Genomic DNA, 54773 nt, shown 5'->3' with positions numbered 1-54773 from the left:
TGTCCACGGTCTCGTCATCGAACGGCTCCGCCGAGCGCGGTACCGCCACCGCGTTGGCGCGGATGTTGTAGCCGCCGGACTTGAAGCCACGCGTCGCCAGGCCATAGACCATGATGTCCGGAGTGATCTGGTAGTCCAGCGAGACCTTGGGCGAGACGTTCCTGAAATTGGTCTTCTTGTCGAAATCGGCGGTCACCGCCACCGGCCGGCTGAAGCCCGGGTCGGCGTAGAGGCGGTTGAGCACGATCGCGCGCTTGTCCTCGTCGGTGTAGCGGGCGCCGACATCGAGCTTCAGTCTGCTGGTCAGGTCGAAGGTCCAGTCCGCATACAGCGCGATGCTGTCGGTCAGCACCTTGCCCTGGTTGTCGGCGAACTGGGCACTGAAGTAGTTGTTCTGGATCTGCCCGCCAGCCTCGCCACTGAACTGGTACAGGCCGACCACACCGCGCACCCGGCCGCCGGCATCGTAGTTCAACTGCACTTCGTTGCTGACCTGGTCGTCGTGGTAGGTGCCACCCACGTCGGCGAGCTTGATCGGCGTGGTGTCGAAGTCGATGTTGGCCTCGCTGTCCGACTCACGCTTGGCCACCACATACTTCACAGCGATGTCTTCGTTCGGTCGCCAGTTCACCGTGGCCGAGGCGCCCTTGCTCTCCACGTTGTTGAGGTTGCGCATGCCCGAGCGGATGTCATAACGGCTGTCCATCGGCGGGTAGGCGCGCAGGAACGGATTCGGCGCCAGCATCTTCGAGCCGCGCATGCCGGACTGATCGTCGATCCAGTCCAGTGCGAACTGCACGTCGAAGTCGTCGCCCGCATACGCGCCCAGGTTCAGGCGTGCCGCGTTGATTTGCTTGTCACTGACCGGCTGGCCGTTGAAAGTGTTCTCGCCAAACCCGTCGTGGTTCATGCTGGCCACCGCCACGCGGGCGCGCAGGCCGCTGTCAGCACCGCCGATCGGACCGCCGATGGCTGCCTTGGCATCCAACTGGCTGTAGTTGCCCACGGTGATCTGGGCGAAGCCCTCGGTCTGGGTCGGCAGGCCGCGCGAGATGTACTTGATCGCACCGCCGATGGTGTTCTTGCCGTAGAGCGTGCCCTGCGGGCCGCGCAGCACCTCGATGCGCGAGACATCGAAAACGTCCAGCAGCGCGCCCTGCGGACGTGCGATGTAGACGTCATCCAGATAGATGCCGACGCCCGGGTCCGCGCCCCAGGTGGGGTCGGACTGGCCGATGCCACGGATGTAGGCGGTGACCGTGCTGCTGGCGCCGCGGGCGGCGTAGATGGTCAGGTTGGGCACCTGCGCATCCAGGTCGCTGATGTCCTTGACATTCATCTTGTCCAGCGCTTCGGAGGTAAATGCGGTAACCGCTACCGGGACCTCCTGCAGGGTTTCCTCGCGCTTGCGCGCGGTGACCTTGATGCTGTCCAGGTTGGTGGGTGATGCAGTCCTGGCCGCCGTCGGCGTGGCCTGGGGCGTTTCCTGTGCCAGTACCGGCCCGGAGGCCAGCAATGCGCCGATCATGAGACTCAGGCAATTCCGTTTCATTCGGTCCTCCCCCAGGCAGCTGCTTGCAGATGGCCCATTGCCATCCTGCAGCCAAGGCTAGCGGTGTCATCACGCAGCGGCGAGTGGACCTAGGTCCAGTCGGCAGCGGCCGCTGGATGCGGATACTGGGCGCGCCCCCAGCCGGAAGCGCGTCCCGGTACCACTTCATCCACGACTCACGCATGAGGATCTGGCCATGAAATGCGGAATCGATTCGATCAAGGTTGTACTGCTGGTGCTGTGCAGTTGGCTGGCGATGGCGGGCAGTGCCCTTGCCGCAGGCCCGGCCGGGCATTGGGACATTGGCCTGTACGGCAATCTGTTCGGCGCCCGCGAGTACCAGGTGTGGGTGCCGGCGGGCTACGACGACCAGCAGCCGCTACCGTTGCTGCTGGTGCTGCACGGCTGCGTCAACGGGCCCAACCTGATGGGGGAGGCGTCAGGCTTCAATGATGTGGCCGACACCGAAGGGTTCATCGTGGTCTACCCCCGGCAGAACGTCACCTCCAATCCGGCCCGCTGCTGGAACTGGCAGCTGCCGATCAACCAGGCGCGCGACAGCGGCGAAGCGTCGATCCTGGCCGGCATCGTGGACAAGGTGAAAGCGGACTACAGCGTGGATCCGCGCCGGGTCTATGTCACCGGCATTTCGGCGGGCGGTGCGATGACCTCGATCATGCTGGCCTGCTATTCGGATGTGTTCGCTGCCGGCGTCATCCACTCCGGTGGCATGTTCAAGGGCGCGACCACGATTTCCGGCAGCGCCTACGCACTGCTGGCCGGCAGCATCTATTCGCCGGACAGCAATGGCCGTCTGGCGTGGCAGTGCTCGGGTTCGCCGTCGCCGCGACCGCTGCCGGTGCTGGTGTTCCATGGCAGCGCCGATCTCACCGTCAATCCGGTGAACGGCCAGCAGGCCGTGCGCCAGTTCCTGCAGACCAATGACCTGGCCGACGACGGCCTGGACAACGACTCGGTGAAATACGTGCCGACCAGCACCTATCACGGACAGGTGCCGGGCGGCCGCGGGTATACCGTCGACACCTACGCCTACGGTGGCAGGACGCTGGTCCAGCACTACGTGGTGCAGGGCATGGGGCATGCCTGGAGCGGCAGCCAGTCGGGCCTGCCATTCACCGACCCGAAGGGGCCGGACGCCACGCTGATCACCTGGTTGTTCCTGAAGGACTACCAGCGCTGACGGGGGGCAGGGGGCCTTCCAGGGAGGGGCGCGACCGGAGGTGCCGGATGGCACCTTCAGCCGCTCATGGCAATCGATTATCGTGAGCGCCCGTTCCCACGACCTTCAAGCGCCGGCGCATGGAATCCATGTCAACGACTGCCCGAAACCGGCAATGGCTCAATGCCGTCGTGCTATCCGCAGTGCTCCTTGCCGTCGGCTGCGAGGGCAGGAAGGCACCGCCGAACGATGTGGGGGCGGCGGTCGACGAGGCGGCCCATGCCCTGATCGAACAGCCTTTGCTGCACTCGGCCTCCATCGGCGTGGTGTACCGGGGCAAGACCTTCATCCGTCACCGCGGCGAGATGGTAGCCGGCAAGCCCGATGTTCCGACCGACGCAACGCTGTATGAGATCGGCTCGCTGAGCAAGACCCTGGCGGGCACGTTGATGGCCCGTGCGGTGCTTGAGGGCAGGGTGGGCCTGGAGGATGACGTTCGCAGCTACCTGCAGGGCGACTATCCGAACCTGCAGTACCAGGGCCAGCCCATACGGGTCCGTCACTTGCTGTCACACACCAGTGGCCTGCCGAACATGCTGCCGGAGCGGGCGAACACCGTGTTGGAGGACTTCACCGATCACCGCGTGCCCGGTGAACTCAGTGCCCTCTATGCGCATTACGGCAAGCCGGATTTCCTGCGGGATCTGCACGCCGTGCGGATCCCACGGATGCCCGGGAAAGAGTACGCCTACTCCAGTGCTGGGACGGAGCTGACGGCCCACATTCTGGAAGGCGTCTACAAGACCGACTACACGTCATTGCTGCGTGGCTTCTTCAGCGATGCCGCAGCAATGACCAGCATCGGGATCAAGCTGGGGAATGCGGAAAAAGACCGTCTTGCCATCGGCTACCACAGCGACAATCCGGTGCCGACCTCGCCGATGCCACAGTTGCCATGGGGCGCTTCCGGCAACGTCAAGGCAACAGTGCCCGACATGGTGAAATACCTTCAGTTCCAGCTGGCCAACGGTCCGGTGGTGCAGGAATCGCATCGCACTCTGGCCAGATTCGACGACGAGTTCAGCATCGGCTATTTCTGGAACATCGTCGCTGGCGATCACCAGAAGGGTGTCTATTACGCCCACCACGGTGGCGTTCCACGCTCGCAGTGCTACATCTACATCATGCCGGAGCACGATCTGGGCATCTTCGTGATCACCAACCAGAGCGGCGACCGGACCGCGCGTGCCATGGAGGCGGCGATCGATACCCTGGTCGGGAGAATCGCGGCGCGTTGAACCTCCCGCTGAGGCTCGGGCCCACGCGGCCCGGTCCGTGCACCAATGTGGCTTCGCAGGACGACGTGTCGGACAAGCCTGGAACCGATCTGGACAGACTGCTCGGCCCCGGCGGCTGTCGGCCGCAGGGCTTTGCGCTCGCATTCCTGGCGTTCGTCGCTGGATATCATCGTTGGTCGCATGGTCTGCGCCGCGGCAATGCCCTCGGCTAGGCTATAGCGATCGACCGCAGGGATGACGACCCCATGAACCGCTGGCTTTTCCTGGCGCTTGCTGCGCTCCCGTTCACTGCCGGTGCCGTGGTCATCCGTGATGACGTTGACGACGCCCGGTATCAGATCGATGCCTCTGTCTTCCCGGCGCTGGCCGACATGCCGGGCGAAGGACATGGCGTTCTCATCGCCCCGCGCTGGGTGTTGACCGCAGCGCATGCGGCACCCATGGAAGGGATGGAAGAATCCATCTCCATCAATGGACGCGCCTATGCGGTCGAGCGCGTCTTCCTGCATCCCGGTTTCAGAAGAATGCCGGAGGCCCTGGGCAAGGAGGCGCTGGCGACAGGAAATCCCTCCAGGACCCACGCGTTCCTGGCAGCATCGGATGACATCGCACTGATCAGGCTTGCGACTGCTGTAAAGGATGTACAGCCCGTAGCGCTCTATCGCGGTGCTGCCGAAGTCGCGCAGATCGCGGCCCTGATAGGGAAGGGGGCTACCGGCAATGGCGTCGTAGGGCTGGCGCCGGGCGGCCCGCATCGCACGACCCTGCGGCGGGCATTCAACGCGATTACCGGCGGCAACGAACGGTATCTCTGGTACCGGTTCGATCCGCCACCGCAGGCCCTGCCGCTGGAGGGGGTTCTCGGCAACGGTGACAGCGGCGGTCCGTTGGTGATTGATGATCACGGAACGCCGCAGCTGGTGGGGCTTGGTTCGTGGATCACTGCGGTTCCAGAGCATGCGCTCGAGGCGGGGTTCTATGGCCAGGTGGTCTACAACGTTCGCGTATCGCGCTACATCGACTGGATCGAAAGCATCAGCCGTGACGCGTCACATTGATTGCTTTTCGTGGAGGCGTAGCAGTGCAGGGGGGCGTTACCCTGATCTCAGCCGGTGCGACGGGCGTTCGTATGCTTCCCATCATGGGCTCATCATTTCACCGTCCAGATTTCATGATCGTCACCCGGCCGTCCGGCTGGGTGCAGAGCGGCGAGCGCTGGGATCTGTGGTGGAACGGCCGTTCGGTGGCCAGTATCGTGCCGCATGCCGTGCTCGGGTTCCGCCTGAAACTGGACGCACGCAGGATGTCACAGAGCAAGGTCGTGTCCGTCGCCAGCGCCCGCCAGGCGAAGCGCTACGCCGAGCGCTGGTGCGCGGCGCGGCTCTGCCCACAACTGCCACTGCGTGACGCCGTCGCCCGACTGGTGCAGAGTGCGCCCGAACCGAGCGCCGTGCCTTCGCCTGCACTGACCCGAACGCAGCGGCAGCAGGCCCGGCGCCTGGCCGAGGCTGGCGCAAGCGAGATGGGGCGGATCAAGGAAGCGCTGGCGCCACGGCCGCGCGTGATGGCCGCCAGGCCCGAGGTGCAGGGACGAGGTGGAACCTGGTCTGTACCCGGCCAGAATCCATCCTCGCCGCACCGAAACGGGAACACCTCCCCGGCCAGGGTTACGCCGAAAGCTCCTCACGCACGATCCTGGCCCCTTCGCTGAGCGCGCGCAGCTTGCCGCGTGCCACTTCCCGTGCAAGCGGCGCCATGCCGCAGTTGGTGCTCGGGTAGAGTTTGTCGGCATCCACGAACTGCAGCGCCCTGCGCAGCGTGTTGGCCACGTCTTCCGGCGTTTCCACCGTATTGGAGGCCACGTCGATGGCGCCCACCATCACCGTCTTGCCGCGCACCAGTTCGATCAGGTCGATCGGTACGTGCGAGTTCTGGCATTCCAGCGAGATGATGTCGATGCTGGAGGTCTGCAGCTTGGGGAACGATTCTTCATACTGCCGCCATTCCGAGCCCAGTGTCTGCTTCCAGTCGGTGTTGGCCTTGATGCCATAGCCGTAGCAGATGTGCACCGCCGTCTGGCACTTCAGGCCCTCAACCGCACGCTCCAGCGCGGCCACGCCCCAGTCGTTCACTTCGTCGAAGAACACGTTGAAGGCCGGCTCATCGAACTGGATGATGTCGACGCCGGCGGCTTCCAGCTCCTTCGCTTCCTCGTTGAGGATCTTCGCGAACTCCCAGGCCAGCTTTTCGCGGCTCTTGTAGTGCGCGTCGTACAGCGTATCGATCATGGTCATCGGGCCGGGCAGGGCCCACTTGATCGGCTGCGTGGTCTGGCGGCGCAGGAACTTCGCATCCTCGACGAACACCGGCTTCGGACGGCTCACGGCGCCGACCACGGTCGGCACGCTGGCATCGTAGCGGTTGCGGATGCGGACCGTTTCGCGCTTCTCGAAATCGACGCCGCTGAGGTGCTCGATGAAAGTGGTGACGAAGTGCTGCCGGGTCTGTTCGCCGTCGCTGACGATGTCGATGCCGGCGTGCTGCTGCTCCTGCAGGGACAGGCGCAGTGCATCCTGCTTGCCTTCAGTCAGGCCTTCGTCCTGCAGCTTCCAGGGTGACCAGAGCTTCTCGGGCTCGGCCAGCCAGGAGGGCTTGGGCAGGCTGCCTGCGGTGGAGGTGGGAAGCAGTTTCTTCGTCGACATTGCGTCTGGTTTCCTGGGGGCGAATGGGGAATCAATGAATCAGCGGGCAGCCCACTGCTCAAGCACGGCGCGGTACGGCTTGATGAAGTGTTCTTCGGTGAACCGGCCCTGCTTGACCGCCAGCTGGCTGCGCTCTTCGCGGTCGTAGACGATGCGGGTGGAGGAGTAATCCTGGTGCTTCAGGCTGGGCTGGTAGACCTTGCCCGCCACGGAGTTGGCGTTGTAGATCTCCGGGCGGTAGATCTTCTGGAAGGCCTCCATCGTGCTGATGGTGCCGATCAGCTCCAGGTTCGAGTAGTCGCCCAGCAGGTCGCCCTGGAAGTAGAACGCCAGCGGTGCGACGCTGCCCGGCGGCATGAAGTAGCGCACCTGCAGGCCCATCTTGTCGAAGTACTGGTCAGTGGGAGAGAACTCGCCCTGGCGGTATTCCACGCCCAGGATCGGGTGGTGGTTCTCGGTGCGGTGGTAGGTCTTGCTGCTGGATACGCTGATGCAGATTACCGGCCCCTTGCTGAAGTTGGCGCGGTAGGTCTCGGACTCCAGGAAATGCTTGAACAACTTGCCATGCAGGTCGCCAAAGCCCTCCGGAATGCCAAAGGTGGCCTTCCCTTCGTTGCTGGCCGGCAGCACCACGCTGAAATCGTAGTCGCGCACGTAGGACGAGAAATTGTTGCCGACGATGCCTTCGATACGCGCGCCGGTGCGGGTGTCGACGATGGTCGGGCGCAGCACCTCGATCAGCGGGAACGGATCGCCGCCATCGCTGTTGCCGATGTGCATCTCCACCGAGATGATGTCCAGCTCGACCGCGTAGCGATCCGCGCTGGGGTTGTCCCAGTGCGCCAGATCGTTGAAGCGGTTGTTGATCATGCTGATCGTGTTGCGCAGGTTTTCCTGGCGGGACGCGCCGCGGGCCAGGTTGGCGAAATTGGTGGTGATGCGCGTCCCGTCGGCAGGCTGGTAATCCTCGTTGAAGGGGATCTGCGTGATGCTGAAGGTGAAGGTGTCGGTCGTCATGGGTGGCGTTCCGTAGTGCGGGGTGACATCCGGATGCGGGCGAGGGCATCCGGCATTCAAAGTGCTGCGGCCGCTTCCAGGTCGGCGGCGCGCTGGCGAGGCAGGTCCAGCAGCGGCATGGCCCGCCGCACCGCCAGCCGTGCGCGCTCGACCAGGGCGTCGTTGTGCACGCGACCGTCGGCGAAATCCCGGTCGGTGGCGTAGACGCCCAGCGGCAGGGTGCGCGCCTGGAAGAAGCTGAAGAGCGGGCGCAGCTGATGGTCGATCACCAGCGAGTGGCGCTCGCTGCCGCCGGTCGCGGCCAGCAGGATGGGGGTGTCGACCAGTGCGTCCTGGTGGACGAAGTCGAAGAAATGCTTGAACAGCCCTGTGTACGAGCCGCGATAGACCGGCGTGCTCACCACCAGCACATCGGCCTGCTCGACGGTGGTCAACTGGCGTTCCACGGTGTCGGGCAACTGCGAACGCCAGAGCGCACCGGCCAGCTGCGGGGCCAGTTCGCCCAGTTCGACCAGGTGCTGCTCGCTGTGGATGTCCTCGCCGATCAGGCCCATCAGATGCTCGGCCAGGGTGGCGGCCTTGGAGGGGCGCTGCAATCCGCCGGACACGGCGACGATTCGAAGGGGGCGGGCAGGTGAAAGCATGACCCGATGCTAGCCATGCCCTTCCATGACGTAAAATGGTATTACTTCACCTATCCATGAGCAGGATTCATCGTCATGCTGGAGCGGATCCACCTCAGCATCGTGCAGCAGGTCGAGCAGCAGGGCTCGCTTACCGCGGCCGCCGGCGTACTGAACCTGACCCAGTCGGCCCTGAGCCACAGCATGAAGAAGCTGGAACAGCAGCTGGGCACTGATGTATGGCTGCGCGAAGGCCGCAGCCTGCGCCTGACCCAGGCCGGGCAATACCTGCTGGCCGTCGCCAACCGCGTGCTGCCGCAGCTGGATCTGGCCGAGGAGCGGTTGGGCCAGTTCGCACAGGGCGAGCGCGGCGCGCTGCGCATCGGCATGGAATGCCATCCCTGCTACCAGTGGCTGCTGAAGATCGTCTCGCCGTACCTGGCCGCGTGGCCGGATGTGGATGTGGACGTCAAGCAGAAGTTCCAGTTCGGCGGCATCGGCGCGCTGTTCGGCTACGAGATCGATCTGCTGGTTACCCCCGATCCACTGCTCAAGCCAGGCCTCAAGTTCATTCCCGTGTTCGACTACGAGCAGGTGCTGGTGGTGGCCAGCAACCACGCCCTGGCCAAGGTGGATTACGTGAAGCCGCGCCAGCTCGGCCAGGAAGTGCTGATCAGCTATCCGGTGCCGTTCGAGCGCCTGGACATCTACAACCAGTTCCTGCTGCCGGCCGGCATTACGCCGCGACGGCACAAGGCCATTGAAACCACCGACATCATGATGCAGATGGTGGCCAGCGGTCGTGGCGTGGCCGCCATGCCGCGCTGGCTGGTGGAAGAGTACGCCACCCGCATGGACGTGGTGCCGGTGCGCCTCGGTGCGAAGGGCATTCCCAAGCAGATCTATCTGGGTGCGCGCGAAGCCGATACCAGCATCGACTACCTGCAGGCCTTCATCGAACTGGCGCGGAACAGTTCGCCCCTGGCCAGCAATGCAGGCGTGGGCGCGTGATGTCCGCGCCTACGTCGCTGCGGGTGCAGGCCTTCCTTGATGCTTTTTCGCTGGAGGTGAGCGCCAGGGCCATGCCGGCGCTGGGTGCCGAAGCCACCCGCATTCCGCGTGGCACCACGATCTCCATTCCCTGGCTGGCCAGCGAGGACGACGACGCACGCCTGGCAGCGGCGCGCAGGGTGCGTGAACTGGGCTTCGAGCCGATGCCGCATCTCTCGGCGCGGCGCATCGGGTCGCGTGCGGTGCTTGAGCGCTTCCTGCAGCGTGCCGCCAACGAGGCAGGTGTCGCCCAGTGCTTGGTGATCGCCGGCGACCTGGCCACGCCCGCCGGACCGTTTGCTGACAGCGCTTCGATCATCGAGAGCGGCCTTCTGGAGAGGGCCGGTATCAAGGTCGTCGCCATCGGCGGTCACCCCGATGGCCATCCGGTCCTGGGCAGTGACGCGTGCTGGCAGGTACTGGAACACAAGTGCCAGTCCATCGAAGCGCGCGGCATGGCGCCAATGATCATCACGCAGTTCGCCTTCGATGCCGACATCGTCCTGGCCTGGTTGCACGCGCTGCGCGCCCGTGGCATCCACGTTCCGGTGCTCGTTGGCGTGCCGGGCCCGGCAAGCATCGCGCGGTTGGTACGCTACGCCGCAATGTGCGGGGTGGGGGCCAGTGCATTGATGCTGTCCCGGTATGGCATCTCGATCGGCCGGTTGCTGGGCAGCGCGGGCCCGGAGGTGTTCGTGGACCGTCTGGCGGGCGGTTTGACTGATGCCCACGGGTTGGTCAGCCCGCACTTCTTTCCGTTCGGTGGAATTGCCCAGTCGTTGGACTGGATCAACCAGCATCGGGCGCTGCCATCGGTTGCCCGCCGCTGACAGGCCATCAATCGTGCCTGCCGGGCAGCGCATGACCCGGTGCCGCCCCGCTCAGCCCCGGCGGTGGCGTATCCCTGACGGGGTACTGATCAGGCCCGCATTGCTGATGGCCTGGCGCGTACCGCACGCCCGGCACGCAAGCACGGTTCCTCCTCGCACATGCTCCATTTCCTGCTCGCCCCAGACGCTGGTTGCGCCGCAGGCCGTGCAGGTGGCTTCGATCTGCAGGGCACGGGCCAGGTCGCCCTCCGCGCCTGGCGTGTAGGTGAGGTCCCTGATCTTGAATAGGCCGGTATGACTCATTGGAACGCCGTTGTGGGTGCACTACGGGAAGATGCGAGGCGAAGGTGTCGACAGGGTTGGCACAGTGTCGAGAAACGGCGCGCTTCAGCTCATGCATCACTACGCAGCACGAACTCCTCCAGCCGCGCCCGGCTGACGGACTGGTGGTTGCCACAGCCTGGGCAACTGAGCGAAGCAGCGCCGTTGAGATCGACGAGGCCATGATCAGGAATGGCGCGGAACTGCCTTGAACACTTCAGGCAGGAACAATCGATCCGGGTGACCTGCAGCAGGGTGCCATCCTCACGCGCCACTCCTTCGACGCTGTTTACATAGAACTGTCCGATGTCGCGCATGAAGATGAATAAAGCCCTGAACGTATGGGGGCCTTCATCATGCCGCCTGTCGCGCTGCTAGGCGCGAACCGTATTCTGAAGAATTAAGAATACGCATCACGGCCCGGACTTGCGCCGGGTGCTAGAGTGTGAATAGGTGCCGACGTGGCCCTGCATTCAAGGCGAAGTCCATGCCCATCCGGGCCGTTGTATACGCAAGCCAGGCCGTTGAAGGCCTTTCGATTGACCGCCTGGAAGCACTCGTCACCGATGCCGCGAGGTTCAACAAGCTTGCAGGGGTGACAGGCGTGCTGCTGCATGACGGCACGCGATTCGTGCAGTACTTCGAAGGGCCGGAAGATGGGGTGGCCAGCGTTTACGAGCGGGTGCTGCAATCGACCAGCCACACGGATGTGGTGGAGCTGGCCCGGGGACGTGTCTCTACCCGGCAGTTCCCCTATTGGTCGATGCACCAGCTTCCTGCCGACCAGCTTCTGGTCGGCAGGCTTGCCAGGGCCGACTGGTCACGCTTCAAGAGAAGCCAGCCCGAGGAGATTGCGGGTTCTGCGTGGGGTATCGATGTGCTGGCCGCCGCGGTTGAGCCCTACGTGCACGCCGCTTAGTTTGCGGTTCGGCGGCCGCTCCCTTGGGATGTGCAGCGACATGAAGGCTTTCATCACGCTCATCGCCGCATTTGCTGCGGGCCCGGCGCTTGCCGATGCCCCGCTGCTGCCGCCGGAGAGGTTCACGGCATGCTCCCCCCGCGCGGAATCTCTGTACCGATTCGGATCCAGCCGTCAATTCAACGCGGGTAATGCCACAGGAATCGGGCCAGGATGCCTGGCTGATGCCCGGATGGCATCGCGGGTTGTTCCCGTCGGACGATGGGGAGCCGGTCGTGGTCGGCTACGAAGGCATGAACCTGGTTCCGGCTGACGTGACGTTGAGTGAGCCGGTGCTGCATTTCTACAATCGCGGCCGCCTGGTTCGCACCGTTGCGCTCGATCAGTCGTATCGGCGCACCATGGTGTGACCGCGCCGTCACCCGCATTCACCCCGCAGCAGCGAAAATGCACCATCGGGCGCGCCCCTACGCGCGCCGCTCACTGCCCGCAGGATCGCGAAGATGTCCAATCCCCCCTTTGGTGAATCGTCATGTGCCGCCGCTGCCAGCGGTTGCGTCGAGGTGCGCGGCGCGCGCGAGCACAACCTCAGGAATGTCGACGTCTCCATCCCGCGCAACGCATTGGTGGTGTTTTCCGGTGTTTCGGGCTCCGGCAAGTCATCGCTGGCGTTCGGCACGATCTTCGCGGAGGCGCAGCGGCGCTACTTTGAGTCGGTTGCGCCGTATGCACGGCGCCTGATCGACCAGGCCGGCGTGCCCGATGTGGACGCCATCGACGGGTTGCCGCCGGCAGTGGCCCTGCAACAGCAGCGCGGCGCCAGCAACGCGCGCTCATCGGTGGGCAGCGTCACTACGCTGTCCAGCCTGGTGCGCATGATGTATTCGCGTGCAGGTGCATACCCGGCCAACCAGCCGATGCTTTACGCCGAGGACTTTTCGCCCAATACCCCGCAGGGCGCCTGCAGCACCTGTCACGGGCTGGGGCACGTCTACGAGGTGACGGAAGCCTTGATGGTGCCGGATCCGTCGCTGAGCATCCGCGAGCGCGCCATCGCCTCCTGGCCGCCGGCCTGGCATGGCCAGAACCTGCGCGACATCCTGGTCACGCTCGGCTACGACATCGACGTACCGTGGAAGAAGCTGCCGAAGAAGGATCGGGAGTGGATCCTGTTCACGGAAGAAACGCCCACCGTGCCGGTCTATGCAGGCTTCACGCCTGCCGAGACCCGGGCTGCGCTCAAGCGAAAGCTCGAGCCGAGCTACATGGGTACATACACCGGCGCGCGTCGCTATGTGCTGCATACCTTCGCCAACACCCAGAGCGCGCTGATGCGCAAACGGGTTTCCCGCTACATGGAAGGCAAGCTGTGCCCGGCCTGCCACGGAAAGCGCCTGAAGCCGGAAGCGCTCTCGGTCACCTTCGCGGGCGTGGATATCGGTGAGTTCATGCGGTTGCCCCTGGATCAACTGGCGGATCTGCTGGAGCCCATCGCGGAAGGTGATTTCGGCGCACACAGCAAGGGTGCACCTATCAGCAGGCATGCGACACCCCGCGATCGTGCCCGGCGCGCCGCGAGTGGCCGCGCGACGCACGAGGGCGCCCCCGACGTGCGCCTGACCTCGGCCCTGTTCGAAGAGAAGCGGCTGGCCGCACAGCGGCTGGCGGGCGGGGTCATGGGGCGGGTACGGCAACTGCGCGAGCTTGGCCTGGGCTATCTCTCGCTGGACCGCGCCACGCCCACGCTGTCCGCCGGCGAACTGCAGCGCCTGCGGCTGGCCACGCAGCTCAGCTCGTTGCTGTTTGGTGTGCTGTACGTGCTCGACGAGCCTTCGGCCGGACTGCATCCCGCCGACAGCCAGGCGCTGTACGACGCGTTGGACCGGCTGCGTGATGGTGGCAACTCGGTGTTCGTGGTCGAGCACGATCTGGAGCTGATGCGCCGCGCGCAGTGGCTGGTGGATGTGGGCCCGGAGGCCGGTGAGCGGGGCGGGCGCGTGCTCTACAGCGGCGAGCCCGATGGCCTGCGCCAGGTGCAGGAGTCGCGCACGGCACTGTATCTGTTCGACCAGGTACCCGCGCCCACCCGGCGGCAGCGCACCGCCACCCACTGGCTGGAACTGCAGGGCATCCATCGCCACAACCTGCAGGGAGTGGACGCGCAGGTGCCGCTGGGATTGCTGACGGCAGTGACCGGCATTTCCGGCTCGGGCAAGTCCAGCCTGGTGGCTCAGGCGCTGCCAGAGCTGATGCTGCTGCATCTGGGGCATGAACCTGCGGACGATGGCGCCGAGGCCTCGCCGACCGACGGGCCTACCGTAATCGAAACGACGCGAGGCCAGTTGGCCGGTGATGTGGACGCCATCCAGCGGGTCGTGCAGGTCGACCAGAAGCCGATCGGCCGCACGCCACGCTCCAACCTGGCCACCTATACCGGGCTGTTCGATCACGTGCGCAAACTGTTCGCGGCGACGCCCGCCGCACGTCGTCGTCGCTTCGATGCGGGTCGTTTCTCGTTCAACGTAGCCAAGGGCCGATGCGAAACCTGCGAAGGCGAGGGTTTCGTGAGTGTCGAACTGCTGTTCATGCCCAGCGTCTATGCCCCATGCCCCACCTGCCACGGCGCCCGCTACAACGAGGCCACGCTGAAGGTGCTATGGAATGACCGCAACATCGCCGAGGTCCTGCAGATGACCGTGGACCAGGCGCATGCATTCTTCATGGCGGAAGAGGTGATTGCCCGGCCGTTGCAGCTGCTGCAGGACATCGGCCTGGGTTACCTGAGGCTGGGCCAGCCGGCCACGGAGCTTTCAGGCGGCGAGGCCCAGCGCATCAAGCTGGCCACTGAACTGCAGCGCAGCCAGCGCGGGCGCACGCTTTACGTGCTGGACGAACCCACCACCGGCCTGCACGCGTCGGATGCGGACAGGCTGCTGGTTCAGCTGCAGCGGCTGGTCGACGCAGGAAATACGGTGGTGATGATCGAGCATGACATGCGGGCGGTCGCCCAGGCGGACTGGGTGATTGACGTCGGGCCGGGCGCAGGCAGCGCGGGTGGCACCATCGTGGCGAAGGGAACGCCGCAACAGGTGGCCCGCGCGCGGGGAAGCAGGACAGCGCCTTTCCTTGCGCGCGAGCTGGCTCCTCTGTAGGGCCGAGCCATGCCCGGCCATCACCCTCGGCCAGATCCGGGGGCGGCCTGTCCAGCAAACGATGCTCAGGTCTCCCCGCGCCACTGGCTCATCAACATCTGCAGAAAGCGTTCCGCAGTAGGCGAGAGCAGGGCGCCCCGGCGACGGACGATCCCGATCGTGCGCGACACCACGGGGTTACCAATCGTGCGCGTCACCAGGGTCGGATGATCCCCGTCCGGCGTGGCCATTTTCGGCAGGACCGACACGCCGATGCCGGCCTCGACCATGCCCAGTGACGTCGACAGGTGGGTCACTTCGTAGTGCCAGCTCAGCTTGAGGTTCTCGCGCGCCAGGGCACCATCCAGCAGCGTGCGGTTGCCGCTGGTGCGATGCACGGTGATCAGCTGGTGCTCGGCCAGATCGGCCCATTCAACCTTGCGCTTGCGGGCCAGCGGATGATCGCGTCGGCAGGCCAGCACGAAGGGATCTTCGGCCAGCACGTCGAAATCGAGATTCGGATCGTTGGCGCCCATGAAGTTGATGCCGAACTCGACTTCGCCACGCTCTACCGCCTGCAGGCCTTCGGTGGCCGGGATATCCAGGATCCGGAAGCGCACGTTGGGATGCGCTTCGTGGAAACGCGCCATCACGCTGGGCAGGAAGTAGAACGCCGCCGTGGGCAGGCAGGCGATGGTGACGGTAGCGCCCCGCGTATCGTCCCGGCCCCGCAGTGAGAACAGTGATCCATCGAATTCCTCCAGCATGCGACGCACCAGCGGCAGCAGGTTCTCGCCGACGGCGGTGGTGCTGACGCTGCGCGTGGTGCGCTCCAGCAGTGGCGAACCCACAGCCTGCTCCAGCTTCTGTATCCGTCGGCTGAGTGCCGGCTGGGAGACGTGCAGGATCTCCGCGGCGCGGTGGAAGCTGCGCGTCTCCGACACCAGAAGGAATGCGCGTAGATCCAGGATTTCGCAATTGATGCTCATTGGGTATCAATCATCAAAAAATCAGCAATTCACAGATCAATTGGGGCCATGCCAGTATCGAATCACAGAGGGGTCATTCATCCCCTATACGCATCAATCTAGCACACGTATGTCCAACGATCTGCTCAGCATTCCCTGCGTACTCATGCGCGGTGGTACATCCAAGGGCCCGTTCTTCCTGGCCAGCGATCTTCCGGCGGACATTGCTGAACGCGATCGCCTGCTGGTGGAAGTAATGGGGTCGGGCCATCCGCTGCAGATCGATGGCATCGGTGGCGGCAACGCGCTGACCAGCAAGGTGGCCATCATCGACCGATCCAGCCGGGCAGACGCCGACGTGGACTATCTGTTCGCCCAGGTACGGGTGGAGCAGCAGGTGGTGGACACGTCCCCCAACTGCGGCAACATGCTGGCGGCGGTGGGCCCGTATGCCATCGAGCGGGGGCTGGTGCAGGCTCAGGATCCGCAGACCGAGGTGCGCATCCACAACGTCAACACCGGCAAGCTGATCATCGCCACGGTGGAAACGCCGGGTGGCCATGTGGTCTACCGCGGTGATACGCGCATTGCCGGCGCACCGGGCTCGGCCGCGCCGGTCAGGCTTTCCTTCCTTGATGCCGCAGGCGCCCGCACCGGCAAGCTGCTGCCCAGCGGCCACGCCCGGGAAACCATCGATGGCGTGCCGGTCAGCCTGGTGGACTGCGCCATGCCGATGATGCTGGTGCGTGCCGAAGACCTGGGCGTGCACGGTGATGCCTCGCCCGCCGGACTGAACGCGGATGCCGCGTTCATGCGCCGGCTGGAAGCGCTGCGCATCGAGGCGGGCGCCCGCATGGGCATCGCCGACGCCGGCAACAAGGTCATTCCCAAGCCGGTGCTGCTGTCGGCGCCGCAACACGGCGGCGATCTGCAGGTGCGTTACTTCATGCCGCACCAATGCCACACCGCACTGGCGATCACCGGTGCGGTCGGCCTGGCTACCGCCGCCGTCACGCCGGGCACGCTGGCCCACACTTTGGTCGGGTGCCTGTCCGTTCCCGGCAGCATTACCCTCGAACATCCGAGCGGGGACCTGCAGGTGGGCCTCAGTCGCAGCTCGGATGACGCACCGGTGATTGCCAGCGTGGTCCGCACCGCACGCCGACTGTTCGAAGGTCGCGTGTTTGCGACAACGCCAGCGCCTGCCATGGCCAGTTCCACCCAAGCCCGCCAATGGACGTCAGCGGCATGATCTGAACCCGGCAGGGCCGGCGCAGACGCGCATGCCTGCCATTACAACGTAGATGCTTCACTCCTGGGAGGGATGATGTACAAGCAGTTATTCATGGCCGCGCTGTGCGCGGCCGGCCTGGCCGCGGCCGGTTGCAGCAACAGCGGGCGCGCGGAAGGCGCATCCACCGGCACCGGTGACGATGCACCCGTGCGCATCAGCGTCGGCTCCTACAACCTCAACAACCTTCCGTTCTTCATTGCCGATGCCAAGGGCTACTTCAAGGACGTCGGCCTGGACGTAAAAACCGAGAACTTCGCCCAGGGTGGCTCGAAGGTGCTGCAGGCCCTGGTGGCGAATTCCACCGACGTGGCGGTCGGTTTCTACGACCACACCATCCAGATGCAGGCCAAGGGCAAGGATGTGGTCGCCTTCGTGCTGCTTTCGCGCAATTCGGGCCTGGTGATGGCCGGCCGCGAGGATGCCACCTTCGATCCGGCCCGCCCGGACACCATCAAGGGCCAGAAGGTCGGCATCACCGCACCGGGCTCCTCGTCGGATTTCTTCGTCCGTCACTTCCTCGCCCAGCACGATATTCCGGCTGACAGCATCTCGCTGATCGGCGTCGGCTCGGGCGCCGCAGCGGTCGCGGCGCTGGAGCAGGGCAAGATCGACCTGCTGGTCAATTATGATCCCGCCGCCACCCTGATTACCGAACGCAAGGTCGGCAAGATCATCCTCGACGCGCGCAGCGACGAAGGCGCCCGCCAGGTCTATGGCGGGCTGTACCCGACCTCGGTGATGTATGCCAACCAGAGCTTCCTGGACAAGCGCCCCGAAGCGGCCGAGAAGATCGCCCGTGCCGAGCAGATGGCGTTGAAGTTCATCGCCGACAACAGTGCCCAGGAGATCGTTGCCGCGCTGCCGGACAGCTATGTCTCCGGCGACCGCGCCACCTATGCCCGCGCGGTGGAGAACGCCCGCGCGATATTCACCCGCGATGGACGCTTCACCCCGGCCGACCTGGAGACGCCGTTGAAGGTGCTGCGTGAGTTCAATACGGATGTGGCCAAGGCCAACATCGATCTGTCCAGGACCTACACCAATGCCTTCGTCGAGCGTGCCAACGCTGCGGCGCCGGCTGCCCAACCGTAAGCGGAGGTAACCCCATGGCCCTCAATGCCACCGTGCGCCAACTCAACGGCGCACCGCAGCTGGAGCCTGCACAGACCATGGTCGCCATCAACAAGGTGACCATGTCCTTCGGCGAGTTCACCGCCGTTCGCGATGTCGACATCCAGGTAGGTGACGGCGAGTTCCTCGCCATCGTTGGGCCCACCGGGTGCGGCAAGAGCACCATCCTCAATTCCGTGGCGGGCCTGCTGAAGCCATCCTCGGGCGACGTGGCGATCGATGGCCGCACGGTCAGCGGCGTGCAGGAGTCGGTCGGCTACCTGTTCCAGCAGGACGCCCTGCTGCCGTGGAAGACAGCTTTCCAGAACGTCGAGCTGGGCCTGCGCTTCCGCGGCGTGCCCGAAGCCGAACGCAAGGCCAAAGCCAACGCGTGGCTGGCCAAGGTCGGCCTGGCCGGTTTCGAGCATCGCTATCCGCACCAGTTGTCCGGTGGCCAGCGCAAGCGTGTGCAGATGGCGCAGGCGCTGATCGTCGAGCCGAAGGTGATCCTGATGGACGAGCCGTTCTCGGCGCTGGACATCCACACCCGCCACCTGATGCAGAACGAGCTGCTGCGCCTGTGGCAGGAGGATCGCCGCTCGGTGATCCTGATTACCCATGACCTGGAAGAAGCAATCGCGCTGGGTGACCGCGTGGTGGTGCTGTCCTCCGGCCCGGCGAGCCGCGTGGTGCGCAGTTTCGACGTGGATCTGGAACGGCCGCGCAACGTGGCCGAGATCAAGCTGGATGACCGTTTCACCGACCTGTACCGCGACATCTGGGCCTGCCTGCGCGGCGAAGTGGAGAAGAGCTATGCACGCCAAGACTGACAAATTCATCCAGCTCGCGCTGGTGGTCGCCGTGTTCGGCGGCTGGGAAGGCGGTATCGCGCTGGGCGTGATCGATCCGTTCTTCTTCCCTTCGCCGACGGCCATCGTGCAGCAGGCCTGGACCTGGTTGTCCGATACCTCGTTCTACCAGCATGTCTACATCACCCTTACTGAAACCGCGCTGGGCTACATCATCGGCACCGGCCTGGGCGTGGCTGGCGGTGTCTGGCTGGGCCTGAGCCGCCGTTCGGCGCGCATCCTCGATCCCTTCATCAAAGGCTTCAACGCGATTCCGCGCGTAGTGCTGGCGCCGATTTTCGTGTTGTGGCTGGGGCTGGGCCTGTGGTCGAAGGTGGCGCTGGCGGTCACGCTGGTGTTCTTCACCACGTTCTTCAACGCCATGCAGGGCGTGCGCGAGGTGAACCCGGTGGTGCTGGCCAATGCCCGCATCCTGGGCGCAAGCCGCAGCGACCTGCTGCGCCATGTCTACTTCCCGGCAGCGGCCAGCTGGATCCTGTCCTCGCTGCGCACCTCGGTCGGCTTTGCCGTGGTCGGCGCGATCATCGGCGAGTACCTCGGCGCTTCGGCGGGCCTGGGTTACCTGATCGCGCAGGCCGAGGGCAACTTCAATGCCGTGGGTGTGTTCGCCGGCATCATCATCCTGGCCGCCTTCGTGCTGGTCATCGACGCCCTGCTGGACGTGGTCGAGAACAAGCTGATCACCTGGCGTCCCAACGCCCAGGCACAGGCCACCAGCTGACCGGGCCGGGCTGAGCCCGCCTGCCGCGCCGCCGGTCCGATCCGGCGGCGCGAGCTTCCTCCCCCGATCTTCCCCCGCACCACCGCAACAGGCCAGCGCCGGGCCAGGGGGCCGGCTGGCCGGAGAGAGAGTCCATGAACCCTTCCACCGTGCTGCCGCTGGCAGCGCTGCCGGTCGCGCTCGGCCTGCTGTTGGCCAGTGGCCACGCCGACGCCCAGTCTGTTTCATCCCCGCCCGCGCCATTGAGCCAGGCCGAGCTGTCACGCCTGGTGCAGCAGCAGGCGCTGCAGATCCAGCAATTGGAAGCGCGCCTCCGCGCCGTCGAGGGCGGGCAGGGCACCGCGGCCGCACTATCCGCGCCGCCCGCGCCCGCACCCGCGCTGGAAACGCGGGTGGCCGCACTGGAATCCGGCCAGTCCAGGCAGCCCAAGGTCTCCTGGGCCAAGGGCGCACCCGAGTTCAGCAGCGCCGACGGCACGACGGTGTTCCGTCCCCGCGGCCGCCTGTTCGTCGATGCCTCCAGTACGGACGGTTCGGCGGTCGGTGATCGCAACGTTTCGGGCACCGAGGTCCGTTCGGTGCGCCTGGGGGCCGAGGGACGCTACGGCACACTGGGCTGGGTGGTGGAGGGTGACTTCGCCGACAACGCGGTGGCCTGGAAGTCGGTCTACGCCACGCTGGACCACACCCTGTTCGGCCTGCCCGCCGATCTCACGATCGGCAACCGCTTGAACGATCGCGGTATCGATGGCTCCAGCAGCACCTCCAACACGCCGTTCCAGGAACGCAACGTGGTCGGCACGTTGATGCTGCCGCAGCGCGGCCTGTTCGGTGTCGGGCTGACCGAGCGGGTGTACGGAAAGGGCTGGCACGCCAGCCTGTCTGTGGCCGGCAACGATCTCAACAACGCCGGCACCGACAACGACAGCCAGACCTGGGCCACGCGCGTGCACTGGAATCCACTGGACACTGCTGGTGCCACGTTGCATCTGGGCGCATGGGCGTTCCACGAGAAGATTCCCGCCGGGGCCAGCGGCGTGGTGCGCAGTTCGGCCATCGCGGGGCATTTCAACGATCTGGTCAGGATCACGCCGGGCACGCTGCTGGGCGCCGAGCGCAGCACCGCCTACGGTGCCGAACTGGCCGGCTTCTTCGGCCCGGCGTGGGCAACGGGCGAGTGGGGTACGCGAAGCCTGCGCGGGGCCGATGCCGGCGGTCGCTACGATCGCGACCACGCGGCGTGGGCGATTTCTGCCGGCTGGTTCCTGGCGGGGGCGCTGCCGTCGTACTCGGGCAAGGCCGGTACCTGGGGGAAGGTGAAGGTCGCCGATCCGGTGACGCGCGGCGGCGGCGGTGCCTGGGAGCTGAAGGGCCGCTATGAAGACGTGGACTATGCCGAGCTGCCCAGTGGCGGTACCGGTAACGCGTGGACCCTGGGCGCGAACTGGTACCTCAACGATTTCAGTCGCGTGATGTTCGAAGCCGTGCGCTGGCAGACCCGTCACCGCAGCGGCAGTGCAATGGGCAGGGATGAAGGCACCACCTTCAATACCCGCCTGCAGCTGGTCTTCTAGGGCAGGGGCGCCGCCTGCACTCTGGTCACAGCAGCAACAACGCTGCGATGAGTGCAGGTGGCATCACCAGCGCGCCGACGCGCAGGAAGTCGAGCGCGCTGACATGCTCGCCTTCGCGACGCAACGCCATCAGCCACAGCATCGTGGCCAACGAGCCGGTCACCGACAGGTTCGGGCCCAGATCCACGCCGACCAGCAATGCGGCACGGGTCTGCGCCGGCAGGTCGGCCATCTGCCCCAACGAACCAGCCGCCAGGCCGACCGGCAGATTGTTGGCCACATTGCTCAGCAGTGCAGCGGCGCCGCCGGCCAGCCAGCTGGCGTGGTGCGGCGACGTTTTCGCCAGCGCCTGCAGCGCGCTGGCCGCAGTCTGGATGACACCGGTCTGCGCCACCGCTTCCACCAGCACGAACAGCCCAGCCACCAGCGGCAGCACCCCCCAGGATACGTGGCGCAGCAGCGGCAGCGGGCTGCGTCGCTGGCGGATCGCCACCGCCACCACGCTCAGCGTGCCCGCGCAGAAGGTGGTCAGGCCCAGCGGCCCGTTCAAGGCGGACGTAACCAGCAGCACCGTGCCGGTGAACAGTACGCCCAGTGCGCTCAGGCGCCCACCCTCGGTCAACGGGCGATGCGCCGGCGCGGCCACCAGCGGCTGGGCGATCTCGCGCCGATGCACCCAGCGCAGGACCAGATAGGTGGCACCGATCGCCGCCGCCGACGGCAGCGCGAACTGCGCCAGCCACCGCAGCAGCGGCGGCATGTGCTGGCCGTACACCACGAGATTGGCCGGGTTGGAGATGGGCAACACGAAGCTGGCCGCGTTGGCGATGAAGGCACAGACGAACAGGTAGGGCAGGGGATTGGCCCGGGCCGCCTTGCAGGCCGCGTAGACCGCCGGCGTCAGCACCACGGCTGTCGCATCATTGGAAAGAAACACCGTTACCAGCGTGCCGACCAGGAACACCAGGTCGAACAGGCGTCGCCCGGATCCGCCCGCGTGCCGCACCGCGTACAACGCCAGCCAGTCGAACAGCCCTTCGCGGCGTGCGAGCTCGGCCAGCACCATCATGCCGACCAGGAACAGGTAGACATCGCGGCCCTCGGCGACTGCGTGCCAGGTAGTGCCGAACGACACAGTGCCGCTGAGCGGAAGCAGCGCGGCCGCACCGAGCGCCCACACATACTCCGGAATGCGGAACGGACGGAACAGCAGGCCGACAGTGGCAACGGCCACCGCCATCCAGATGATGAGGGAAGAATGGGAAGCGAGCATGGGGTAGGGGGCGTGCGCGGTGCCGTCCATCGACCGCGTCGCCGGTTCTCCGGCGCATGTGATCGGCGTGCAGGCGCCCGCTGCGATCAGTGCAAGTGCCGGGGTTGCGGCATCATACCGTGCCGGCTGCCCAGCAAAGGCCCTGACGCGGCACGTTACGTGACGGCCGCACCAGGGCATTCAACACCGCGCCTACTGCGACGCACACTCCACCTTGCGATCGAACTCGGTGCCCAGTACGACCGAGGTGATCGCAAGCGTTGTGCCCTTTCCGGCGCGCAGCGCAAACGGCACGTTCAAGCGGCTCATGTCCGCCCCGGCCTTGGCCAGGCACTTGAGGGGAACGCCCAGCCTGACCCACTCATTGCGCGGCGCCACCGACAGCGCAGGGCCCAGCGCAACCTCGGCAGCACAGGCCGCCCCGCAGGCGGTACCGAGTGTCACTGCGGCTTCTGCCGGGAGCTGTTCGACACGCACGGTTGCTACCACGGACAGCTCGCCGTTGGTCTCGCGCGACCAGTCCAGCGGAGTATTGGCCTGCAACGCCACCGTGGCCGGCGCCCGGAAACTGAACCGGCGTGCGCCCTCCTGCACATCGGTGTTGATTGCGACCATCGCCAGTGACTGGTCGGCAGTCGTTGCATTGGGATGCACGACATCGGTCGATTCGCCATTGGCGGCAGTCAGGCGAAGCATCAGCCCAGTGCCGGCCACACCACGATCGAACAGAGTACCGCTACCGGCGGCGTCCGGATCAATGCCCGGGTCCTCGGAAAGCGCAGGCAGATTTCCCTTGTCGGCATAGGTCAGGCCGTATCCGAAGGCGAACTGCGGGTCGTAGTCCTTCTGCCCCACGTTGTTCTGGTACTGGTTGGCGCGGCGTGGCCAGGAGTAGCTCAGCTTTCCGCGGAAGTCGTGTTGCACGCGCCCATCGGCCCCACGCAGCAGCACATCGGCCACGCCCCCACCTTCCGATCCCGGCAGCCACGCGGCCAAGAAGGCATCGGCTGCGTTGATTTCGCGGTTCAGCCACAACGGGCGCCCGCTCAGGAACACCCCCACGACCGGAATGCCGTCTGCCTTCAGGCGTCGCATCAGCTCCAGGTCTCCGGACTTGCCGTTCTTGAACATCAGGTTGGGCAAGTCGCCCTGGAACTCGGCATACGGATCTTCGCCGAACACCACGATGGCCACATCGGGCCGGCTGCGATAACGGCCATCGACCGCCAGTTCGGCCTGGCCGCCGCCCGACCTGACCTGTGCCTCCAGGCCTTCCCAGATCGTTTCAGCATTCGGGAAGTCCTCCCGACGCGTGCCATCGCCCTGCCAGCTGAGCGTCCAGCCGCCCGCCTGACGGCTCATGTCGTTCGCGGCATCGCCCGCAACCAGCACCCGTTGTTTCGGCGGGAGTGGCAGCAGCTGGTTCTGGTTCTTGAGCAGCACCAGCGATTCACGCACGGCCTGCCGCGCCACCTGGCGATGCGCCGGCGCCCCGAGCAGCTCGAATCTGCCGCCCAATGCGCGCTCGGACGGCTTGGGTTTGTCGAACAGGCCCATGCGCATCTTCGCCCGCAGAATGCGGCGGACGGCATCGTCCAGCCGCGCCTCCGGCAGGCTGCCGTCCTTCACGTGGGCCAGCGTGCTTTCATACATCCCCTTCCAGCTGTCCGGTGCCATCGCCATGTCCAGGCCCGCCACGTAGGTCCTGGCGCAGTCGGTGTTGCTGCAGCCCTTGATCTGGCCATGGCCGTTCCAGTCACCGACCACGAAGCCGCCGAAGCCCATCCGGCCCTTCAGCACATCGGTCAACAACGGCTTGTGCCCATGCATCTTCTCGCCATGGAAGCTGTTGAAGGACGCCATCACCGACTGCGCGCCCGCATTGATCGCCGGCAGGTATCCGGCGGCATGGATGTCGCGCAGTTCTGCCTCGCTGACCGTGGTGTTGCCCTGGTCCTTGCCGTTGCCCGTGCCGCCATCGCCGAGAAAATGCTTGACCGTGGTCATCACGTGGTGGTCGTCGAGGAAGTCAGCAGCCCCCGCCTTGCCCTGCAGGCCTTCGACGAATGCCCCTGCATAGCTGGCCACCAATGCCGGATCTTCCGAGTAGCCTTCGTACGTGCGCCCCCAGCGGTCGTCCTGCGGAACGGCCACGGTCGGCGCGAAGGTCCATTCCATGCCGGTCACACGGGTTTCGGCAGCGGTGATCCTTGCGATCTCGCGCAGCAGTTCCGGGTTGCGCGCTGCGCCCAGGCCGATGTTGTGCGGGAACAGAGTGGCACCCACCACATTGCTCTGGCCATGCATCGCATCAATGCCCCAGACGATGGGAATGGCCTTGCCACCGTTGCGCGTGTCCATCGAGGCTTCCCAGAACGCGTCGGCCAGCGCAAGCCATTCGGCGGCTTTTGCGTTGTAGCGGCCACCTGGGTCGGATGCGCCGCCCGCCAGTATTGAACCCAATCGATATCTGCGCACGTCGTCGGGCGTGATGCTGGCGATATCGCCCTGCACGATCTGGCCGACCTTTTCTTCCAGCGTCATTGATGCGATCAGCGCGTCGATGCGTCGTTCCATGGCCGGATCGTTGGCCAGCGGCCAGGTTGCCTTGGGCCAGTGCGCGGGAGTGATGGTACCTGCGTCGTTCACCGGGGCAGGGGCCGCACCGGTCGCAGGCACCAGCGCCATGGCAAGCGATGCAGCCAGCAGCAGGCGGTGTGGACGTAGAACGGGGTTGCGCTTCGCACGATCGGAATGACGGACGTTCATCGGAACAATCATCTCGGAAGGGTGGCTTGGATGGGCTCGGCGACCAGAAAGCAACCTGACAGCGTTGTCAGTCGAAGTCGAGCATACCCAGCCCGTGGAACGAATGCTTGCTGCACAGCGGCATGGGTTTTGAGGATAAAGTTGCATCTGCATCCACATCCCGTGGTGCAGGATTTCGGTAGAGATGGTGAGGCTATGACGGGCAGAGGGCGGGGGATGCCGGGACCTGAGCAGGTGCTCGCAGGCAGGCCGGGACGCGTGCGGATCGAGGATGTCGCGGCAACGGCCGGGGTCTCGATGAAGACCGTCTCGCGGGTGCTCAACAACGAGCCGAACGTCTCCAAGAGCACCCGGGCCCGGGTGGACGCGGCAGTGGAAAAGCTGCGTTACCGTCCCTTGCCCTCTGCACGGGTCCTCGCCGGCCGGCGTTCCTACCTGATCGCGATGCTCTTCGATAATCCGTCCTCGAACTATCTGATGGAGATCGAGATGGGGGTGCTGGATGCCTGCATGGAACAGCACTACAACCTGATGCTCGCTCCGCTGATCTACGACGCGGCCGATATCGTGGAAAAGGTCGAGTCATTGATCATGCAGTCGCAGCTCGACGGCGTGGTGCTGACGCCGCCCCTGACCGACGACACGGCCCTGCTGGAACGCCTGGTCGACCTGGGCATTCCGTACTCCAGCATTTCGGCGAAGGAACAGAACCGGAACGTGGGCGTCGTCGTGGATGAAATCGGCGCGGTGGTGGCGCTGATCGCACACCTGGCCTCGCTGGGCCATACCCGCATCGCCCATATCAAGGGACACGCCGCGCATGGCGCAAGCATGTGGCGCTTGGCAGGCTATCGCGAAGGCCTGCGCAGGGCAGGCCTGCGCTACGACCCCAGCCTGGTGCTGGAAGGTGAGTTCTCATACGAATCCGGCTACATCGGCGCCAACGCACTGCTTGATCGGCCTGATCGGCCGACTGCCATCTTCGCTGCCAACGACGATATGGCGGCCGGGGTCATCTGCGCGGTGTTCGAGCACGGCCTTTCGGTGCCGGGCGACATCTCTGTCTGTGGTTTCGATGACACGCCGATCGCCCGCCAGATCTATCCGGCGTTGACCACGGTCTGCCAGCCCACCCGAGAGATGGGCCGGCGGGCGGCCATGGAGCTGATCAAGGAAGTGCGCGAGCTCGGCAGCGGTGGCGTGGTCGATATTGACTACGCCCTGCAGGTCCGGCGATCCACGGGGCCGGTCCGTCACGATTGAACGCGGTCCAACGGCCTGCCGGCGCGATCGGGACGCCGCGCTGGCAGGGCAGGGGCGCGGTTCAGCTCAGTGGCCCGCTTCGGTTGCCAATCGCTCCAGATCAACACCCTGGCGACGAAGTGTACGGCCGGCCGCCCAGGCGTAGAACGCCAGATAACAGAAACACAGCACGCCAATGATGAAGCTGTAGTGCACGCCGACCTTGTCGGCAAGCGCACCCTGCGCCCAGCTGACGATGCCGCCGCCCATGATCATCATGATCAGCAGGCTGCTTGCCTGGTTGGTATGGCGGCCCAGGCCGCTGATGGCCAGGGTAAAGATGCAGGGCCACATCGTGCTGCAGAACAGCCCGACACTGATGAAGGCGATCACACTGGTCATGCCGGTGGTGAACATGCCGACCAGCTGCGCCGCAATGCCACACACGGCAAAGTACAGCAGCATGCGCGACGGATTGCCCCTGCTGGCCAGGGTGGCAATGATCATCAGGACGATCACCGGCGCGTAGTGCAGGAACTGTGCGGAGTTGTGGCCAGAGATCGCGTTGACGGCAAGGTAGATGGCGAACGCGACGAACGGCAACACCAGCATCAACAGCTTCCGGGTGCCTGCGCGCACATCGAACGCGCCTGCGGCACCACCCCAGCGGCCGATCATCAGGCTGGCCCAGTACAGCGACACGAACGGGGCGATCACCGAGGTTTCCAGCCCCAGTCCACCCTTGCTCAAGGGCTGCTCAAGGTAGGCTGGAAGATTGTCGATGGTCGATACCTCCACGCCGACGTAAAGGAAGATCGCGATCATGCCCATGACCAGCTGCGGGTAAGCGAGCGCAGATCTGCGATCTGTCTGGTGATCTGCCCCGGTTGCACCTGCGGGGACCGTCGCGGACAGCTCGACATGATTGGGCACGCTCGAGAGCCGCAGCAGCACGGCTACCAGTACGAAGGCGGCGCCCAGCACCAGGTATGGGATCTTTACGCTCTCGATGCTCGCCTCTGTGTTGCCCGCTGACACGCTGCCAAAGATGGCAATGCTCACCAGCAGTGGGCCTACCGTCGCGCCCAGGTTGTTGACACCGCCGGCCATGGTCAGGCGCTGCGATCCAGTGGCCGGATCACCCATGATCACCGCCAGCGTATTGGCTGCGATCTGCTGGAGCGAGAAGCCCAGGCCAACGATGAACAGGCCGGACAGCATCAGTGCAAACGAGCCGGTGTTGGCCGCGGGATAGAAGAGCAGGGCACCCAGTGCCGAGACCAGCAGGCCAAGGCAGATGCCGTTGCGGTAGCCCACCCTGTGCAGCAGGTCGCTGCCGATGGCGCGGGAGACGGCGATGTAGATCAGCGAACCGGCGGTGTAGGCAACGTAGAAAGCCATCGCCACGTACATGCTCTGCGCCTGGCTGAGATGGAACGCCTTCTTGAACACCGGAATGAGGATGCCGTTGCTTGCGGCAACGAAGCCCCAGAAGAAGAAGACGGTGATGAGTACACCGAACTGCGACCAGCGGGTTGTGTGTTTCATGATTCTCGTGTCATCGCGGGCAGGGCGACGCCCCGTGCGTTGTCGCACAGGGCGGGACGTGGTGATTGCGCACGGAGGGCCGGCGAAACCGGCCCTCCTTCAAGGCTGCGTTGCTCAGAACTGGTAACGCAGGCGCAGGCCGTAGCTGCGCGGATCGTTCAGGAAGCGGACGTTGATGCCGGAACCCACCAGGGCCTTCTGCGAGACGTCGTTGCCCAGCAGATTGTTGCCCCAGGCTTCCACCCGCCAGTTGCCGCTCAGTGAGGTGAAGCCAATGCCCGCGTTCAAGGTGGTCTCGCCCTTCTGGCGGTCAGGGAAGCCGGCCGCAGCGGCACTTTCGGTACGGTCATGGACCAGCTCACCAGTGGCCGGATCCTGTCGGATGAACTCTACGTCCCGGTTGTTGTACTGGGTGAGATAGAAGGCCGAGCGGTACGAGGCCAGCAACTGCCAGTCGAAGGTGCCAAAGCGCAGCTCGGTCGTATGCTGCAGGCGCACGTTGAAGGTGAGCTTCGAGGCCAGAGGCAGTTCATTGCCGGACAGGTCGATCAACGAAGTGGCGCCACCGGCGTCGTAGTTCTGGCTGCGGACATCGGCGACGGTGCCGCGCTTGATCTCACTGTCCATCCAGAGTGCATTGATGTTGACCATGAAGTTGTGCGGGAGTCGCAAGGTGCTTTCCGCCTCCAGGCCGTACACAGCGGACTTGCCGACGTTGCGGTTGACCAGCGCATAGCCGGTGGCTTCACCGGTGGTCGGGTTGGTGGCGATCACCGCCAGGTCCTGGAACACCTGGTCGCTGTAGTCGTAATAGAACCCGCTGACGTTGAAGGTCGAGGTGCGACCCAGCATCTGGAAGGAGTTCTTGCTGCCGATTTCGTAGGCAATGATCGATTCGGGCTTGAAGGTCTCGGGAATCTCCTTCGGATCAAACGTGTCGTTGAAGCCGCCCGCCTTGTGGCCGGTCGACACCAGGCCGTACAGCAGGCTGTCGTCGCTCACGTCGTACTCGAAACCCGCGCGCCAGTCGGTAAAGCTGAACTTGCTCTTGCCGAACTGCTGGGCCGGAATCGCGCTGACCTGGGCCCAGCTCTGGTACGGGCAATCGACGGTATCGCCACCGATGTCGGGACGGTCCACGCAGCCGAATGGGCCGCCATCGGGCACCGCGCCGATCTGCTGCAGCAAGGTGTCGTTGCGACCGTGTCGCAGCACGCCCTGCAGCAGGAAGCGGGCCATCTCCGCCTGCGAGGTGATGTTGCTGACATCAAAGTTCGGACGGCTCATGAACGCGGGCTCGAAGCCGGGCGTGCCGAGGCGAGTGGCAAAGTCCCCGCCTTGGCCAGGCAGGCCCAGCGACCAGTTGCCGCCGATGCCGTAACGCGACTTCTTCTCCTCGGAGTAGCGCAGGCCGCCCTTCAGGCGCAGGCGATCGTTGACGTCGAACGTGCCATCGGCGAAAACGGCGGAAGACTTGCCATTGACCTTGGGCATGGTGAATTCAGTGCCCGAATACCAGCGCCCTTTGTCCACCAGCGAAAGGTAGCCCACCCGCTGGTCCTCGTTGAAGTGGAACAGGCCGGTGGTCCAGCGCAGCCGCTCGTCCTGGTCGGACGTGAACCGCAGCTCATGTACCTGCGACTCCGACTCGGTCAGCCAGTACTGGGTGGAGTAGTTGTCGTAATCGATGCCACCCGGGTTGCTGGGCGATACCGGATCGATGTTGCGGCCCGGCCAGAGGATGCCTTCGCTCTGCGCATTGGTCTGGCGGTAGTCCACGTTGCGGTAGCTGCCGTTGTACTCCACCGCCACCTTGCCGAAGTCGTAGGAAATGCTGGTCTGCGCCCCCCAGTTGGTGCTGTCGAGCTTGCCCTGCGCGCCACGGTAGATGATCTTCCGCAGGTCGACATCGTCGGGCAGGTAGCCGGCCCTGGCGGCGGTGTAGACGTTGGCGCCGGGATAGCCCGTGCCGCCTTCCTTGCCGATGTCGGCCATGGCGAAGATCGACAGCTTGTCATCCGGCTGGTAGAGGAACGACAGTCGAGCGCCCCGGTCGTCCTGCACGCCAGCCGGTTCCAGGTCCTGCGCGCGCCCCGCATTCTTGAACGGAGAGTCCTTCTCCACCTTGTAGCCAGCCACGCGGAAGGCCGCGCCACCACCGATCGGGAGATTCAGGGCGAACTCGCCACCGCGATGGTCACGATTGCCGGCCTCGGCCTGAACATACCCACCGAACGCTTCCAGGTCGGGGCGCTTGGTGATGATGTTCAGCGTGCCGGCCAGCGCATTGCGGCCGCGCAGCGTGCCCTGCGGGCCCTTGTTGATTTCCACCCGCTCGACATCGTAGAACATGCCGCCCAGACCGCGCGGTCGTGCAATGTAGGCCCCGTTGATGTGGGGCGCGGCGCCCGGATCACCCAGTTCGGTGTTGTTCGAAGAGCCCACGCCGCGGATGAAGATCTCCAGGTTGCCTTCCTGGTTGGCCATGCTCATGCCCGGCACCAGGGCCTGGATGTTGCGCAGCTCATTGTTGATGCCCAGCGCACGCGTATCGTCCGCGGAAATTGCCTGGGCAGTACCTGCATATTTCTGCAGGTCCTGTTCCCGGCGTTCGACAGTGACGATGACGGCGTCCAGGGTTGAGGCCTCCCGTGCCTCGCTGGTGGCGGTCGAGCTGCTTTCCTTGGCTGATTGCGCTGCGACGGGCAGCGCTGCAGTGGCGGTGACGATGGTGGCAAGTACTGCCTGTGCGAGTGTGCTCTTCCTGAAATGGCCGGTCATAGGGTCCCTCTCTCCCCATAAGTGATGTCTGGACGTTCCCGCGCCACGCGCCGGACGTGGGCTCTTGTAAGCGCCACCTGACAACGCTGTCAATCAGAATGAACGATGGATGACCAGAAGCCCGGGAAATCAGACAGTTGAGCGATCAGCAGTGCTGCCTGGCACGCCGCATTTGCTGCAATGCGAAACAAAATCGAGCGGCCTTGCCCCTTTCCTGCGACTGCAACGGCCGGATCGGAACCATCAGAAAGCGGGTCCGCAGGAAGGGCCATCGGCTTCGCGTATCCGCTGGCGGACTACGGGGCCATGCAGTGGACGTGGTGCTGATGCTGTCATGTGGCCGGGCATGACTTCAGGCACTCGGTCGTGACTACGGCTGTAGGCAATGTGGACAGGCATTCACCGGAAGAGATGCCCATGAAAACTGCACGATGGTTGTCCGGCTTCGCGGCCTTGATGCTGGCCCTCCCTGCACTGGCCAGCACGACCACCACGGCCGACGCCGTCGCGACGATCGAACGCAACGCCCGTGCCGCGCATTCCGACGCGGTGCTTGTCTGGAAGGATGGAAAAGCACTGCTGGAGCCACAGCCAGAGACTGGCGAGGAGCCGGTTCACCTCATGTCTGCCACCAAGTCGGTGGTGGCGCTGGCCGTCATGCTCCTGCTGGACGACGGAAAGCTGGCCTCGGTCGACGAGCCGGTAAGCAACATCTTCGCGGAGTGGAAGCAGGGGCGGAAAAGGGACATCACGGTACGCATGCTGCTGGACCATACCTCCGGCCTGCAGAACATGGCCAACGCGGGGGAAGAGCTGGAAGCTGCGCCGGACCTGGTCAAGCTCGCACTGGCGGCAGAGCTGAGCAGCGATCCAGGTACCACGTTCTCCTACAACAACAAGGCTACCAATCTGCTGCCCGGCATTGTCGAGCGTCTGGCAGGGGAACCGATGGATGCCTACCTTGAGAAGCGCCTGTTCAAACCGGTGGGCATTGCCCGATTTACCTGGTTGAAGGACGGTGCGGGCACCCCCTTGGGCATGGCCGGATTGTCGCTGAGTGCCCGCGATCTGGCGAAGATCGGGCAGCTGCTGCTTGATGGCGGCGTGACCCCGGCGGGTACGCGCGTGCTGAGCGAGCGGTCGGTGGCGCTGCTGACTGGAGCAAGTGCCCGCTCCCCGGATGTTGGTCTTCTGTGGTGGCGCATTCCAGCATGGGAGCGTTATGAGCTGAAAGGCCAGATGGCCGGCTTCCTGGCGCAGCATGGGGTCAGCGCTCCGGTCCAGCAGGCATTGCTGGCCACCGGGGGCAGGGTATTCGACAGCAAGAGTGCATTGATTGCGTACGTGGCCGAGCGACTTGGGGCGGACTGGCCGCAGCACTATGGCAGCGAGATCACCGGTCGTGGACTCAAGCTGTCCGACATGTTCGACATCCAACGCGGCCCCACCGTTGCCTACGCCGCCAACGGTTACCTGGGCCAGCACCTGGTCATCGTTCCGCAGCAGCGCGTGGTTGCCGTGCGCCTCATCCACCGACGCGACAGCCATCGCGCGCCACTGGATGACTACGCGACATTCCCGGCGGATGTACTCAAGCTGGCCCAGGCGCTTCAGTGATCGGAGGAGCCGGGCCTGCGCCCGGATCCTCGTCCACTGCTTCATGCTGCTGGCCGGAGTGGCAGGGTCTGGCAGGGCGCGCCACTACTTCGGCATCAGCACGGTATCGACAACGTGGATGACGCCGTTGGATTGGTTGACGTCGGCGATGCTGATGCCTGCTTTGCCACCCTTGGCGTCGATCACCCACAGCTTGCCGTCGTGGAGCGCCACGGTAAGCGGCTCGCCTTGCACTGTCTTCAGCGTGGCTTTTCCACCGTGCTTCCTGGCATCGGCCAGGAGCTGGGCGGAACTGAACCGTCCTGGGACCACGTGGTAGGTGAGGATCCGGGTGAGCTGCGCCTTGTTTTCAGGCTTCACCAGTGTATCGACCGTGCCTGCTGGAAGCTTGTTGAAGGCCGCATTGGTGGGCGCAAAGACGGTAAAGGGACCGGCGCCATTGAGGGTCTCGACCAAGCCCGCGGCCTTGACCGCTGCCACCAGCGTGGTGTGATCCCTGGAGTTCACGGCGTTTTCAACGATGGTCCTGGTCGGGTACATCTCGGCCCCGCCAACCATTACCGGAGCTGCGGCGAAGCTGGCGGAAGCGGCTGAGACGAATACGGCGAAGCTGACTGCGGCGGCGATGCGCTGAAGAGCGTTCACGGTGCGTTCCTCGATAGGATGCCCGCACAGCGCGGGCATCCTACATACGGCTGGCGGGAGCGCCTGGATGCACCGGATGCAGGCCGGGTCAGTCAGGGGAAGGGCCTTGATGTGTGTCGAAATTCTCCCGGCAGCGGCGGAATTCCTCGGCGTGTCCCACGACCCAGGTCCACATCGGGATCATAAGAACCAGCAGCTCCCTGCCCAGCGGAGTGATGGTGTACTCCACGCGCGGCGGAACCTCACGGTAATCCTGCCTGTTGATCAGTCCGTCCCTTTCAAGCTGACGCAGGGTGCGCGTCAGCATGCGCTGCGTGATTCCTTTCATCCGACGTGCCACATCGGCGTGACGCAGTGTTCCGTAGACCCCCAGGGCGTGAATGATGCCCAGCGACCAGCGGCTGCCGGCATGCGCGAGTACCTCGCGGCGCAGACCGTCGTCGTCCGCGCTCATGCCGTCGCATATCGATTGTGAATGTCGCAGAAGCTCATCGGAACTCATGAACGGTGCGGTCGGTATCATCGGTGTGCCTTCTTACGTGGCAACGAGGGAGGGGCGCAGAATCGCCGCCATCGTACACACAGATGGTGGTTTCAATGTCTCCCCCGATTGCTTCCCGCTCAATCCTGGTCCTGGGTGCCGGCGAACTCGGAATGCCCGTCATCCGCAACCTGGCCCGGCTCGCGGTCGTGCATGACGCAAGCATCAGCGTGATGCTGAGGCCTGCGTCGATAGAATCCACGCTACCGGACAAACGTACGGTCATTGACCAGATCCGCTCGCTGGGAGTGGCCCTCGTTCCTGGCGACCTGGTCACTGCCACGGTCGATGAGCTGGCTGATCTGTTTTCCGGTTATGACACGGTCATCGGCTGCACCGGCTACGCTGCTGGCCGCGACACTCCCATGAAGGTAGCGCGCGCCGCCGTGAAGTCGGGCATTCCCAGGTACTTCCCTTGGCAATTCGGGGTCGACTTTGACGCCATCGGACGCGGCGGGCCGCAGGATCTTTTCGACGCCCAGCTGGATGTACGCGACTTTCTCCGCTCACAGGCCGAAATGCACTGGGTGGTCATTTCCACCGGCATGTTCACCAGCTACCTCTTCGAGCCGGAGTTTGGCGTCATCGATCTTCCCGGCAGAAAGGTCAATGCACTTGGCACAGCCTCCAATGCGGTTACGCTGACCACGCCGGAGGACATCGGTGCAATGACTGCACAGATCGTCTTTCACTCGCCCCCCCTTCGAAACGAGATCGTCTATCTTGCGGGAGACACGCTCCGTTATGAGGAGCTGCCCGCAATCCTTGAGGAACACTTCGGTGTTCCGTTCAAGCTGAACGTGTGGAGCGTTCCCCAGCTGATGGAGGAGCTTGCCGGTGACCCATCAAACATGATCAGGAAGTACCGTGCCGCCTTCGCCCAGGGCAGGGGCGTTTCCTGGAGCCTGGATGGGACGTTCAATGCAAGCATTGGCGCGAAACTGGAGGGTGTCGACGACTGGCTGAAAGCCCACTTCGAGACTTGATGAGCCGTTGAGCGGCAATCGCGTGGACGAAAACGGATTCTCCTACAGACTCCAATCGACCCGAAGGCCGGCGATCAACGCGTTCGGCAGGTCCCGCTGGCGTGCGGGTTCGTTGAACTGGTCCGGATGCACGATGTAGTGCAGGTTCGGCGCGACCCGAAGCTGCGGGGTGACCTCGATGCCATAGCTCAGCTCCATCATCACCTGGCTCCCATGCGGGGTGCCGCTGCCACCCGCCGCGGCACGGGCAAGGCGCAGGTTTTCCAGTGCGATGCTGCTGTACTTCTGCTGGGTCACGACGAAGGCGATGCTGTCCTGCGGCCGGCTGGCGAACGTGCCTTTCTGCACAAGCCCGGCCTGCAGGAAGTGATCCTCGATCAACTGCCCGGAGGTACCCTTGAGCGCAGCGCCGAAAAGGGTCAGGCCACGACCATTGCCATCGCCGGCAAGCTGCTGTTCGAAGCGGGCGAACGCACCGGAACGACCGTGGCGTGTCACGTACTCCTGGCCACTGAGCAGCGCGGGAATGCCGTTGGCATCGCGCAGCGGGTCGCGATAGGTCGAGTTGTCCTGCCAGCCACCCAGTTCATAGCGGGCCTTCAAGCGCGCCGATGCCGGGCTGCGCCAGCCGATCGTGTACGGCACGATCCACCCGGTGGCCTGGTTCGTACTCCATTTCAGGCCGTGCTGGCCGTCCTCGGCCTGGCTCGGGTCGACCTGGTACGCGCCGACGCGAACGTAGACATCCGGCGTCACCCAGACCGTGGCATCGGCCATCCAGCTCGATACCGGCCACCAGGTGAAACTGCTGGTGCGGAACACATAGGTCGGGTTGCCGCAGGCCGAGTTGCCCTGGAAGTACTGGCACAGCTCCGAACCAAGATGATGGATGTTGGCGACGCTGCGCCCGGCTTCCAGCACCAGCCGGTCGTCGAGCAGTTTCTGCTCCAGCGTCAGGTTGGCCAGGCGCGTGCCCTGGCCACCGTAGATTTCCTGCACCGAGGTGCTGTTGCCCGTGCTGCTGTTGGCGAGATTGGTGCCGTGGCGGTTGATGCCGTACGCCTTGATCGTCGCACCCCTCCAGCCAAACGCGGCGTCCAGGTCCACGTCGGCACCGAACATCAGCTGGCCGGCATACGCCGTGCCGCTGCGCTTGCCGCCATCGAGCGTGGCGGCCGCTTCGCCGGTGTAGGCAAGCTTCGGGGTGAAGACGTCGCGCGCGTCGGCGGCTGCAGCCAGTGATGGCAGGGCCAGCAGGATCGCTGTCGGCAGCAGGCGGTGGGAAGGGGAGGTCATGGGCGGGGCTCCGTGTGCAGGGCGTAGGTCGCTGAGCCCCTGCGCGCGCAGGGGCCGCGAAAGGACCGTGAGGGCAGGGGGGATCAGGTCGCCGCCGTCACCGGTTTCTTGAGGATGCGCAGCGCGACCGCGGTGACAGCCACGCCGGCCAGCAGTGCCAACAGGTAGATGCCGAGGTGAGTGACTGCGTTCGGGATCGGCAGCACGAACACGCCGCCGTGCGGCACCTTCAGCTCGACGCCAGCGGCCATCGAGATTGCACCTGCCACGGCAGAACCAAGGATCAGCGCCGGAATGGTGCGCAGCGGATCACGTGCGGCGTAGGGGATCGCGCCTTCGGTCACGAAACTGAGGCCAAGCACGCCGGCGGCACCGGCCGTGCCGCGCTCCTCGGCGGTGAAGCGGTTGCTGAACAGCCATGTCGCCAGTGCAATACCCAGCGGCGGCGTCATGCCGCCGATCATCGTCGCCGCCATCGGCGTGTAGACCTGGCTGGAAATCAATGCAGTAGAGAACGCGTAGGACGCCTTGTTGACCGGCCCGCCCATGTCCACCGCCATCATTCCGCCCAGCAGCAGGCCAAGCAGGATCGCGCTGCCGCCCTGCATGCCGCGCAGCCAGTCGGTCAGCCACGCCAGCAGCCCGGCGACCGGCGTGCCGATCACGTACATCATCAACAGGCCGACCAGCAGCGTGCCCAGCACCGGCAGGATCAGCACCGGCTTGAGGCCTTCCAGGCTGCGCGGCAGGCGCAGCGCACGGTTGATCCAGTGCACGCCATAACCTGCAATGAAGCCAGCCAGGATGCCGCCGATGAAGCCAGCATCCATGTTCACTGCTACCAGTCCGCCGATCATGCCGGGCGCAATGCCGGGCCGGTCGGCGATGGAGTAGGCGATGTAACCGGCCAGCGCCGGCACCATCAACATGAAGCCGGACTTGGCGCCGATCTGGAACAGCGACCACGCCAGCGTGCCCTTGTGCGCGTCATCGAAGGCATAGATGCCGCCGAGTGCGAACGCCAGTGCGATCAGCAGGCCACCGGCAGTGACGAACGGCAGCATGAACGACACGCCGGTCATCAGGTGCTTGTAGGGGCCGGTGGCCCTGGTTTTTTCGGCCGTGCGGCCCGGAGTCGCGCTACCTGCCTGCACGCCGGCCTCGGCCAGCGCCTTGCGGATCAGGTTCTGGCCATCGTTGATCGCCGGCTTGGTGCCACTCTTGAACAGGCGCTTGCCGGCGAAGCGCGACAGATCGACTTCGCGGTCTGCGGCGATCAGGACGAGGTCGGAGGCAGCGATTTCCTCGTCACTCAACGCGTCCTGCGCGCCCACCGAGCCCTGGGTTTCGATCCGGATTGCATGACCCAGCGCCTTGGCGGCCTGTTGCAGGCCCTCCGCCGCCATGAAGGTGTGGGCGATGCCGGTGGGGCAGGAGGTGACGGCGACGATGCGCTTGCCCGCATGCGTGCCGGCGTTGCCCGACACCGCGGCCGCGAGCGGTGCGAGCGCCGCAGCCGGGTCGTCCAGTACCTCGCCCAGGCTGGCATGCACGATCCCGGCATTGGCGAAGCGCGCGATGTCCGCCTCACCATCACCCACCAGCAGCAACTGCGTCGCGGCGGCGGCGTCCGAGGCAGACAGTGCGCCGGTCACGCCCTGGTCGCTGCGGATCTCGATCATCAGCTCGAGCCCGCGCTGGCGGGCGGCGCGGCGCAGCGCTTCGGCGGCGAGAACCGCCTCGATGCTGCGTTCGCCGGCGGCGATGACTACGGTGAAAGCGTGCATGGAAACTCCTGGAATTCTTCGGGCTCGTGCTTGCCGAAAGCGCTGCGGTCAGCCCGAAGCCGCCGCCGTGCTCCCGGCAGGGGGGTCAATCCAACCGCTCGATCAGTACATCGCCGGTCCACCCGCGTACCTGCGCCGGGTCCAGCCGTCGTGCGTCACCGCTTTGCAGCCGGCTCATCGAGAACGCGGTCGCCAGCCGCGCGCAGCCGTCCAGATCGATGGACGGCTCCAGCAGGGCGGCAGCGATGCCGGCCACCATCGCGTCGCCCGCACCGACCGTGCTGCCCTGGGCCAGTCGCGGCGGTCGTGCGACCAGCGCGCCGCTGCGATCAATGAACAGCGCGCCGTCGGTGCCCATCGAGATCGCTACGAGCGCAACGCCACGTTCGACCAAGGCCTGGCCAGCGACGCGCAGGGCGCTGCGGTCCGGCAGCGGGGTGCCGGTCCAGGCCTCCAGCTCCTGGCGGTTGGGCTTGACCGCGTAGGGCAGCGCACCGGCGGTGTCACTCAATGCAGCCACAAGTGCGTCGCCACTGGTGTCCAGCAGCACGCGCGCACCGGCGGCGGCGGCCTGCGCCTGCAGTCGCGCCCATGCATCGGACGGCAGTCCAGACGGCAGGCTGCCGGACAGCACCACCGGAAGGCCCGGCAGCAGCAAGGCGCCAAGCCTGCGCGACACTGCGTCCAGAGCGGTATCGTCGAGGGCCAGGCCGGGCAGGTTGATGTCGGTGGTTTCGCCGTTGTCCTCGTCAACCAGCTTGATGTTGGTGCGGGTGCTGCCGGGGATACGCAGGCAACCATCCACGATGCCGCGCGTGGAGAAGAGCGCGCCGAACACACCGTCGTTGCCGCCACCGAGCACGCCCAGCGCGGCGGTCGGCACGCCCCAGTCGGCCAGGCAGGCGGCCACGTTGATGCCCTTGCCACCCGCATCGTCGCGGCTGCTGCGGGCGCGGTGCACATGGCCCGGCCGCAGGCTGGCCAGCCGCACGGTCTGGTCGATCGCCGGGTTCAAGGTAACGGTGACGGCGCGGGCGTTCATGCGCGGTCTCCGTCGAGGGCGCGCACCTGCTCGGCGGTTTCGCAGTCCAGCGCCGTCGCAGCCAGCGTTTGCAGATCGGCCAGCGCGCTGCCACGCAGGCGTGCCTTCACGGACGGGATGTCGTTCGGGGTCATCGACAGTTCGTCCACGCCCAGCCCTGCCAGCAGCATCGCGCCGAACGGATCGCCGGCCAGGCCGCCGCAGACACCCACCCAGCGCCCCTGCGTGCGTGCGCCGTCCACCGTGGTGCGGATCGCGCGCAGCACGGCCGGGTGCAGGCTGTCGGCCTCTGCGGCCAGCTCCGGGTTCTGGCGATCGATCGCCAGCACGTACTGGGTCAGGTCGTTGGTGCCGATCGAGAAGAAGTCGGCGTGGCGCGCCAGCACATCGCTCTGGGCGGCCGCGGCCGGTACTTCGATCATGATGCCGATCGGCACGTCGGGGGCCTCGAGTTCGGCGCGCAGGCGCTCGCAGATGGCACGCAGTGCGACCAGTTCAGGCACCGAGGTGATCATCGGGAACATGATGGACAGGCGTGCCCCTTCCTTCGCTGCGCGGTACAGCGCACGCAGCTGCGGTTCAAGCAGATCCGGGCGGCGCAGCAGCAGGCGCGCGCCGCGCACGCCGAGGAACGGGTTCTCCTCGTGCGGCAGCTCCAGGTGGGCGACCTGCTTGTCGCCACCGATATCGAGCGCACGCACGATCAACGGACGGCCTTCCAGCGCTTTGGCCATCGCCATGTAGGTTGCGTACTGCTCCTCCTCGCCGGGCGTGCTGCCGCGTTCGAGGAACAGGAATTCGGTGCGCATCAGGCCGACACCTTCCGCGCCCTGTTCCAGCGCCAATGGCACCTGCTCAGGCAGGTTCACGTTGGCGCCGATGTCGATGCGATGGCCGTCGGTGGTCTGCGCCGGCCGCGCGCGTTGTGCGGCTTCGCGCGCGCGGATCTGCTGCTGCTCGGCGATCCAGGCGCGTGCCGAAGCAAGATCGGCCTCGGAAGGGGACAGGTAGAGCCGCCCGCTGCTGCCGTCGATGATCGCTTCGCGGCCGGCCTGGATCGCCAGCAGTTCGGCGCCACCGGCAACCAGCGCCGGCAGGCCGAGCGTGCGCGAGAGGATCGCAGTGTGCGACGTGGGGCCGCCCTGTGCGGTGGCGAGGCCGAGCACGCGGGTGCTGTCAAGGTTGGCAGTATCCGAGGGCGACAGGTCGGCGGCAAGCAGGATGCACGGTTGCGCCGGTAGATCTGCCAGGCCGCCACCGGCCGCAGAGGGGTCAAGCTGCGCCAGTACGCGCCGACCCACATCGCGCAGGTCGGCAGCGCGCCCGGCCAGCACCGGATTGCCCAGCGCCGCCAGCCCGGAGGCGATCTGCTCGATGGCCTGGTGCCAGGACCACGCGACGCCATGACCTTCAACCATCAGCTGGCAGGTACGGGTAATCAGGTCGGTGTCGTCAAGCAGCGCAGCCTGCGCCCTGAAGATCGCCGCATCCGAGGCGCCAAGGCGGCGCTGGGTGTCGTCCTGCAGCGCGGCCAGCTGCTGGCGGGTACGACTGAGTGCATCCTGCAGGCGCGCGCCGCCCTCGCCAAGCGGGGCAGGGCGATCGGCAACATCGGCCTGCGCGCTGGCCAGTACATGCAGCGGACCGATGGCCAGCCCGGGGCTGGCGCCGATGCCGACGATCGCTGCCTGCGCTTCGGGCGGATTCCAGCCCGCGACCGGCGCCGTCTTTCGCTGCGCTGCACGCTCCGCATCGGCCTTTTCCTGCGCGACCAGCCCGTCCATGGTCTTGCGTAGTGCAGCCAGCAGTGCGGGGGCATCGGCGCCTTCGGCAGAAACACGCACGGCATCGCCCTCGCGAAGCCCGAGCTGCAGCAGCGCCACCAGACTCTTGGCATCGGCCGCCTGATCGCCCGCGCGCACCTGGGCCCGGGCCATGAAACTCCGCGCCGTCTCGGCCCAGCGCGTGGCCGGGCGCGCGTGCAGTCCGCTGGGGTAAGCAATGGTCCAGTCGAAACGCTCGGCCAGGTCCGCCACTGGGTCGTGAGTGGCAGAGACTGCGACGTCGCTGGCCAGCGCATTGACGATTTCGCTTGCATCGGAGGTAGTGAACAACCGCTGCAGCGCGGCCTCGTCCTGGATCAGGCGGGTCAGCCTGCGCAGCAGGGTGATGTGGGTATCGGACTGGGCGGCAATGCCAACCACCAGGCGGGTGACCTGGCCGGGGTTCCATTCCACGCCTTCCGGCAACTGCAGCACCGCAATGCCGTCGCGGCGCACCAGGTGGCGGTCCTCGCCGAGCCCGTGCGGGATCGCCACGCCATGGCCGAGGAAGGTGTTCGCCAGCGCTTCGCGGCGTCCCATGCTGGCCTGGTAGCCCGGCGCCACGCAGCCGGCAGCGACCAGCATCTGGGCCACCTGGGCGATGGCATCGGTCTTGTCCTGTGCCCGCGCATCCAGGCGGATCAGTTCCCGGCTGACGGGGGAAGGGGAGGTCAGGGGCGACAAAGCGGGCTCCGGGGGGATGGCTGAGGCGTATTGGGAACGTTCCCACTGCACATTTCAATGTGCACTGCACAAAAAGCCAATAGTCCTTTGGCGTTAGCATTGCCCTGAACAGCCATCCGGCCATGAACAGCGTACGTTTCCGGGAACGTTTCCAATGAGCATCAGCATCAACGACGTCGCACGCGTGGCGGGGGTGTCCAAATCCACGGTGTCACGGGTGCTCGGGGGCGGTCCGGTCAGCGAGGACGTGCGCGGCCGGGTCGAGCTGGCGATCCGCCAGACCGGCTATCGACCCAACCTGCAGGCAAGACGGCTGCGCTCCCGGCACACCGGCATCATCGGCTTGATCGTGGCGGATATCCGCAACCCGTTCTTCACGGCGCTGATCCGCGCGGTGGAAGAGGTGGCCTATCGCGAAGGTCTTCGGGTCACCCTCTGCAACACCGACGAGGACCCCGAGCGGGAGGCGCTGTATCTGCAATTGATGCACGAAGAGCGCATCAGTGGCCTGATCTTCGCGCCAACCCGGACCACGGTGGGCCGGCTCGAGCGGCTCACGCTGGACTATCCGACGGTGCTGGTGGACCGTGCCGCGCCCGGCGGTCCGATCGACAGCGTGGTACTCGACAATCCGGCAGCGATGGCAGGCCTGGTCGAGCATCTGGTCGAGCGCGGCTATCGGCACATCGGCGGATTGTTCGGCAGCACCAGTACCACCGCGGCCGAGCGACGTGACGGTTATCTCGCTGCGATGCGCACGCATGGGTTGCAGCCGGACTACCGTGAGGTTGAACCCACGGCCGAAGCCGCCATCGCGACGGTCGATCAGTGGCTCGCTACGCCATCCCGCCCTGAAGCACTGGTCACCAGCAACAGCCTGCTGTTGATGGGAGCATTGAAAGCCGCCCGCGGCGCAGGGCTGGCGATTCCAGAGGCGTTGGCACTGGCCGGCTTCGACAACGAACGCTGGACCGAGCTGGTCGAGCCGGGCATCACCGTGATCGAGCAACCGGTTGAGGAGATGGGGCGGGCCGCGATGTCGCTGCTGCTTGAGCGCCTGCGCACGCCGGAGCTGCCGGTACGCCGACTCGTAATGACGGGCCGGTGCGTGGTCAGAGGGTCGACGGCAGCGCGATAGCTCGGCGCCCGATCGTGGCGAAGCCTGGGAATGCCGCCCGGGTGTTGGCGGGCCAACCGCTGTCTGTTACAAGCCATCTGTCCACAACCAGCTTGATCGACTTTGACCCACGCTGTGTGCATCCCACAGGAACGCGCCAAGGACCCCGACATGAATGGACATCACGAACCCGAGGCGCGCCGCCTCACGCGTCGGCTCCTCGCACTTGGCCTCTGCGCCCTGGCAGGATCCGCCCTCGCCGGAACAACGCAACCGGCACGCACCTGGCTTGTCAGTGGAGCCGAACTCATCACCCTGCTGCAGGGCAAAGGCGCTGATGGCTTCTGCGACGGCGAGCAGTGCCGGAACCTGTCCAGCGCTCGCGCCAGCGCCTACATCCAGGGCGTTGCCGATGCCAGCCACGGCCAGTGGTGTGGCCAAGGCAGGATTCTTCCGCATGAGCTGGTCGACCGTGTGTCTTCCCATCTCCGGCAGTTGCCCGGCGAGCGATTGCAGCAGGATGCGTCTCCACTGGTTGCCGAAGCGCTGCGGACCGCATTTCCCTGTGGTGGTGGCGCGTCACGGGGTGGCAGTGCCGAGCCCGGCAAAGACGAATAGGACGGGCCGCGCCCAACGCGTGACGACGCGAACGTCCTACACCCTCGCGACACGGTGCATTCACGGCCACCGACACCCGCGCTGTCCACACTGCATGTTCCTTCCACAGCACGAGGTGCCCCATGGCCACCTGTGATGTCTGCGGCAACAACTACGACAAGAGCTTCACCCTCCAGCAGGGCGGGCGCAGCGGCACGTTCGACTCGTTCGAATGCGCGATCCACGCATTCGCACCGCGCTGCGCACACTGCGATTGCGCTGTTATCGGGCATGGTGTTGAAGGAAACGGCCAGATCTTCTGCTGCGCACATTGCGCTGGTCATTCAGGTGTACAGGGTTTAGCCGACCGGGCCTGAGTCCCCGTCAGCGCCATCCCGCTCCTGCCCAGAGACAAGCGAAGAAACCCGCGCGACCCGCGCTGCGCCCGAACCAGAAAGCAGCGCCAGTGCCCCCCGCTTCTGCGCTGGCATCCCCGCCACGGCCTCCGACGCCAACACCACGTGGAATTCCCTGGCGTTGGCGTCCAACGCTGTAGCCAGGACACACGAATCGGCCGTCATGCCACACAGGCAAAGGTGGCGCACTCCCAGTTTGGCCAGCAGAATCGGCAAAGGGCTGGCCAGAAAGGCCGAGTGCTTGGGCTTGAGCACGAAGTAGTGACCAGGCAAAGGCGAGAGAAGGCTGGCGATTCGCCCCGCCGGGCCACCGTCGCGCCGGCACTGTTCCACCTGCTGGCGGAAGTCGCGCTTCCAATCCGAGAAATTGTCATTGGCGTAGATGACCGGCCAACCGCGTTCGTCGAAGTGATCCCTCAGGCGCCGGATCTGCCGGGCCGCCCGCTCTGCCGCCGGCGCCAGCTTTTCAGCGCCAGGGAAGTCGAATCGGCTGAACATGTCGATGATCAGCAGGGCCGTCGATGGATCATCTCGCATGGCTCAATCACCTGTCTGCGCGTGTGGGGCCTCAACCGGCTTGGATTGCGGCGAGTCTTTCTGGCGCAGGAAAATCGTCAGCACTACCAGGGACAGCACGGCCAGGAATTCGCTCTGCCAGTTCTGCATGGATTCGAACCAGAATGTGCTGCTGGCGAGGTGCTCCACAAAGCCTGGCGGCGGCAATCCCTTCAACTGCTGTTCGGCTTCCTCGGCGCGCCAGCTTCCCACTGCATGCAGCGTAAAGCTGAACAGGAACAACAGCCCGAACGCGATCGCAAGCGAATGACCGTAGAGCGTCTTCCATGGACCACCGCGCCTTACCGGCCACGGCGTGGGCCCCGGCTCGACGCGATTCTGTTCCTGCGCAGGGTCCAGCGGCCGCGATTCGGCCGAGCCGCGCTGGCGCAGGCTGACCGTCAGGAGCACATACATCCCCATCTGCAGGAACTCGCTCTCCCAGTTCTCGAACGTGGCGCTGACGAAGTGCCCCGTCGCGAGGTAGTGCCAGAGATCGATCGGCGCGCGTCCGTGCTCGACCAGTTCCTGGTTGTGCACGTGATGCCCGGCAACCGCCTGCCCGACGATGAACACAAGCGTGAGCACAAGCAGCACCAGCGAGAGACCGTTGCGTTTCCACATGCAACACCTCGTTCAGTCTGTTCCAGAGGCCGTGCGCGAAGCTTGCGCGGGTAGCAGGCCATGACCCGTGAATCCGGCGCATCCAGAATGTGAGGCGGACTCAACGCTTTCCGGTCGGGTCAGGATCAGGACGTTCGTAGTCTTCCGGTACGGCCTTGGGGCCATCGCCGTCGTCGGGCATGTCGTGCTCCTTCCACTTGGCTCGATCGTTGCGCCGCTTGTCCGGCGTGTGCGCCTTCGACTGATCGTCCACGTCTGTCGTCGGATTGAAGGGCAGCTTGTCGTTCATGGGCAGCTCCTGCGGCTAAAGACCGAAGACTGCACCGGGCCGGGTTAACACCATGACCCCGTGGAATGAACGCCGTGCACACCGGGATGTCACCGAAGCGGGATGGCGGCCTTGCGATGCTGGCGTCCCGAGCTCCTGGAGAAGCACGATGCAGGCATTGACCTATCACGGCCGCAAGGATGTGCGAGTCGAGACCGTACCGGACCCGGTACTGGCGGCCGAGGATGATCTGATCCTGAGGGTAACTGCCACCGCCATCTGTGGATCGGACCTGCACCTGTATCGCGGCAAGATTCCGGATCTGCACGATGGCGATGTGCTCGGCCACGAGTTCATGGGCGTGGTGGAAGAGGTCGGCAGCGGCGTGACCCAGGTGCAGCCGGGCGATCGTGTGGTGATCCCTTTCGTGATCGCCTGTGGAGAGTGCTTCCATTGCCGCCTGGCCGAGTATGCCGCTTGCGAAACCACCAATACCGGCAAGGGCGCCGCACTGAATCAGAAGGGCATGCTGCCTCCGGCCGCATTGTTCGGCTACAGCCATCTGTATGGCGGCGTGGCCGGGGGCCAGGCCGAATTCGTGCGCGTACCGAAGGCGAATGTAGGCCCGCTGCGCATTCCGGAAGGCATTGCGGATGAGCAGGTGCTGTTCCTGTCCGACATTCTCCCCACCGGCTACCAGGCTGCGCTGAACGCAGGGGTGAAGGCGGGCTCGACGGTGGCCATCTTCGGTGCGGGCCCGGTGGGGCTGATGAGCGCGGCCTGCTGCCGCCTGCTGGGCGCAGAGACCATCTTCATGGTCGACCATCTTCGTTACCGTCTGGATTACGCGCGCCGTACCTACGGTGTGACGCCCATCGACTTCAAGGAGATCGAAGACCCGGCGGACTACATCCTTGCCCAGACCAGTGGGCGGGGCGTGGACGCCTGCATCGAGGCGGTAGGCTTCGAGGCCGAGGGCAGCGCGCTGGAGTCAGCATTGACTGCCGTGAAACTGGAGGGCAGCAGCGGCGTGGCGATCAGGCAGTGCATCGCGGCAGCACGCCGCGGCGGCGTGGTCAGCATCCCTGGTGTCTACGCTGGCTTCATCCATGGTTTTCTGCTGGGTGATGCGTTCGACAAGGGGCTGACGTTCAAGATGGGGCAGACCCACGTGCAGGGACTGATGCCGGAACTGCTCGACGCAATCATGGAAGGAAAGCTGCACCCGGGTGACATCATCTCGCACCGGATGCGCCTGGCCGATGCAGCTCAAGGCTATGCAATGTTTGATGCCAAGGACGATGACTGCCGCAAGATCGTATTGACACCCTGAGCGTGCCGCCATGAGCGCGATTGTCATCGCCTGTGTCTACGCCCTGTGGCTGGCTGCCGGATCGCTGGATTTCCATTTTCACCGGCGCACCGATCTTCCGCACACTTCCGCGATGCGCGAAAGCCTGCTGCATGGGGTGCAGCTGCTGCTGATCGGCAGCGGCGTGCTTGCCTGGCTCCTGCTGGAGAACACATTGTCGCTGGTCGCGCTTCTGGCAGGTCTGGTCATCGCACACGCGGTCGCCGGCTATCTCGATACCGTCAGCGCGGACGGCCGTCGACGCATCAGCCCGGCGGAACAACATGTGCACAGCGTGCTGGATGCCGCGCCGTGGGTCCTGCTGGCCTGGGTGGGCTGGCAGGCCCACCCGCGGTGGTCGCTCGAAGTGAAGCCTGCAGCACCGGACGTCTGGTGGCTCACCCTGCTGCCGGCGCTGGGCCTGGTGGTGCTGCCATGGCTCTGGGAACTGCGGCAGTGCGTGCGTGCAAGGCAGCGCACGCAGACGGGTCCGTGAGGATCGCGGCACCGGGCATTCATGTGCCCGCCACGCCATCAAGACAGACATGTGACCGCCCGCCGCCTACGTTCATGGCGTATCTCCATTGCAGGTCTGCCACCCATGCAGGATGTGACGTCATCCTCTTCGCTGTTCAATCGCGCACGCCAGGTGCTGGTGCAGCAACCGGCATTGCCTTTGCCCGGTGGCGGCCAGACGCTGCAGCGTTGGCAGGCGCTGGCAGCCTGGGGGGCAGAGGATCTTTGCCTGGCCAAGGTACTGGAGGCCCACTATGACGCCCAGGCGATTGCTGCCGAGTTGAGGGCGCCCATCCCTGCTGAAGACACGTTGCTGGCGGTATGGGCTGCAGAGGGTCCGGCCAACACCGTTCGCATCGATGCCGGCGGTGGGTTGTACGGTGACAAACCCTGGTGTTCCGGCAGCGCATGGGTGGATGCGGCACTGGTAACGGTTCGCAACCCGCAGGGCGTGTGGCTATGCCAGGTAGCGGCGGAACACTGGCACACACTTGCGGGCGAGCCATGGCCTGCCGTGGGCATGGCCGCAATCCCTTCCACCACGGTGCGCTTTGACGGCGCACCGATGGTGATCCTGGGGACGCGCGATGACTACCTGCAGCGCCCGGGCTTCTGGCACGGCGGGGCAGGCATCGCGGCGGTCTGGTTTGGTGCAGCGGCCGCTTTGGCCGAGCGCATGCGACCGGCCTGCACCGAGGGAAATCGCGCGCGGCTGCTGGGTGAAGTGGACCTCGCCTTGGGCCCGGCAGCCGCGCTGCTTCGCGAACTGGCGGCGCACATCGACGCCGCGCCCGAACTGGCCCATCGCGAAGATGTAGTGCGCGTGCGCTGTGTCGTTGAGCGCGCGGCAACGCGTGTGCTGGACCTGGCGGGTCGGGCGCTGGGCCCGGGCCCGATGTGCCTGGAGGACGCCCATGCCCGGCGCTGCGCGGACCTGACCGTGTTCCTTCGCCAGAGCCACGCCGACCGCGATTGGGAATGGCTGGGCGAGCAGCGTGCAGCACAGGAGGCAACATGGGCGCTGTAGCCAGGACACCCCTGCAAGGGGAAGGAACCCAGGAGCAGGCCTGGCTGCACTGCGATTGGCTCTGGCAGCAACCGACCACATCGGCGACCGCACTCTGCAGCGGGCATGACCGCATGGTGGTGGTCGCGCCGCATCCGGACGACGAAATCCTCGGCTGTGGCGGACTGCTGCATCACGCTGCGGGGCAGGGTATCGACGTCAGTGTCGTTGCCGTGACCGACGGCGAAGCATGCTACCCGGGCGAGCCGTGGTGGACGCCCGAACGCCTGCGATCAGCGCGCCGAGCGGAGCTTGCCGCGGCATTGGGCGAACTCGGCATTCCGGTTCGCTCCATCTTCCACCTGGGTATCGCCGACGGCGCGGTCAGCGCGCATGAGCAGGGGCTGGAAGGTTGGCTGCAGCAGTATCTGCAACCGCGCGACCTGGTCCTGGCGCCATGGCGGTTTGATGGTCACCCCGATCACGAAGCGGCAGGACGCGCTGCCTGCCGCGCCGCGCGGGCGGTTGGTTGCCACCGGCTGGAGTACCCGGTGTGGGGCTGGCACTGGCTTGACCCTGCCTGCGCACATATGGCGTGGGAGGTTCCGAAGCTGGTCGACATTTCAGCAGTGGCGTCCGCAAAGCGAAACGCAATCGCGCATTTCCGTACGCAGACCGGCGACGTGGCGGGCCTGAACAGCCCGCCGGTGCTGCCCGCACATGTACTCGCCCGATTCTTCCGAAACTACGAGGTATTCCTTGCATGAGCGCGCAACCGTACTTCGATGACCTGCATGAGCAGGACGACCCGTTCGGCTACCGCAGCCGGTGGTATGAAGAGCGCAAGCGTGCGCTGCTGCTGGCAAGCCTCAGCCAGCGCCAGTTCGCTCGCGGCTGGGAACTGGGGTGTTCCAACGGCGTACTGACCGAGGCGCTGGCCGCACGTTGCGAACGCCTGCTGGCCACCGACATCAGCCCACGTGCGGCGTTCCAGGCGCGCCGCAACCTGGCCCATCTGCCGCACGTGCAGGTCCATTGCGCCAGCCATCCCGAGCAATGGCCGCCAGGACGCTTCGACCTGATCGTCTGCGGCGAAATGGGCTACTACCTGGGGGCAGGCGCACTGCGCGAGCTGCGCGGTGGCATTGATGAAGCACTTCGCGATGACGGCCTGCTGGTCGCCTGCCATTGGTTGCCCTCGTTTGCCGGACGCGCGAGCCGGACCGAGGTGGTGCATCGATGCCTGGGGGAAGGCCTGCAGGAGGCCTTCCACTACCGCGATGTGGACTTCGTGCTTCAGGGATGGACACGGCGCCCCTTGTCATTGGCCCGGAACGAGGGCCTGCGGTGATAGGCGTCCTGGTACCCGCCCACAACGAGGCGGACAGTATCGCGCGGTGCCTGCAATCCATCCGGGTGGCGGCCCTTCACCCGGGCCTCGGCGGCGAAGCAGTGGAGGTGATGGTCGCGCTGGATGCGTGTACGGATGCAACGGGCATCATCTGCCGCCAACACCAGGTCGGCAGCGTGCAGCTGGATGCACGCTGCGTCGGTGTCGCCCGGGCCGCAGCCGCTGCTGAACTGCTGGGGCGGGGCGCCAGGTGGCTGGCAAGCACGGACGCTGACAGCGAGGTGCCTCCCGAGTGGCTGGCCGCACAGGTTCAGGGCAGTTGTGACGCTTTCTGCGGACTGGTGGACATAGCGACGACCTGCCAGGGTGAACGGCGCCTGCGCAGGGCATTCCAGGCAAGACAGCAGTGGGGCGACCATCATGGGCGCATCCACGGTGCCAACCTCGGCGTCTCTGCCAGTTCCTATCGGGCCGTTGGCGGCTTTGCTCCCCTGCACTGCAGTGAAGACGTGGCGCTTGTCAGAGCGCTGCAACGCTGCGGTGCGGTGGTGCGATGGGCCGGCGCTCCCGTGGTGATGACCAGTGCGCGTCTGCAGGGGCGCGCTACGGGCGGATTCTCCGCTTATCTGGCGGCGCAGGGTCGCGAGCGCTCTGGCGCGGAAGCCCCCGTCCTGATCACCTGAGGGTCAGCCACTCCGTCACGCAAGGGCCCGTGTTATCGGAGTGTGCGGTTTAGGAAAGCATTGGGACAGGGCAGGCCACGAAGGTCCTCATCCCTGCCTGTTCCGAGATCCGCAGCGTGGCGCGCAGCAACTGGGATGGGCTCTCCCGTGGTGGCGCGCTGCGCCAGCTGAGCCTGGTGTTGGCCCCGTACCTGGGGTGACGGTTGTATGGAGTCAATGCGCGGGCGGCTGCGCGCAGGTATCGCCCAGTACGCGCCGGACCGTGTCCTGCAATTGACTCACATGGAACGGTTTGGCCACGAAGGCTGCGCGCCGGTGGCGCTGCGGCACCAGCTGGTCGTAGACCGCAGAGACAAACAGGTAGGGGATGCCGAGTTCTGCCAGGCGATCAGCGACGGGAAAGACCACACCGTCGCGAAGTTCGACATCGAGCACGGCGCCGTCGAACCGCTGGGTGTCCAGCAGCCCGAGAGCGTCGAACACGCTGTAGGCATGCGTCACCTGATCGCCGACGTCCTCAAGTGCGTGCTCCATGAGTGCGGCCAGGTCGAGTTGGTCTTCCACCAGCAGCAGGTTGCATCTGCGCTGGCTCATTCCGGATTGCATGCGTGCACGCCTGTGTTGTCCTGGGAACTGCAGTCTGTGCTGTGCTGCATCAACGCCATGCGTGTGCATTGTCAGCCTGGCGCGAAGCCTCCCCCGAGCGCGCCGCCAACCGGGTGGAGGAGGTGTGGAAGGTGCCCTGGATTTCGTTGACGGCGTCTTGGCACGCGCTGTGGATACTGCCGCCGTTCCCCCCATCGGAGATTCTGTCATGCCGCTGTCCGGAACCGATTCTGTCGCTCCAGGCGTACTGCGTGTCGAGTGCATGCCACTCGACTGCGGCGGTGCCGCCATCGTCGTGGAGCTGGACCGGGCGCCTGAACGGGCCTGGATGAAGTCGCTGAAGCGAGCACTGCTGGCCGACGACGCCATGGAAGGCGCACAGGCCAAGTTCGATGGGCGCTTCGTCTATGTCGTGGGCGTGGATGGTGGCGGGCATCGTGCTCAACATCGGGTAATGCAGGCCGTGATGGCGGCGGGCGGCGCGTGCGCCTCGAACGCCAGGCGCGAGCGACCTGCAGTCGGCGTGGGCGTATCCAGCGCAATGGCGACCTGAGAGCACCTCCTGGGTGAAACACAGGGCTGCGGATGTTATCGCCGCATCACCACTGCGTGCAGCGCCCACCTTCGACGGCTCACACCGGCCGACAGGGCGGTGATTGCCGGCGCTCCACCATGGTCTCCGGAGGCATGTCGCCCCGCACCGGAGATCGAAATGGCAGACCAGAACAACGCCCGAAGCGAGCGCCTGTTGAAGTGGCTGCAGGACGCCTACGCCATGGAGCAGGAGGCGGAGACCATGATGAAGGCCATGGCTTCGCGGATCCAGAACTATCCCCACCTCGCTGCACGGATCGCCCAGCACGTCCAGGAGACGCAGGGGCAGGCCGCCTCGCTGCGCCAGTGCATTGAAGCGCTTGGAGGAAGCGTGCCGACCGCCAAGGGACTGTTCGCCAGCATGACTGCGGCTCTCCACGCGGCCGGCACAAGCCTGATGGAAGACGAGGTGGTCAAGAGCGTAGGGCTCTCGTTCGGCTTCGAAAACACCGAGATCGCCACCTACCGGGCGCTGGTGATTGCTGCCGAGCGTGGCGCAGCGCCGGACATCGCCGCGGTCTGTGGCCAGATCCTGCAGGAAGAGATCGCCATGGCGCGCTGGCTGGAAGACCACCAGGACGGCCTGGTCGGTGCGTTCCTCAATCGCGACGAAACGCCGGGCGCGCAAGCCAAGCGTTGACCCCGAAGCCAGCACAGCCAGCCATTGGAGAAACCCCATGTTCTTTCATCACAAGAAGCTGATGTACACCGTGCGCGTGCGCGAATCCAACCCGCAGCTCGCCAGCCTCATGCTTGAACAGTTCGGCGGCCCGCAGGGCGAGCTTGCTGCCGCCATGCGGTACTTCACCCAGGGACTCGGCGAATGCGATCCAGGCCGCAAGGACCTGCTGATGGATATCGCCACCGAAGAGATCAGCCATCTGGAGATCATCGGCACCATCATCGCCATGCTCAACCGCGGGCCGAAGGCCATTCAGTCCGAAGGGCTTGCCGAGGCCGAGGATATGCGGCTGCTGGGGCAGAACAGCACCAGCCATACCGAGCAGATCCTGTACGGTGGCGGGCCGGCACTGGTCAATTCCAGCGGGGTGCCGTGGACAGCGGCCTACATCGACTCGATCGGGGAACCTACCGCCGATCTGCGCTCGAACATCGCTGCGGAAGCGCGCGCCAAGCTGGTGTATGAGCGCCTGATCAACGTCACCGACGACCCCGGCATCAAGGATGCGCTGCGTTTCCTGATGACGCGCGAGATCGCGCACATGAAGTCATTCGAGAAGGCGCTGCACAGCATCCAGCCCAACTTCCCGCCGGGCAAGCTGCCGGGGGACCCTGCGTTCACCGATCTGTACATGGACATGTCGCAGGGCGACGGCGCCGACGACCTGCAGGGCAGCTGGAACAGCGGCGAGCTATGGGAGCGGGTCAGAGACCGCGAGGCACAGACCGCTGTGGATGGTGGCGACGGCGGCGGCACGGTGGACCTGGACGCGCGCGAACAAGCGGCGGTGCAGGCCATGGCCCTGCGTACACTCTCCGACCCGGAAGCGCGGCCGACCACCGGGGCCGAGCTGGGGGCCGGCCCGGGCGCGGGAGCACTGGACCTGCCACCACGCGAGCCGTGAAAGAGCTGGGGCGCCCATCTGCGGCGCCCCAGTGGCGAAGCCCTTGATCAGCGTCGAGGCGTACGAAAGTGGGCGGACATCACGTCCGCCCACGAAGCGGTGCATCTGGCTTCAGCCGCGATCAGCGCTGCTGGCCACCGCGGTTGTTGCCGCCGCCGCGTGCCTGCTGTTGCTGCCCGCCGCCCTGGTTGCCGCCCTGGTTTCCACCCCCGCGGCTGTTCTGGCCGCCTTCGCGGCCGATGTCCGCCATGTGCTGGCGATCCTGGCTCACCGCTTCGCCGCCCTTGCGGCCGGCTTCGCGTGCTTCTTCCGAGCTGAATTCATGGGCGTTGCCTGATTCGTGCGCGGCACGTCCACCCTTGGCGGCGATCTCGCGCTGCTTGTCCTCGTCCATCGAAGCGAAACCGCGGTTGCTGTTGCCCTGGTTCTGGTTCTGGTTGGCCATGGAAAGTCTCCCTGGGTTGAGCCGCCCGACTGGCGGCAGGGACCATCTTCCAGATCCGGCGCTAGTGGGTGGTGGCATGACCGCCAACGTGGCGTCATCCGGAAGCCCACGATTCCTCATCCGGTCTCCACGAAACGTCGTGCACACGCGTGTGCGCCCGCAGGCGCGCCCGCCGCGCTCGATCACGTGTCAAGGCGATGCGGCGGACCCGCGCCTCAACTCGACGCAGCCTCTACGCCGGCCTCACTGCACATACGACCCGCGTCGCTAAGGTAGAGCTGTCTGCAACAACCGGTGGTGCCATGCCTTTTCGTGCGATTGCCTATGTGAGTGAAGCGTCCCCAAGCCTGACCGAAGAGCGACTGCAACGGCTTGTGGCCGAAGCGGTGCAGTTCAACGAATCCGTCGATGCCACCGGCACGTTGCTGTTCGACGGCTCGCGCTTCCTGCAGTATCTGGAGGGCCCGGAGGCCGGGATCAATGCCGCGTACACGCGCATTCTCGCGGCCGGCAGCCACAGTGGGATCGTCGAGCTGAACCGGGGCAGGGTGGGGCGGCGGCAGTTTCCGCACTGGCGGATGCGCAGCGTGCGGGTGGATGAGCTCGCGCTGGGAAAGATCGCCATCTCTGACTGGACCGGCTTCGTGCGCAGCGCGTCGGCGCTGGAGTCGGGCGCCAGCGCACTGGATCGTCTCCTGTCGGTCTCGCAGTTGCAGACGGATGCAGGTGCGGGAGAGACCCTGGAACCGTACGGGCAGCTGGTACGATGACGGCGGCGGCCGCCCCGCGTGCATCCGCTCCACTGCGTGTCGGCTGTGCGGGCTGGTCGCTGCCGCGCGCGGATCAGGAAGCGTTCGGGGCGGGCGACACCGCGCTGCAGCGCTACGCCACACGCCTGCCGATGGTGGAGATCAACTCATCCTTCTATCGACCGCACCAGGCCAGAACCTATGCGCGATGGGCGGCGAGCGTGCCGGAGGGCTTCCGGTTCGCGGTGAAACTGCCGCGAGAGATCAGCCATGAGCGTCGGCTGCGCGACGCAATGCAACCGCTCGAGCGGTTCCTTGAAGGCGTGCTGGAGCTGGGTGAAAAGCTCGGGCCGTTACTGCTGCAGTTGCCGCCGAGCCTGGTGTACGACACGGCCACGGCCATAGCATTCCTGCGGGGCCTGCGCGCGCGTACCCAGGCCGATGTGGCGTGCGAGCCGCGCCACCCGAGTTGGTTCACGCCGGAAGTGGATGCGCTTCTGAGCGCGCATGGCGTAGCACGGGTTGCCGCGGATCCGGCACGTGTGCCGGCGGCAGCGACGCCCGGCGGTGACCGCGCGTGGAGCTACTGGCGCTGGCACGGCCAGCCGCAGATCTATCGCAGTGCCTACGGCGAACCTACCCTTGCCCACCTTGCGCGGCAACTGCTGGCCGAGGCCGAGGCGAAACGACCCGCCTGGTTCGTACTGGACAACACCGCACTGGGTCACGCCACTGGCAACGCCCTGCACCTGCAGGCGCTGCTGCAGGAGAAGGAACATGCCTGAAGGCCCTTCGATCGTCCTGCTGCGCGAAGCAGCGAGCCACTTCAAGGGGCGCGTGGTCCGCGCCGTCTCCGGGAACAGCCGGGTCGACCTGTCGCCGCTGCAGGGCCGAAGGGTCAAGGCGGTCCGCAGTTGGGGCAAGCACTTCCTGCTGGAATTCAGCCGCCACACACTGCGCATCCATCTGATGATGTTCGGCAGCTGGCGCATCGACGAACGGAAGCCAACCCCGCCGCGTGTATCCCTGCGGTTCGACAATGGCGAGCTGAACTTCTATGCGTGTTCCGTGCGGCTGATCGACGAGCCGTTGGACGAGGTCTACGACTGGCGCGCG

54 protein-coding genes (2 of these 54 only partly in view) are annotated in these 54773 nt (G+C 65.6%); 32 read left to right on the top strand and 22 right to left on the bottom strand.

The genetic code is table 11. The annotated features are described in order from the left end of the window. Positions 1-1552, bottom strand: partial view of a TonB-dependent receptor gene (locus AC5P9F_RS11905; protein WP_258014608.1) — the 5' portion only. Its footprint begins 647 nt before the window's first position; only the first 1552 of its 2199 coding nucleotides appear in the window; it begins with the start codon at positions 1550-1552; its stop codon lies beyond the left edge, outside the window. Positions 1553-1748: 196 nt separating this feature from the next. Here AC5P9F_RS11905 and AC5P9F_RS11900 point away from each other — a divergent pair, with 196 nt between their 5' ends. The 4 genes from AC5P9F_RS11900 to AC5P9F_RS11885 all read left to right on the top strand — a co-directional run bounded on the left by AC5P9F_RS11900 (position 1749) and on the right by AC5P9F_RS11885 (position 5741). Then, the gene (locus AC5P9F_RS11900) at positions 1749-2753 is read left to right on the top strand and encodes an extracellular catalytic domain type 1 short-chain-length polyhydroxyalkanoate depolymerase (RefSeq protein WP_180881200.1); all 1005 of its coding nucleotides are present in this window, start codon (positions 1749-1751) and stop codon (positions 2751-2753) included. A 128-nt stretch (positions 2754-2881) separates the two neighbouring features. Continuing rightward, entirely contained in the window at positions 2882-4030 is a 1149-nt protein-coding gene (locus AC5P9F_RS11895) for a serine hydrolase domain-containing protein (protein WP_180881201.1), read from the top strand. Between the two features lie 245 nt (positions 4031-4275). Then, positions 4276-5088: a S1 family peptidase gene (locus tag AC5P9F_RS11890; protein ID WP_180881202.1), complete on the top strand. Its 813-nt coding sequence runs from the start codon at positions 4276-4278 to the stop codon at positions 5086-5088. Positions 5089-5171: 83 nt separating this feature from the next. After that, on the top strand, positions 5172-5741 hold the full coding sequence (locus AC5P9F_RS11885) for a hypothetical protein (RefSeq protein ID WP_231914725.1): 570 nt from the start codon (positions 5172-5174) through the stop codon (positions 5739-5741). Here AC5P9F_RS11885 and AC5P9F_RS11880 read toward each other — a convergent pair. From AC5P9F_RS11880 to msuE, 3 genes are read right to left on the bottom strand one after another with little or no spacing between them, the layout of a single operon-like run. After that, positions 5698-6732 carry a methionine synthase gene (locus tag AC5P9F_RS11880; protein ID WP_099527465.1) on the bottom strand — a complete coding sequence of 345 codons (1035 nt, stop codon included), beginning with the start codon at positions 6730-6732 and terminating at the stop codon, positions 5698-5700. The genes AC5P9F_RS11885 and AC5P9F_RS11880 overlap by 44 nt on opposite strands. Before the next feature lie 39 nt (positions 6733-6771). After that, complete coding sequence (locus AC5P9F_RS11875; protein WP_111189754.1) at positions 6772-7749, bottom strand: DUF1852 domain-containing protein; 978 nt, start codon at positions 7747-7749, stop codon at positions 6772-6774. 56 nt (positions 7750-7805) lie between these two features. Continuing rightward, the gene (gene msuE, locus AC5P9F_RS11870; RefSeq protein WP_111189755.1) at positions 7806-8393 is read right to left on the bottom strand and encodes an FMN reductase; all 588 of its coding nucleotides are present in this window, start codon (positions 8391-8393) and stop codon (positions 7806-7808) included. Between the two features lie 75 nt (positions 8394-8468). Between msuE and AC5P9F_RS11865 the strand changes: the two genes are divergently transcribed. Then, positions 8469-9383, top strand: a complete 915-nt coding sequence (locus tag AC5P9F_RS11865; RefSeq protein ID WP_012480320.1) for a LysR family transcriptional regulator — start codon at positions 8469-8471, stop codon at positions 9381-9383. Then, positions 9383-10252, top strand: a complete 870-nt coding sequence (locus AC5P9F_RS11860) for a methylenetetrahydrofolate reductase (RefSeq protein ID WP_012480319.1) — start codon at positions 9383-9385, stop codon at positions 10250-10252. Before AC5P9F_RS11865 ends, AC5P9F_RS11860 begins: the two co-directional genes overlap by 1 nt. Positions 10253-10644: 392 nt before the next feature. Here the strand turns inward: AC5P9F_RS11860 and AC5P9F_RS11855 are convergent, their stop codons facing one another. Then, positions 10645-10890 carry a hypothetical protein gene (locus AC5P9F_RS11855; protein ID WP_012480318.1) on the bottom strand — a complete coding sequence of 82 codons (246 nt, stop codon included), beginning with the start codon at positions 10888-10890 and terminating at the stop codon, positions 10645-10647. 170 nt (positions 10891-11060) lie between these two features. On the opposite strand from AC5P9F_RS11855, the gene AC5P9F_RS11850 reads away from it, so the two are divergent. The 3 genes from AC5P9F_RS11850 to AC5P9F_RS11840 all read left to right on the top strand — a co-directional run bounded on the left by AC5P9F_RS11850 (position 11061) and on the right by AC5P9F_RS11840 (position 14644). Next, the gene (locus tag AC5P9F_RS11850; RefSeq protein ID WP_043033421.1) at positions 11061-11492 is read left to right on the top strand and encodes a BLUF domain-containing protein; all 432 of its coding nucleotides are present in this window, start codon (positions 11061-11063) and stop codon (positions 11490-11492) included. 191 nt (positions 11493-11683) lie between these two features. Beyond that, positions 11684-11902 carry a hypothetical protein gene (locus AC5P9F_RS11845; protein ID WP_180881204.1) on the top strand — a complete coding sequence of 73 codons (219 nt, stop codon included), beginning with the start codon at positions 11684-11686 and terminating at the stop codon, positions 11900-11902. Positions 11903-11995: 93 nt separating this feature from the next. Beyond that, entirely contained in the window at positions 11996-14644 is a 2649-nt protein-coding gene (locus AC5P9F_RS11840) for an excinuclease ABC subunit UvrA (protein WP_495231961.1), read from the top strand. 65 nt (positions 14645-14709) lie between these two features. Here the strand turns inward: AC5P9F_RS11840 and AC5P9F_RS11835 are convergent, their stop codons facing one another. Continuing rightward, a complete protein-coding gene (locus tag AC5P9F_RS11835; protein WP_005409730.1) occupies positions 14710-15612 on the bottom strand; it encodes a LysR family transcriptional regulator in 903 nt (300 codons plus the stop codon). Positions 15613-15721: 109 nt separating this feature from the next. Between AC5P9F_RS11835 and AC5P9F_RS11830 the strand changes: the two genes are divergently transcribed. The 5 genes from AC5P9F_RS11830 (at position 15722) to AC5P9F_RS11810 (ending at position 21159) form a co-directional block, all read left to right on the top strand. After that, positions 15722-16843 carry a 4-oxalomesaconate tautomerase gene (locus AC5P9F_RS11830; protein ID WP_180881206.1) on the top strand — a complete coding sequence of 374 codons (1122 nt, stop codon included), beginning with the start codon at positions 15722-15724 and terminating at the stop codon, positions 16841-16843. Positions 16844-16918: 75 nt separating this feature from the next. Next, complete coding sequence (locus AC5P9F_RS11825; protein WP_180881207.1) at positions 16919-17977, top strand: ABC transporter substrate-binding protein; 1059 nt, start codon at positions 16919-16921, stop codon at positions 17975-17977. A gap of 14 nt (positions 17978-17991) precedes the next feature. Then, entirely contained in the window at positions 17992-18825 is an 834-nt protein-coding gene (locus AC5P9F_RS11820) for an ABC transporter ATP-binding protein (RefSeq protein ID WP_005413494.1), read from the top strand. After that, positions 18809-19585, top strand: coding sequence for an ABC transporter permease (locus tag AC5P9F_RS11815; protein ID WP_005409726.1), 777 nt, complete (start codon positions 18809-18811; stop codon positions 19583-19585). The genes AC5P9F_RS11820 and AC5P9F_RS11815 overlap by 17 nt, the downstream gene beginning before the upstream one ends. A 134-nt stretch (positions 19586-19719) precedes the next feature. Further along, positions 19720-21159, top strand: coding sequence for an OprO/OprP family phosphate-selective porin (locus AC5P9F_RS11810; RefSeq protein ID WP_180881208.1), 1440 nt, complete (start codon positions 19720-19722; stop codon positions 21157-21159). A 25-nt stretch (positions 21160-21184) separates the two neighbouring features. Here the strand turns inward: AC5P9F_RS11810 and AC5P9F_RS11805 are convergent, their stop codons facing one another. Both AC5P9F_RS11805 and AC5P9F_RS11800 read right to left on the bottom strand, forming a co-directional pair. Then, positions 21185-22462, bottom strand: coding sequence for an arsenic transporter (locus tag AC5P9F_RS11805; RefSeq protein ID WP_425523239.1), 1278 nt, complete (start codon positions 22460-22462; stop codon positions 21185-21187). Positions 22463-22624: 162 nt separating this feature from the next. Then, positions 22625-25201 carry a glycoside hydrolase family 3 protein gene (locus tag AC5P9F_RS11800; protein ID WP_180881210.1) on the bottom strand — a complete coding sequence of 859 codons (2577 nt, stop codon included), beginning with the start codon at positions 25199-25201 and terminating at the stop codon, positions 22625-22627. A gap of 216 nt (positions 25202-25417) precedes the next feature. Here AC5P9F_RS11800 and AC5P9F_RS11795 point away from each other — a divergent pair, with 216 nt between their 5' ends. Continuing rightward, positions 25418-26464: a LacI family DNA-binding transcriptional regulator gene (locus AC5P9F_RS11795; protein ID WP_005409722.1), complete on the top strand. Its 1047-nt coding sequence runs from the start codon at positions 25418-25420 to the stop codon at positions 26462-26464. A 66-nt stretch (positions 26465-26530) separates the two neighbouring features. Here AC5P9F_RS11795 and AC5P9F_RS11790 read toward each other — a convergent pair whose 3' ends face one another. The 3 genes from AC5P9F_RS11790 to AC5P9F_RS11780 all read right to left on the bottom strand — a co-directional run bounded on the left by AC5P9F_RS11790 (position 26531) and on the right by AC5P9F_RS11780 (position 31044). Further along, complete coding sequence (locus AC5P9F_RS11790) at positions 26531-28039, bottom strand: MFS transporter (protein WP_111108932.1); 1509 nt, start codon at positions 28037-28039, stop codon at positions 26531-26533. Positions 28040-28105: 66 nt separating this feature from the next. Further along, the gene (locus AC5P9F_RS11785) at positions 28106-30772 is read right to left on the bottom strand and encodes a TonB-dependent receptor (RefSeq protein WP_049404476.1); all 2667 of its coding nucleotides are present in this window, start codon (positions 30770-30772) and stop codon (positions 28106-28108) included. A gap of 89 nt (positions 30773-30861) precedes the next feature. Further along, a complete protein-coding gene (locus tag AC5P9F_RS11780) occupies positions 30862-31044 on the bottom strand; it encodes a hypothetical protein (RefSeq protein WP_180873723.1) in 183 nt (60 codons plus the stop codon). Between the two features lie 145 nt (positions 31045-31189). Here AC5P9F_RS11780 and AC5P9F_RS11775 point away from each other — a divergent pair, with 145 nt between their 5' ends. After that, positions 31190-32389, top strand: coding sequence for a serine hydrolase domain-containing protein (locus AC5P9F_RS11775; RefSeq protein WP_495231963.1), 1200 nt, complete (start codon positions 31190-31192; stop codon positions 32387-32389). Positions 32390-32473: 84 nt separating this feature from the next. On the opposite strand, the gene AC5P9F_RS11770 is transcribed toward AC5P9F_RS11775, so the two are convergent. After that, positions 32474-33073, bottom strand: coding sequence for a fasciclin domain-containing protein (locus AC5P9F_RS11770; protein ID WP_219625354.1), 600 nt, complete (start codon positions 33071-33073; stop codon positions 32474-32476). Between the two features lie 49 nt (positions 33074-33122). Next, a complete protein-coding gene (locus AC5P9F_RS11765; RefSeq protein ID WP_258014610.1) occupies positions 33123-33488 on the bottom strand; it encodes a winged helix-turn-helix transcriptional regulator in 366 nt (121 codons plus the stop codon). A 143-nt stretch (positions 33489-33631) separates the two neighbouring features. Here AC5P9F_RS11765 and AC5P9F_RS11760 point away from each other — a divergent pair, with 143 nt between their 5' ends. Further along, positions 33632-34561 (top strand): aromatic alcohol reductase, encoded by a 930-nt coding sequence (locus AC5P9F_RS11760; RefSeq protein ID WP_495231960.1) that lies wholly within the window; start codon positions 33632-33634, stop codon positions 34559-34561. 42 nt (positions 34562-34603) lie between these two features. On the opposite strand, the gene AC5P9F_RS11755 is transcribed toward AC5P9F_RS11760, so the two are convergent. The 4 genes from AC5P9F_RS11755 to ptsP all read right to left on the bottom strand — a co-directional run bounded on the left by AC5P9F_RS11755 (position 34604) and on the right by ptsP (position 41193). Further along, positions 34604-35857, bottom strand: a complete 1254-nt coding sequence (locus tag AC5P9F_RS11755; RefSeq protein ID WP_180882200.1) for a carbohydrate porin — start codon at positions 35855-35857, stop codon at positions 34604-34606. A gap of 83 nt (positions 35858-35940) precedes the next feature. Continuing rightward, positions 35941-37644, bottom strand: coding sequence for a PTS fructose transporter subunit IIC (locus AC5P9F_RS11750; protein ID WP_180882201.1), 1704 nt, complete (start codon positions 37642-37644; stop codon positions 35941-35943). Between the two features lie 85 nt (positions 37645-37729). Then, positions 37730-38686, bottom strand: a complete 957-nt coding sequence (locus AC5P9F_RS11745; RefSeq protein WP_099484631.1) for a 1-phosphofructokinase family hexose kinase — start codon at positions 38684-38686, stop codon at positions 37730-37732. Continuing rightward, positions 38683-41193: a phosphoenolpyruvate--protein phosphotransferase gene (gene ptsP, locus AC5P9F_RS11740; protein ID WP_308678754.1), complete on the bottom strand. Its 2511-nt coding sequence runs from the start codon at positions 41191-41193 to the stop codon at positions 38683-38685. Before ptsP ends, AC5P9F_RS11745 begins: the two co-directional genes overlap by 4 nt. Before the next feature lie 154 nt (positions 41194-41347). Between ptsP and AC5P9F_RS11735 the strand changes: the two genes are divergently transcribed. From AC5P9F_RS11735 to AC5P9F_RS11725, 3 genes are all read left to right on the top strand, one after another. Continuing rightward, on the top strand, positions 41348-42331 hold the full coding sequence (locus AC5P9F_RS11735) for a LacI family DNA-binding transcriptional regulator (protein ID WP_059034461.1): 984 nt from the start codon (positions 41348-41350) through the stop codon (positions 42329-42331). A gap of 150 nt (positions 42332-42481) precedes the next feature. Beyond that, positions 42482-42928 (top strand): Rap1a/Tai family immunity protein, encoded by a 447-nt coding sequence (locus AC5P9F_RS11730; RefSeq protein WP_099524557.1) that lies wholly within the window; start codon positions 42482-42484, stop codon positions 42926-42928. A gap of 122 nt (positions 42929-43050) precedes the next feature. Next, positions 43051-43284, top strand: a complete 234-nt coding sequence (locus AC5P9F_RS11725; protein ID WP_005409710.1) for a metallothionein — start codon at positions 43051-43053, stop codon at positions 43282-43284. On the opposite strand, the gene AC5P9F_RS11720 is transcribed toward AC5P9F_RS11725, so the two are convergent. From AC5P9F_RS11720 to AC5P9F_RS11710, 3 genes are all read right to left on the bottom strand, one after another. Next, complete coding sequence (locus AC5P9F_RS11720) at positions 43267-43860, bottom strand: cysteine hydrolase family protein (RefSeq protein WP_180882203.1); 594 nt, start codon at positions 43858-43860, stop codon at positions 43267-43269. The two genes, AC5P9F_RS11725 and AC5P9F_RS11720, sit on opposite strands and share 18 nt — an antisense overlap. A gap of 3 nt (positions 43861-43863) precedes the next feature. Further along, positions 43864-44502, bottom strand: a complete 639-nt coding sequence (locus AC5P9F_RS11715) for a DUF6766 family protein (protein WP_005413480.1) — start codon at positions 44500-44502, stop codon at positions 43864-43866. A 100-nt stretch (positions 44503-44602) separates the two neighbouring features. Continuing rightward, entirely contained in the window at positions 44603-44791 is a 189-nt protein-coding gene (locus tag AC5P9F_RS11710; protein ID WP_005409707.1) for a hypothetical protein, read from the bottom strand. Between the two features lie 148 nt (positions 44792-44939). Here AC5P9F_RS11710 and AC5P9F_RS11705 point away from each other — a divergent pair, with 148 nt between their 5' ends. The 6 genes from AC5P9F_RS11705 to AC5P9F_RS11680 all read left to right on the top strand — a co-directional run bounded on the left by AC5P9F_RS11705 (position 44940) and on the right by AC5P9F_RS11680 (position 49677). Further along, positions 44940-46103, top strand: coding sequence for a zinc-dependent alcohol dehydrogenase (locus AC5P9F_RS11705; RefSeq protein ID WP_005409706.1), 1164 nt, complete (start codon positions 44940-44942; stop codon positions 46101-46103). 10 nt (positions 46104-46113) lie between these two features. Then, entirely contained in the window at positions 46114-46617 is a 504-nt protein-coding gene (locus AC5P9F_RS11700) for a hypothetical protein (protein ID WP_005409705.1), read from the top strand. 105 nt (positions 46618-46722) lie between these two features. Then, positions 46723-47664, top strand: a complete 942-nt coding sequence (locus AC5P9F_RS11695; protein WP_005413479.1) for a hypothetical protein — start codon at positions 46723-46725, stop codon at positions 47662-47664. Further along, positions 47652-48410, top strand: coding sequence for a PIG-L deacetylase family protein (locus AC5P9F_RS11690; protein ID WP_032966809.1), 759 nt, complete (start codon positions 47652-47654; stop codon positions 48408-48410). Before AC5P9F_RS11695 ends, AC5P9F_RS11690 begins: the two co-directional genes overlap by 13 nt. Then, entirely contained in the window at positions 48407-48994 is a 588-nt protein-coding gene (locus AC5P9F_RS11685; protein WP_099605802.1) for a class I SAM-dependent DNA methyltransferase, read from the top strand. Before AC5P9F_RS11690 ends, AC5P9F_RS11685 begins: the two co-directional genes overlap by 4 nt. Then, positions 48991-49677, top strand: coding sequence for a glycosyltransferase family 2 protein (locus AC5P9F_RS11680; protein WP_180882205.1), 687 nt, complete (start codon positions 48991-48993; stop codon positions 49675-49677). Before AC5P9F_RS11685 ends, AC5P9F_RS11680 begins: the two co-directional genes overlap by 4 nt. A gap of 213 nt (positions 49678-49890) precedes the next feature. On the opposite strand, the gene AC5P9F_RS11675 is transcribed toward AC5P9F_RS11680, so the two are convergent. Then, a complete protein-coding gene (locus AC5P9F_RS11675) occupies positions 49891-50283 on the bottom strand; it encodes a response regulator (RefSeq protein WP_099473235.1) in 393 nt (130 codons plus the stop codon). A gap of 208 nt (positions 50284-50491) precedes the next feature. On the opposite strand from AC5P9F_RS11675, the gene AC5P9F_RS11670 reads away from it, so the two are divergent. The 3 genes from AC5P9F_RS11670 to AC5P9F_RS11660 all read left to right on the top strand — a co-directional run bounded on the left by AC5P9F_RS11670 (position 50492) and on the right by AC5P9F_RS11660 (position 52463). Next, on the top strand, positions 50492-50836 hold the full coding sequence (locus AC5P9F_RS11670) for a hypothetical protein (protein WP_099561584.1): 345 nt from the start codon (positions 50492-50494) through the stop codon (positions 50834-50836). Between the two features lie 159 nt (positions 50837-50995). Beyond that, positions 50996-51517 carry a ferritin-like domain-containing protein gene (locus AC5P9F_RS11665; RefSeq protein ID WP_180882206.1) on the top strand — a complete coding sequence of 174 codons (522 nt, stop codon included), beginning with the start codon at positions 50996-50998 and terminating at the stop codon, positions 51515-51517. 37 nt (positions 51518-51554) lie between these two features. After that, positions 51555-52463, top strand: coding sequence for a manganese catalase family protein (locus tag AC5P9F_RS11660; protein WP_495231959.1), 909 nt, complete (start codon positions 51555-51557; stop codon positions 52461-52463). Positions 52464-52584: 121 nt separating this feature from the next. Here AC5P9F_RS11660 and AC5P9F_RS11655 read toward each other — a convergent pair whose 3' ends face one another. Then, the gene (locus tag AC5P9F_RS11655; protein WP_088429868.1) at positions 52585-52908 is read right to left on the bottom strand and encodes a KGG domain-containing protein; all 324 of its coding nucleotides are present in this window, start codon (positions 52906-52908) and stop codon (positions 52585-52587) included. A 302-nt stretch (positions 52909-53210) separates the two neighbouring features. Between AC5P9F_RS11655 and AC5P9F_RS11650 the strand changes: the two genes are divergently transcribed. The 3 genes in view from AC5P9F_RS11650 to AC5P9F_RS11640 are tightly spaced (each overlapping or abutting the next) and all read left to right on the top strand, a layout consistent with a single transcriptional unit that may run on beyond the window. Continuing rightward, a complete protein-coding gene (locus AC5P9F_RS11650) occupies positions 53211-53678 on the top strand; it encodes a BLUF domain-containing protein (RefSeq protein WP_049459907.1) in 468 nt (155 codons plus the stop codon). Then, complete coding sequence (locus tag AC5P9F_RS11645; protein ID WP_005409693.1) at positions 53675-54442, top strand: DUF72 domain-containing protein; 768 nt, start codon at positions 53675-53677, stop codon at positions 54440-54442. Before AC5P9F_RS11650 ends, AC5P9F_RS11645 begins: the two co-directional genes overlap by 4 nt. Beyond that, positions 54435-54773: the 5' end (the start) of a DNA-formamidopyrimidine glycosylase family protein gene (locus AC5P9F_RS11640; RefSeq protein ID WP_180882208.1), read on the top strand. Its footprint extends 396 nt past the window's final position; only the first 339 of its 735 coding nucleotides appear in the window; the start codon lies at positions 54435-54437; its stop codon lies beyond the right edge, outside the window. The genes AC5P9F_RS11645 and AC5P9F_RS11640 overlap by 8 nt, the downstream gene beginning before the upstream one ends.

The sequence above is a fragment of the Stenotrophomonas sp. YJH_SMC_4 genome, from assembly GCF_059371575.1.
Note: the sequence above shows the minus strand (reverse complement) of the source record. Positions and strands in the feature narration are given on the sequence as shown.

Coding starts and splice junctions, on each gene's coding strand:
- AC5P9F_RS11850 (WP_043033421.1), top strand. CDS start 11,061: ATGCCCATCCGGGCCGTTGTATACGCAAGCCAGGCCGTTGAAGGCCTT.
- AC5P9F_RS11900 (WP_180881200.1), top strand. CDS start 1,749: ATGAAATGCGGAATCGATTCGATCAAGGTTGTACTGCTGGTGCTGTGC.
- AC5P9F_RS11645 (WP_005409693.1), top strand. CDS start 53,675: ATGACGGCGGCGGCCGCCCCGCGTGCATCCGCTCCACTGCGTGTCGGC.
- AC5P9F_RS11655 (WP_088429868.1), bottom strand. CDS start 52,908: ATGGCCAACCAGAACCAGAACCAGGGCAACAGCAACCGCGGTTTCGCT.
- AC5P9F_RS11810 (WP_180881208.1), top strand. CDS start 19,720: ATGAACCCTTCCACCGTGCTGCCGCTGGCAGCGCTGCCGGTCGCGCTC.
- AC5P9F_RS11685 (WP_099605802.1), top strand. CDS start 48,407: ATGAGCGCGCAACCGTACTTCGATGACCTGCATGAGCAGGACGACCCG.
- AC5P9F_RS11660 (WP_495231959.1), top strand. CDS start 51,555: ATGTTCTTTCATCACAAGAAGCTGATGTACACCGTGCGCGTGCGCGAA.
- AC5P9F_RS11750 (WP_180882201.1), bottom strand. CDS start 37,644: ATGCACGCTTTCACCGTAGTCATCGCCGCCGGCGAACGCAGCATCGAG.
- AC5P9F_RS11830 (WP_180881206.1), top strand. CDS start 15,722: ATGTCCAACGATCTGCTCAGCATTCCCTGCGTACTCATGCGCGGTGGT.
- AC5P9F_RS11735 (WP_059034461.1), top strand. CDS start 41,348: ATGAGCATCAGCATCAACGACGTCGCACGCGTGGCGGGGGTGTCCAAA.
- msuE (WP_111189755.1), bottom strand. CDS start 8,393: ATGCTTTCACCTGCCCGCCCCCTTCGAATCGTCGCCGTGTCCGGCGGA.
- AC5P9F_RS11845 (WP_180881204.1), top strand. CDS start 11,684: ATGCCACAGGAATCGGGCCAGGATGCCTGGCTGATGCCCGGATGGCAT.
- AC5P9F_RS11785 (WP_049404476.1), bottom strand. CDS start 30,772: ATGACCGGCCATTTCAGGAAGAGCACACTCGCACAGGCAGTACTTGCC.
- AC5P9F_RS11825 (WP_180881207.1), top strand. CDS start 16,919: ATGTACAAGCAGTTATTCATGGCCGCGCTGTGCGCGGCCGGCCTGGCC.
- AC5P9F_RS11650 (WP_049459907.1), top strand. CDS start 53,211: ATGCCTTTTCGTGCGATTGCCTATGTGAGTGAAGCGTCCCCAAGCCTG.
- AC5P9F_RS11700 (WP_005409705.1), top strand. CDS start 46,114: ATGAGCGCGATTGTCATCGCCTGTGTCTACGCCCTGTGGCTGGCTGCC.
- AC5P9F_RS11780 (WP_180873723.1), bottom strand. CDS start 31,044: ATGGCCCTTCCTGCGGACCCGCTTTCTGATGGTTCCGATCCGGCCGTT.
- AC5P9F_RS11885 (WP_231914725.1), top strand. CDS start 5,172: ATGGGCTCATCATTTCACCGTCCAGATTTCATGATCGTCACCCGGCCG.
- AC5P9F_RS11730 (WP_099524557.1), top strand. CDS start 42,482: ATGAATGGACATCACGAACCCGAGGCGCGCCGCCTCACGCGTCGGCTC.
- AC5P9F_RS11875 (WP_111189754.1), bottom strand. CDS start 7,749: ATGACGACCGACACCTTCACCTTCAGCATCACGCAGATCCCCTTCAAC.
- AC5P9F_RS11890 (WP_180881202.1), top strand. CDS start 4,276: ATGAACCGCTGGCTTTTCCTGGCGCTTGCTGCGCTCCCGTTCACTGCC.
- AC5P9F_RS11820 (WP_005413494.1), top strand. CDS start 17,992: ATGGCCCTCAATGCCACCGTGCGCCAACTCAACGGCGCACCGCAGCTG.
- AC5P9F_RS11675 (WP_099473235.1), bottom strand. CDS start 50,283: ATGCAATCCGGAATGAGCCAGCGCAGATGCAACCTGCTGCTGGTGGAA.
- AC5P9F_RS11835 (WP_005409730.1), bottom strand. CDS start 15,612: ATGAGCATCAATTGCGAAATCCTGGATCTACGCGCATTCCTTCTGGTG.
- AC5P9F_RS11720 (WP_180882203.1), bottom strand. CDS start 43,860: ATGCGAGATGATCCATCGACGGCCCTGCTGATCATCGACATGTTCAGC.
- AC5P9F_RS11665 (WP_180882206.1), top strand. CDS start 50,996: ATGGCAGACCAGAACAACGCCCGAAGCGAGCGCCTGTTGAAGTGGCTG.
- AC5P9F_RS11770 (WP_219625354.1), bottom strand. CDS start 33,073: ATGCCCGCGCTGTGCGGGCATCCTATCGAGGAACGCACCGTGAACGCT.
- AC5P9F_RS11765 (WP_258014610.1), bottom strand. CDS start 33,488: ATGAGCGCGGACGACGACGGTCTGCGCCGCGAGGTACTCGCGCATGCC.
- AC5P9F_RS11710 (WP_005409707.1), bottom strand. CDS start 44,791: ATGAACGACAAGCTGCCCTTCAATCCGACGACAGACGTGGACGATCAG.
- AC5P9F_RS11865 (WP_012480320.1), top strand. CDS start 8,469: ATGCTGGAGCGGATCCACCTCAGCATCGTGCAGCAGGTCGAGCAGCAG.
- AC5P9F_RS11840 (WP_495231961.1), top strand. CDS start 11,996: ATGTCCAATCCCCCCTTTGGTGAATCGTCATGTGCCGCCGCTGCCAGC.
- AC5P9F_RS11670 (WP_099561584.1), top strand. CDS start 50,492: ATGCCGCTGTCCGGAACCGATTCTGTCGCTCCAGGCGTACTGCGTGTC.
- AC5P9F_RS11695 (WP_005413479.1), top strand. CDS start 46,723: ATGCAGGATGTGACGTCATCCTCTTCGCTGTTCAATCGCGCACGCCAG.
- AC5P9F_RS11705 (WP_005409706.1), top strand. CDS start 44,940: ATGCAGGCATTGACCTATCACGGCCGCAAGGATGTGCGAGTCGAGACC.
- AC5P9F_RS11715 (WP_005413480.1), bottom strand. CDS start 44,502: ATGTGGAAACGCAACGGTCTCTCGCTGGTGCTGCTTGTGCTCACGCTT.
- AC5P9F_RS11760 (WP_495231960.1), top strand. CDS start 33,632: ATGTCTCCCCCGATTGCTTCCCGCTCAATCCTGGTCCTGGGTGCCGGC.
- AC5P9F_RS11880 (WP_099527465.1), bottom strand. CDS start 6,732: ATGTCGACGAAGAAACTGCTTCCCACCTCCACCGCAGGCAGCCTGCCC.
- AC5P9F_RS11805 (WP_425523239.1), bottom strand. CDS start 22,462: ATGGACGGCACCGCGCACGCCCCCTACCCCATGCTCGCTTCCCATTCT.
- AC5P9F_RS11775 (WP_495231963.1), top strand. CDS start 31,190: ATGAAAACTGCACGATGGTTGTCCGGCTTCGCGGCCTTGATGCTGGCC.
- AC5P9F_RS11800 (WP_180881210.1), bottom strand. CDS start 25,201: ATGAACGTCCGTCATTCCGATCGTGCGAAGCGCAACCCCGTTCTACGT.
- AC5P9F_RS11860 (WP_012480319.1), top strand. CDS start 9,383: ATGTCCGCGCCTACGTCGCTGCGGGTGCAGGCCTTCCTTGATGCTTTT.
- AC5P9F_RS11815 (WP_005409726.1), top strand. CDS start 18,809: ATGCACGCCAAGACTGACAAATTCATCCAGCTCGCGCTGGTGGTCGCC.
- AC5P9F_RS11745 (WP_099484631.1), bottom strand. CDS start 38,686: ATGAACGCCCGCGCCGTCACCGTTACCTTGAACCCGGCGATCGACCAG.
- AC5P9F_RS11855 (WP_012480318.1), bottom strand. CDS start 10,890: ATGCGCGACATCGGACAGTTCTATGTAAACAGCGTCGAAGGAGTGGCG.
- AC5P9F_RS11795 (WP_005409722.1), top strand. CDS start 25,418: ATGCCGGGACCTGAGCAGGTGCTCGCAGGCAGGCCGGGACGCGTGCGG.
- AC5P9F_RS11895 (WP_180881201.1), top strand. CDS start 2,882: ATGTCAACGACTGCCCGAAACCGGCAATGGCTCAATGCCGTCGTGCTA.
- AC5P9F_RS11690 (WP_032966809.1), top strand. CDS start 47,652: ATGGGCGCTGTAGCCAGGACACCCCTGCAAGGGGAAGGAACCCAGGAG.
- AC5P9F_RS11725 (WP_005409710.1), top strand. CDS start 43,051: ATGGCCACCTGTGATGTCTGCGGCAACAACTACGACAAGAGCTTCACC.
- AC5P9F_RS11755 (WP_180882200.1), bottom strand. CDS start 35,857: ATGACCTCCCCTTCCCACCGCCTGCTGCCGACAGCGATCCTGCTGGCC.